The sequence below is a fragment of the Flavobacterium sp. genome, from assembly GCF_043778725.1.
Lineage (GTDB): Bacteria > Bacteroidota > Bacteroidia > Flavobacteriales > Flavobacteriaceae > Flavobacterium.
Genome location: NZ_JAYWFT010000138.1, coordinates 1 through 57671, shown reverse-complemented (window position 1 = coordinate 57671; position 57671 = coordinate 1). Strand labels below are relative to the sequence as shown.

Below are 57671 nucleotides of genomic sequence, written 5' to 3'. Positions count from 1 at the left end.
ATTTTGATGTTTAATTTGTCTAATTCTTTAGCCAAATAAACCATTTCGTCGAGTGATGGCGTGATTAATCCGCTTAATCCAATAATATCTACGTTATGTTCAATTGCTGCTTGAATGATTTTTTCTGGCGGAACCATAACTCCCAAATCGATAATTTCAAAGTTATTACAACCCAAAACTACCGCAACAATATTTTTACCAATATCGTGAACGTCACCTTTTACAGTTGCCATCAACACTTTTCCTGCGGAAGAAGATTTTCCATCTTTTTGGGCTTCGATAAATGGTAATAAATAAGCTACGGCTTTTTTCATTACACGTGCAGATTTTACAACTTGTGGCAAAAACATTTTTCCGCTTCCGAACAAATCACCAACGACATTCATTCCATCCATCAAATTTACTTCTATAACTTCAATAGCTCTTTCAGAATTTGCTCGGGCTTCTTCGACATCAACTTCTATAAATTCGTCGATTCCTTTTACTAATGAATGTGTTAATCGTTCTTGAACCGAACCATTTCGCCATTCGGCAATCGCTTTTTCGTTTACTTTATAATCGCCTTTGAAGGTTTCTGCTAAATCTAAAAGTCGTTCGGTTGCGTCGTCTCTTCGATTTAGTAAAACATCTTCAACGTGTTCTAATAATGTTTTATCAACCTGATCGTAAATCTCCAACATCTCGGGATTCACAATTCCCATGGTCATTCCGTTTTGAATGGCATGGTATAAAAATGCCGAATGCATCGCTTCACGAACGGTATCGTTGCCACGAAATGAAAACGAAACATTACTTACACCGCCAGAAATATTGGCATACGGAAGATTCTCACGAATCCATTTTGTGGCTCTGAAAAAATCTAATGCGTTCAGTTTATGTTCATCCATTCCAGTTGCAACCGGAAAAATATTTGGGTCAAAAATGATGTCTTGCGCTGGAAACTTTACAACATTTACTAAAACATCATAACTTCTTTTACAGATTTCTATTCGTCTTTCGTAAGTATCGGCTTGACCATCTTCGTCAAAAGCCATTACGATTACTGCAGCGCCATATCGTTTTATTAATTTGGCGTGATGGATAAAAGTGGCTTCACCTTCTTTTAGCGAAATAGAATTTACAACGGCTTTTCCTTGCACAACTTTTAATCCGGCTTCGATGATTTCCCATTTGGAGGAATCTATCATTACTGGAACTCGAGCGATATCTGGTTCGGCAGCAATTAGGTTTAGGAATTTGGTCATGGCATAAACACCATCCAACATTCCTTCGTCCATATTAACGTCTATTATTTGTGCGCCACCTTCCACTTGTTCTCTTGCTACAGAAAGTGCTTCGTTGTAATTTTCTTCTTTTATTAATCTTAGAAATTTACGTGAGCCTGTTACATTGGTACGTTCGCCAACGTTTACGAAAATAGATTCTTCGGTAACGAAAAGCGGTTCTAGACCAGATAATTGTAAATTTATTTTGTTTGTTCTTGACATTTTATTTTTATTTTGCCACAAAGTTTTTTGTTAGCCACGAATTACACAAATTGGCACGAATTATTTAAATTTATTAAAAATGTACTTTTTTAATTCTCAACGAAATTCGAAATTATAACATATTTAATTTGTGAAAATTTGTGAAATTCGTGGCTGAAACTGTGCTGCGACTTCTGCAATTGCTTTGATGTGTTCTGGCGTTGTGCCGCAACAACCACCAATTATATTTATTAAATTATCTTGTAAATATTCTTTAATTAAGGCTTGCATTTCGGCTGGCGTTTGGTCGTATTGACCGAATGCATTTGGTAATCCTGCATTTGGATGTGCCGAAATATTTAGTTGTGTATTGTGCGCCAATCTTTTTAAATATGGTTTTAATTGATCAGCTCCAAGTGCGCAATTGAAACCAATACTTAATAAATCTATATGTTGAATTGAAATTAAGAATGCTTCTACAGTTTGCCCAGAAAGTGTTCGTCCTGAAGCATCGGTAATTGTTCCAGAAACCATTACTGGAATATCTAGATTTCGTTCTTCTTTTACTTCTTCGATTGCGAAAAGTGCGGCTTTTGCATTTAATGTGTCGAATATTGTTTCTACTAATAATACGTCGCTTCCGCCATCGATTAAGGCTTCGACTTGTTGTTTGTAGGCAATTCTTAAATCGTCGAAAGTTACGGCACGATAACCTGGATCGTTTACATCTGGCGACATTGATGCGGTTCGGTTTGTTGGTCCGATGGAACCGGCGACGAATCTTGGTTTGTCTGTAAATTCGTCGGCTACTTGTCTTGCTATTTTGGCTGATTCGTAGTTTAGTTCGTAAACCAAATCTTCGAGATGGTAATCTGCCATTCCGATTGTGGTTCCTGAGAAGGTGTTGGTTTCTACAATATCGGCACCAGCTTGAAAGTATTGTCTGTGGACTTCTTTTACGGCTTCGGGTTGTGTAATGGAAAGTAAATCGTTGTTTCCTTTTAATGGATGCGGAAAATCTTTGAAACGTTCGCCACGGAAGTCTTCTTCGGAAAAGTTATTGCGTTGCAGCATGGTTCCCATTGCTCCGTCTAGAACTAGGATTCTTTCTTGTATTGCTTGGTTTATTTTTGACATATTTTTTTTCTTGACCGCAAAGTTTGCTAAGGTTTTTTAACACGAATTGCACGAATTCTTTATCCTTGTTTATTACACAAATTTTAAAAACTTTGTTTTATTTTTTACTTAATTGTTAGCAAAGATTTTCTTATAAAAACGATTGCCCTAGCCCAGATAGCAATGGAAATCCTTTTTCTTTTTTCTTTAAAAAGAAAAAGATTGCAATGGATAGCTGGAAATAGCTCCAAAAAAAATATTAAAATGTTATCGTAGAAAGTGAGAGAATTCTCGGGGTTATCTGTTTCGCCATGGCGAATAGAATGTAGCACCTTTTCTAGTAGATAGGTTGCTAAGCTTTCATCGAGTCTAATCTCTCCAGCTTTCGTGATAACAATCAATAAGTTTATGAACAATGCAAAGTAATGACATAGAATTTTATTTTGCAAGTGTTTGTGAAAAATAAAAACCTACAACGATGTAGTTGCTATGGTTTTGGAATTGTTTGGTTGAAAAATTATTGAAAAATGGCTTCTTGAATTTTTATTTTATCGGAAATTTTGAGAATATCGGTCAAAACGCCACGAGCTGTAACTTCTTTTCCTGCGCCTGCGCCTTGAATTACAATTGGGATTTCGCCATAGGATTTTGTGTAGATTTCTATAAGATTATCGGCACCTTTTAGCTGACCCAAAGCGGATGTTTTTGGTACTGAAATTAGTTTTACTTCGAGGTTTTGGGCAATTACATCAAGTTCGCCAACATATCTTAAAACGTGGTTGTGTGGTTGTGTGATTTTGGCGATATTAAATGGTTTATCGAATGCTGATTTATTGATTGCATATTGCGCTTTGGAGTGTTGCTCGTTTAAATCTGGAAGTAAAAGTGATGAAATTTTGATGTCTGAAAATTCAAATTCTTGTTCGATTTCTCTTGCTAAAATGAGTAATTTTCTTGCTACATCGTTTCCTGATAAGTCTTCGCGAGAATCGGGTTCGGTGTATCCGTTTTTTTCGGCATCAACTAGAATTTTGGAAAATGTAGTTTCTTCTTCAGAAAATCTGTTGAAGATGTAGCTTAATGAACCTGAGAAAACGCCTCTTATTTTTGTGATTTTTTCGCCAGAAAAGTGCAAATCGTTGATGGTTTGTACTACTGGTAATCCTGCTCCAACATTGGTTTCGTAAAGAAATGTTTTGTCATGATTTTTTAAATTTTTTCTTAATTCTTTGTAAAAATTTAAATCTAATGTATTGGCTTTTTTATTGGCTGTAACAATATTGAATCCGTTTTGGATTAATGGAATGTAGCTTTTTACAATTTCGGAACTTGCTGTTGCATCGACTGCGATTAGATTTTCTAATTGTTGTTCTTGAGCATATTCGATAATATCTTCAACTCTGAACGGAATTGCCGATTGTGCAAAATTAGCTTCCCATGAATTTTTAATACCGTTTTTTTCAAAAAAAGCAAGTGTTGAATTGGTAATTATTGGAAATCGTAAATCGACATTTCTCTTTTCAAGGAAGAATTTCTGACTTTCTATAACTTGTTTTATTAAAGTGCTTCCTACATTTCCGATTCCGAAAAGGATTATATTTATTTTAAGCGTTGACATAATTTTGTTGTTTTTGTTTGTTAAAAATAGGTTCTAATATTTGTGCTAATTGGTCAAATTCTATCAAGAAAGCGTCGTGACCATGAATGGATTTTATTTCGTGATAGAAAACATTTTGTTTTATAGGTTTTAATAGTTCAAATGTTTCGCGGTTTTCATCTGGAATAAAAAAATAATCGGTATCTACTGAAACTATGTGTATGTTGGCAACGATTTTTCCTGCTGAAGCTTCAAAATCTTGTGTTTCTTTTGTAATATCAATAGTTTTTAGCAAATGATTCATGAGTTTGTAAGCAGACAATTTGAAACGGTTCTGTAATTTTAATCCGTGATTTACAAGCCAGCTTTCTATTTGAAAATCATTCGAATTTGCTTGTTTATTTCTGCTGAATTTTTGTTTTAACGATTGTGGCGTTCGGTACAAAAGCATGGCATGAAGTCGCGCATCGGCAATTGGATTATCGGAATTATTCAGAATTTGATCTTGCACTAAAACATTTGCAATTACCCAATCGGACGCTTTCCAATCGGTTGCAATTGGGATTAAATTCTGAAATTTAGTTGGTTGTAAATTCGCCATTTCCCAAGCAATTCCGCCACCTAAACTTCCTCCAATTAAAGCAAAAACAGTTTCTATTTGAAGTAAATTAATTCCTTCCAGAAAAATTCTGGCAATGTCTTTGGCTGTAAAATCCTTGTAATTTGTAATTAGATTTTCGGTAGTTCCATCAAAACCATTTCCTGGAATATTGAATGCGATTATGGTAAAATAATTGGTGTCGATTATTTTATTTTCTCCAATTAAATCGTTCCACCAACCGTTTTCTCCAGTAACATTTGAATTTCCTGTTAAGGCATGATTTACAATTACAATCGGAGCATTTCCTATTGGTTGACCAAAAAATTGATAGAATAATGGAGTTTTTATTAGCAATTTTCCTTTTTCTAACTTGAAATTTAGAATGTCTATTTTTTGTAACATTTTTTTATTTTTTAAACCATTAAGAGATTAAGAAAAATTAAGGTTTGTGTTGATTTAATTTATTTTTAAAAACTGCCTCCAATTGGGATTTTGAAGACAGTTCTTAACAAACAAAAACCTAAACAATTTTTTCTACAGGAAGCGAAACGAAAACTTCTTTTAAATCAGCTTTCAAATCTTCAATATCTTCCAATCCAACAGAAAGACGGATTAAATCTTTAGAAACGCCTGTGGTTTCTTGCTCTGCATCCGATAATTGTTGGTGCGTTGTACTCGCTGGATGAATAATTAATGATTTGGTGTCGCCGATATTGGCTAAAAGCGAGAATAATTTGGTTCCGTCAGCTACTTTTTTGGCTGCTTCAAATCCGCCTTTCAACCCAAAAGTTACTACACCACTTTTTCCTTCTGGCAAATATTTATCAGCAAGTTCTTTATATTTTGAAGTTTCTAAACCTGGATAATTTACCCAAGCCACTTCGTTTTGAGTTTGCAACCATTTGGCTAATTCCAGCGCGTTTTCAGAATGTTTTTTTATTCTGATTGCTAAAGTTTCCAATCCTTGAATGGTTTGAAAAGCGTTAAATGGACTTAAAGCGGCACCAAAATCGCGCAATCCTTCAATTCTAACTTTTGCAATAAATGAGGCTGCGCCAAGTGCTTCGTAGTATTTTAATCCGTGATATCCAGCTGATGGTTCGGTAAATTCTGGAAATTTTCCGTTACTCCAATCGAAGTTTCCTGCATCGATAATTACGCCTCCAAGTGACGTTCCGTTTCCGGTAATATATTTTGTAAGTGAGTGAATAACAATGTCAGCACCATATTTTATTGGGTTTAATAAATAAGGCGTTGCAACAGTATTGTCAACAATAAACGGAACTTTATATACTTTTGCTTCTTTAGAAATCGCTTCTAAATCCAACACATCTAATTTAGGATTTCCAAGACTTTCAACAAAATACGCTCTTGTATTTTCTTGCGATGCTTTGGTGAAATTTTCAGGATTGGAAGGATCAACAAACGTTGTTGTGATTCCTAATCTTGGTAAAGTTACTTTTAGTAAATTATATGTTCCGCCATACAAACTGTTGGATGCAACGATGTGATCTCCAGCTTTTAGTAAGGTTAAAAATGTTGTTGCAATTGCTGCCGTTCCAGATGCGGTAACGACTGCTCCAATTCCGCCTTCTAGTTTTGCAAGTCGTTGTTCTAGAATGTCGTTGGTAGGATTGTTTAATCTTGTGTAGATAAATCCGGCTTCAGCAAGTCCAAAAAGATTGGCTGCATGATCGGAATTATTAAAAACATACGATGATGTTTGGTAAATTGGAACCGCTCTAGTTCCTGCATTTTTAGTAACATCGTGTCCTGAGTGAAGTGCGTTTGTTGAAAATTTTTGTGTGCTCATGATAATTGATTTTAGATATTAAATTTTAGATATTTATGTTTGAATTTTTGATGAGATGCTGAAATAAATTCAGCATAAAAAAAAACCCCTTTGGATGGCTTACCAAAGGGACTTTTACAATAGAAATATAGATTTCTTTTACGTTTTCCGTTTATGGTAATAGCTGATGTCGATACAACATATTGTGCGCATCATCATACAAGTCATCATCATATTTTTAGCTACTACGTTCATTTTGAAATCATTTAAACTGACTAGATTCAGCTTTTATCATATTATTAGTTTGTTATTTGAAAAGACTCTAAAATAAATTCAGAGTAAAAAAAAACCTCTGCGGTTAGCAGAGGTTTCATTTGGATATATTTTAAAAATTTAAAATTATGCAATAGAAGTGCTCTGCGGAATTTTCCACATCATCATACACATATTGCACATTTTTACATTCATTTTTTACTTATTTGAAATGCAAATTTAGATTATTTTTCTATTAAAAAAAAATAAATAGATTATTTTTCTGTTTTTTGTTGAATTAATTTAAATTATTAGATAAATAATCTAAATAGCAAAAGCTAAATGTTATAATTTTCTAATTAATTGATGATTTTTAGAAAAACCCTCATACTAAATACAATAACTAATGCTGCAACAAACAGTAATGCGGCTTTTTGAGGTAATTTTCCAGCAAGTTTTGCAGCTATTGGAGCGGCAACAATTCCTCCAATAATTAGTCCTAATATTATATACCAATGACTTACGCCCAAAGAAGTGAAAAATACGATTGAAGCTGCTAGTGTTACAAAAAATTCAGATAAACTGACTGTTCCAATTACATATTTGGAATTTCTACCTTTAGCTAAGAGAGTTGACGTTACAATTGGACCCCAACCGCCACCGCCAAAAGCATCCATAAATCCGCCAGAAAATCCTAAAAATCCTAAATATTTGATTCTTTTTTTAAGATGAATTTTTCGAAAAGCCAAAACAATTAATCGGATACCAATTATAAAAGTATAGGATGATAAAATTATATAGGCAATTTGTTCGTATTGATTACCAATATAAATTAATGCCATTGCGCCTAAAATTGCTCCAATAACGCCAAAAAAGGAAAGCCATAAAAGAAGTTTTTTATTTACATTTCCGAATTTGTAATGCGAAAATCCACTAATGGCACTAGAAAACATTTCGGCTGTGTGAATACTTCCGCTTATTGCTGGCAATTTCACTCCTAGTAACATCATGCTTGTTGCACACGTTACGCCATAACCTAAACCTACTGCGCCATCAACTAATTGAGCAAAAAAACCAACCAACAACATGTAGTAAAATTCTTTTGGAACGAGTTGTAAACCCAATTTAATATCCGAAAACGAGACAACTGTTGACAAACCGTAACCTGTAAAAAACATTAAAAATGATAACGCCAAAGTAAAGGCAAGTCGCTTGTAGTTTTTGGTTTCTTTCGGTTTAGTTTTTGGAACAAAATTTTGAGTTATTTGATTTAAATCGTTTAACTTTTCTTGAAAATCTCCTTTATGATTTTTTCTAAACTCGTTTAAAATAGTCAAGTTATCTTCTATAGTATCAGGTATTACTTCGGTAAAATATTCGCGCATTCTCTTGGCTAAAACTGGCGATTTTCCGTTGGTTGATATTGCAATTTTGAGATTTCCTTTGTTAATTATGGAACCCAAATAAAAATCGCACAAATCTGGTTGATCGGCAGCATTAACTTTTATTTTTTGCTCGCGTGCCAATTCTCTCACCAATAAATTTATTTCAGGCTTGTCTGTTGTAATAATTACAAAATCTTTATCCATTAAATCCGTTTCTTCAAAAGGTCTTTGAAAAGCTTTTACATTATTATCTGCTTTTTCAATAATTGAGATTAAACTTGGATGAAAATAAGGCGCAACAATGGTTATATTGATTTTAGGATTTTGTTTAAGTAGTGTTTCTGTTTTTTCTAAGCCAACATTTCCGCCACCAACTATTAGAAAATGAGCTGTTTCTGTTTTCAAAAAAACTGGAAAAAGTGTATTGTTCATAGTTTATTTTTTTAATGCTATTGAATGTGTTATTGAAAAGCGTAAAATATCTCTGTTGTAATAATCAATGCCCGACTTTTGCTGCTGAAACCAATTGAGGTAACCCAACTCTAACGCTACTTTTGGATTAACAACATATTGAATTCCGCCATATATTCTATTTTGATCAAACGTATTTTTAACAATTTGATTTCCAATATTTAGCATGACCTCATCCTTTAATTTAATCACTAATTTATCAGATTGTTCTTTTCTTAAAATAGGATAATCGAAACCTATTTGATACCGAAATCTAAAATTTGAAAAAGTATATCCGCTAACTAATTCATTTAAATTTTGATTGTGAAAAAAGCGCGCTTCCAATTGATATTTATTAGTTATTTTTAAGGAACCTAACTTTTCAAAATTTGTAATTCCGATGCTAGGTCGTAATTCTGGAACGATTAAACTGCTGTTAGAATTTGGATCTTGCGGACTTTGCAAAAATAGCGTAAAACCTATTAAACCCGACCAATTATGAATAATTTTACGTTCTACATTAGATCTAAAAACCAACTGATGTTGCGCTGAAGGATTAATGAAATGACGTTCCTGAACTTCTGAATTCACCTTCCAATTTTCGTTAATTTTCAAAATACTGTAATAGCCATACCAAATTAATTTTTGATGAACTTGCTGTTTTTGACCAACTACCATTTGAAAAAATAGCATTGCAAACCACAATGCTATTTTTGTTTTTTTATTAATTTTCAAAATAAGTTCTGAATGCAAAATCACCAAAAGTTTCATTTCCCGATTTGTTTTTTACATAGTTCGACAACAATTGATCTACATGGTCTAAAATTTGACTTTCTGTTTGTTTTTCTTTGTACAGTTTGTTTAACCTTTCGCCAAATCTATCGCCACCAAGCATAAAATTATATTGATTTGGACCAGTTCCTACAAAGCCAAGTTCAGCTACGTATGGTCGTCCGCAACCATTTGGACAACCAGTCATTCTAATAGAAATTTCGTCATTGGTTAAATTATATTTTGATAAAATAGGTTCGATTTTGGTAACCAATTCGGGCAAATAACGTTGTGCTTCTGCCAATGCCAAAGGACACGTTGGTAATGCAACACACGCCATAGAATTTTTGCGTAACGCACTTACTGCAACCTCAACATTGTGTGACGCCAATAAAGCTTGGACTAAAGGTTTGTTAGCTTCGGTAATTTCTCCTAAAATTAAGTTTTGATTTCCAGAAAAAATAAAGTTTGAAATTTTCAACTTAGCTAACTGAAATAAAAATTCTTTTTGATATGGTTTTACAACGCCATGTTCAACAAACAAGGTGTAAAACCAATTTCCTTGATGGTTTTTTTCCCAACCAAAACGGTCACTTCGTTCTGTAAATTTGAATTCTTGTTGTGGCAAAAGGTCAAATCCAATTCGGCTTTCCAATTCTTTTTTAAATCCTTCAACGGTTAATTTATCGACTGTATATTTCAATCGCGATAATTTTCTATCAACTCTATTTCCAAAATCGCGTTGAATGGTTAGAATTTCATAAACTGCTTTTAAGGTTTTTTCTTCACTATCTGTAAATCCGATGATGCTTCCCAATCGCGAATATGTATTTGAATTTCCGTGAGTTGTTGCCAAACCACCACCAATTGCAATATTAAAACCTTTCAATTCATTGTTTTCAATAATTGCAATAAGTCCAATATCGTTTGTAAAAACATCGACATCATTACTTGGCGGAATAGCGATTGCAATTTTAAATTTTCGAGGTAAATACCTGTCTTCATACAAAGGATCGGCTTCTGATGACCGTTCGTAAATTTTTTCGCCATCAATAAAAACCTCATAATACGATTGCGTTTTTGGCAATAATAGCGTCGATATTTTATCGGCATATTGGTGAATTTGCTGATGAATTTGTGAAATTTGTGGATGCGAACTTACAATAACATTTCTGTTGACATCACCACAAGCTGCAATAGAATCCAATTTTGCAGTATTAAATGCCTGAATTGTTGGACGCAATTGGTGTTTTAACAATCCGTGTAATTGAACGGTTTGTCGTGTTGTAATTTTTAAAGTTCCGGTTCCAAAATGCTCCGAAGTTTCGTGCGTTGCAATCCATTGATCGGCATTTATTACGCCGCCAGGAATTCGCAATCGAATCATGAACGAATACAATTTGTCTAATTTTTTTGTGGCACGTTCGGCTCTTCTGTCACGATCGTCTTGAACGTACATTCCATGAAACTTAACTAAAATTTCATCATCTGGACGTACATTTCCAGTATGATTATCTAGTTCTATACTTTCTTTTAAAGTTCCTCTAAGACCATCACTTTTGGTCTTTATTGCTTCTACTGGTGATAATTTTTCGCTCATTTTATTTTATTTAAACCTGAAAGATTGTTTGACTAATACACGTCTTTTTGATATTTTCCTTGATTTTCTAATGCTTCTAAAACTTGTTTTGCTGCTTCAATAGAAATGTTTCGTTCCGATGAAATTACTTTTAAAATAGCTTGTTCTACATCTTGACTCATTGGATTTTTTTGACCGCAAATGTATATGCTAGCACCATTTTCTATCCATGAATTAAACTCTTTTGCTTTTTCAAGAATTCTATCTTGTACATAAATTTTACGTTCTTGATCTCTAGAAAAAGCTGTGTCAAGTTTTGTTAAAACACCTGTAGTTATCCATTCTTGAATTTCGGTTTGATAATAAAAGTCCAATACAAAATGTTGCTCTCCAAAAAACAACCAATTTCTTCCTTCGGCTCCAATTGCATCTCTGTGCGCAATGAAACTTCTAAAAGGTGCAATTCCTGTTCCTGGACCAATCATGATAACATCTGTTTCAACGGAAGGCAATCGGAAATTTTGATTTTTATGTATGTAAAAATCCAGTGTTGTATTTAGTGGGAAATCGGCTAAAAACTGTGAAGCCAATCCTGTTTTTTGAACATCATTAATTTTAAACTTATTTAAATTAATTGTTAAATGCACTTGTCCTTCATGCGCTTCAGGAGAAGAAGAAATGGAATACAACCTTGGCGCAATTGGCAATAAAACAGTTACTAAATGTTCTAAAGTTAATGATTGTGGTTTTTCATTATCCTTTAAAACATCAATTAAATCGGCCTTTTCGGCAGAAATTGTTGTTTCAAATAAATTGGCAATTTGGTCAACTATTTTTTTGCTTAAACCTTTAATATTGTAATTTGACAACCATTCGTGAGAAGATAAAGTTTTGTCTTTTATAGTAATTTGTTGGTTGTTGTCGGTTTTAAAATAATTCAAAATAAAATCAATATCATCTTCTGAATTTTTAGGCAAAATACCCAACGCATCGCCTGGTTCGTATATGATTTTATCTTCTGAGGTGATTTCAATGTGATAGGTTTCTTTATTAGATTCTCTGTCGTTCAAAATAACTTTGTGACTGATCGTTCCTTTATAATTCTTCTTTGCAATAGTTGGAGCAACCGCTTTTAATGGAATTGTTGTTTTGCCATGATTTTGAAATTCATTAAGCAAATTGGTTTCCCAAATTTTTACTGTTTCCGCAAAATCTACATCGGCTTTTGTTAAAGGAAGTAATTGTTTTGCACCTTTGTCTATTAAAACTTCCTCTAATAAAATTCCTGCATTACAAAATAATGGATACGATGAATCTCCTAATGCTAAAATGGCATAAGTAACATTGTTGAGTGATGCTGAAGTCTCTTTTAAATAGTTGTAAAACGGAACTGCATTTTGAGGAAACTCACCTTCGCCTTGTGTACTCATTACAAATAAAACCAGATTTTCTTTTTCTAAAATTGTAGCATCAAATTGAAATACATCAATTGCCTTGGCTTGAATTTTATTTTTTTTAAACGTAGCTAATAATTGTGATGCTATTTTTTTAGAATTCCCAGTTTCAGTTCCATAAATAATTAATGGTTTAACTGCAATTGCTGCTACTTCACGCACATTAGAATTAGAAACACCTATTGTAGTTTTGTCTAAATAGCCAGATAAATAGCCGTTAGTCCAGATAATTTCTTCTTTCGTTGCCGATTGCACCAATTGTTGCAATAAGGATAATTTAGTTTCAGATAGCATTTTGATAGGTATTTTTATGATTATCGAAATAAGATTCGGAGGTGTTTTGTTCGTTAAACCAAGCAAACTCATGATGTAAATTGACAACGTTACCAATAATTAACAAGGTTGGCACATACTCAAAATTGGGTAGAGATTGTGTTTTCAAATCTTCAAAAGAAAACACAGTTGTCTTTTGGTTAGGCGTAGTTGCTTGTTGGACTATTGCCATAGATTTGGACGAGTCGATTTGATTTTCCAATAGTTTTTGGGTTAAAATATCCAACCGCTGACCACTCATGTAAAAAACCAAAGTATCACTTGTTGCAGCAAAATCTGCCCACTGCTGTTGTGTTACTAATTTAAAATCATAAAGTGTTAAAAACCGAACTCCTCTTGAATGATCTCTTGCCGTTAAAGGAATTCCGGTATATGCTGCTGCACCAAATGCGGCTGATATTCCTGGAATAATTTCGTAAGGAATTTGATGTTGTTTTACAGCAATTAATTCGTCTAAAACATTTGAAAAAAGTGAAGCATCGCCACCTTTCAATCGTAAAACTAGTTTTCCTTGCAAAGCGAATTCAACCATAAGTTCGTTGATATCTTGTTGTGGCGTATGAATTCCTTTAGAACATTGCTTGCCTACATAAATTACCTGAGCGTCTTTTCGGGCATGCGTTTCAATTACTTCTGGAGAAACCAATCTATCGGTTAAAACTATATCGGCAATTTGTAAATATTTTAAGGCTTTAAGGCTAATTAAATCAGGATCACCTGGACCAGCGCCAGCCAAAATTACCTTACCTTGTTTGAGAATTTGTATCATTTTTTTGAGTTTGAAAAAGGCATAGAAATCCTAGCCCTTAATAAAAAAGGGTAAAAATTCCTACAATAAATTAAAATTAATTTTTTAGAATAAACCTTCTATTGAAAGGTAACGTTCGCCTGTATCGTAATTAAACGTAAGAATTATAGCATCATCTGGTAGCGATTCTATTTTTTTTGCTACGGCTGCCAAAGATGCACCAGTTGAAATTCCAACTAAAATCCCTTCAAGTTTTGCGCTGTTTCTAGTAAATTCATAAGCATCATCTTTAGAAACTTGAATTACCTCATCAATTAAATTGGCATGATAATTAGTAGGAATAAATCCGGCACCAATTCCTTGTATTGGATGTGGCGCAGGCGAACCACCGCTTAAAACAGGAGACAATTCAGGTTCAACTGCAATTATCTTTACATTTGGAAATTTCGCTTTCACAACCGAAGCAACTCCAGAAATATGTCCGCCTGTTCCAACTCCAGTAATTATATAATCTAGTCTATCCGGAAAATCGGCTAAAATTTCTAAAGCTGTAGTTTTCTCATGAATAGCGACATTCGATGGATTTGAAAATTGTGATGGCGACCAAGAATTTGGCGTTAAAGACACCAATTCGGCAGCACGTTCAATGGCACCTTTCATTCCTTTTTCTCTTGGTGTTAAATCGAATGTTGCGCCATAAATTTCCATTAATTTTCTTCGTTCAACACTCATTGATTCGGGCATTACCAAAATAACTTTATATCCTTTTACGGCTGCAACGAGTGCCAAACCAATACCTGTATTTCCGGAAGTTGGTTCAATAATGACACTGTTTTCATTTAATAATCCTTTAGATTCTGCGTCTTCAATCATTGCCAACGCAATTCTATCTTTAATACTATTTCCAGGATTGGTTCGTTCTAATTTTATAAAAACATTTTTGTTTGCACCAAAAAGTTTGTTGATTTTCACGACCGGTGTGTTGCCAATTGTTTCTAAAATGTTATTTGCTTTCATATTTTTTTTATTTGTGTGTTGTTAAATGCTAAAATCGATACTATTTGTAAATTCTATTTTTGTTTTTACTACGTTCTCGCTTTTGTGATACACTAGCGACTGTGCCGGAATGGATTCTGTTATCCAAACATTTCCACCAATTACGGTTCCTTTTCCTATGGTTGTATTGCCTCCCAAAATAGTTGCATTGGCATAAATTATTACATCATCTTCAATTGTTGGATGTCTTTTTTGCTTCGCTTTTTCTTTGCTAACACTTAATGCGCCTAATGTTACACCTTGATAAATTTTTACATCGTTTCCAATTTTGGCTGTTTCACCAACTACAATTCCTGTTCCGTGATCAATAAAAAAACGTTCGCCTATTTTTGCTGCTGGATGAATATCGATTCCGGTTTTACTGTGCGCATATTCTGAAAGTAATCTTGGTAAAACTGTTACGTTTAATTCCCAAATTGCATGCGCTATTCTGTAAACAAAAACTGCGAAAAATCCTGGATATGCAAGTAGTACTTCGGCTCGTGATTTAGCTGCTGGATCAAACTCTAAAATTGCTTTAAGATCGGATACTAAATTGGAATGAATTACAAGTAAACCTTCAAAAAAAGTATTGGAAACTGCTTTGCAATCTTCAACTTGAACTTGTGCTAAAATAATTTGCAAATCGTCATACAATTGCATTTCTGTTTGTTTAAATAAATCTAAATCTACTCCTGATTCTTTTGTGCAAAACAACCAAGAAAACAAATTCTCAATCCAATCGTCTGCTTTTTTTTTATCTACAAAAAAATATTCTTCTTGTAAATTTTTACGAAATAAAGCTTCACTATTAAAGTTCTTTTGATTCATTACTTTATTTAATTTTCTAAAAACATTAAAGCACCAACCGTATTAAAAGTTGTTTCGTCTATTAAAATGGCGTTACCCGATTTTGAATTAACATCGAAAGCATCGTAATGCAATGGCTGATTTGTTTTTAAGGTTATCTGCGCAATATCGTTTAACTTGATGGTATCTGAATTTGTAAATTGCCATTCGTTGATGTTCCATTTTCTATCGATGGACTGAATTTTTACTCTCGCATTTTTAAAACGATGTTGCAACAAATAGGTTTTTCCCAATTGAAGATTTTCAGTATCAAGCCATGAAACCCAAGTAGTAATTTGATTAGATTCTGTTGGTAATTGATGTGGTAAAACTACCGAATCGCCTCTGCTAATGTCAACATTATTTTCAAAATGAAGCACTACATTTTCTCCAGCGCGAGCCACTTCGATGGTTTCTAAATTAGCTTCAATTTTCACGATTTTAGTTTCAATTTTCGATGGTAAAATGAGAACTGTATCACCAACTTTATAACTTCCGCTTAAAACCAATCCGGCATAACCGCGGTAATCGTGATTTTCTTCATCTTTTGGACGGATAACCCATTGTACTTGAAAACGAGAATCTAAATTAATAGTTGATTCAATGGTAACCGTTTCTAAAGTTTGGAGCAACGTTTTACCTTTGTACCATAAAGTATTTTCGGAAAGTGAAACTATATTATCGCCAACCAAAGCACTTACTGGAATGTATTCTATTTGATTGTAATTTAATTCTGATTTGATAACTTCAAAATCACTTTTTATTTCATTAAAAACAACTTCAGAATAATTTACCAAATCGATTTTATTAATGGCTATAATGGCTTTTTTAATTCCCATTAACGAACCAATACTTGCATGACGTTTCGTTTGTTCGGTAATACCTTTTCGGGCATCAACCAAAATAATTATCAAATCGGAATTGGAAGCACCGGTAATCATATTTCGAGTGTATTGCTCGTGACCTGGCGCATCGGCAATAATAAATTTTCTTTTTTTGGTTGAAAAATATTTGTATGCTACATCAATTGTAATTCCTTGCTCACGTTCGGCACGAAGTCCATCTGTAATTAATGACAAATCTATTGTTACGCCTTCTTGCTTTGTTTGTTTCTCTAAAATTCCCAATTGATCGGTATGAATACTGTCAGAATCGTATAAAAGTCTACCTATTAAAGTGCTTTTTCCGTCGTCTACATTTCCTGCTGTTATAAATCGTAATGTGTTCATTTTGGTATAAAATTTTAAAAGCTATTAAAAGTATCCTTGTTTTTTTCTATCTTCCATTGCTGCTTCAGAAAGTTGATCGTCAAGTCTTGTTTGACCTCTTTCACTTATTCTAGTTTGAATAATATCATCAATAATATCCTTAATTGTAGTAGCATTAGAAGGCACAGCAGCAGTACAAGTCATGTCGCCAACAGTTCTGTATCGAACTTGCTCTACCACTACTTTATCCTCTTGATTTGGTTGAATAAAAGATGAAGTTGCTACTAACTTATCGTGGTGAACAATACATTCTCTGTTGTGAGCAAAATATAAACTCGGTAATTCGATTTCGTATTTTTGAATGTAATTCCAAACGTCTAATTCGGTCCAATTGCTTATTGGAAATACACGAACATTATGTCCTTTCTGCACTTTTCCGTTTAGAATATCCCACAATTCTGGACGTTGCAGTTTTGGATCCCATTGACCAAAATCGTCACGTACCGAAAAAATACGTTCTTTAGCTCTAGCTTTTTCTTCATCACGACGTGCGCCACCAATGCAGGCATCAAATTCGTTATCGGCAATGGCATCTAAAAGTGCATACGTTTGTAATGAATTTCTTGATGGAAATCTACCAGCAGTTTCCTTAAGATTGTACTTTTTAATACTATCTTCAACAGAAGCTACGATAAGTTTCTCGCCAATTTTATTTGCCAGATAATCTCTAAAAGCGATTGCCTCTGGAAAATTATGACCTGTATCAATATGAACCAAAGGAAACGGAAATTTTCCCGGACGAAATGCTTTTAATGCCAAATGAACCAATACAATTGAGTCTTTTCCTCCAGAGAAAAGCAATGCAGGTTTTTCAAATTGAGCTGCTGTTTCTCGTAGAATATATATCGCTTCGTTTTCTAATTGTTCTAAATAATTATTTGTCGTTGACATGTGTTATTGCTTTAAATTATGATTGATGTAATCCGCATTCTTTTTTCGATTGATCTTCCCACCACCATCTTCCTGCTCTAAAATCTTCGTTTGGTTTTATCGCTCTTGTACATGGCGCGCAACCGATACTTACATAATTTTGATCGTGAAGCGTGTTATATGGAACACCGTTTTTTTGTAAATAATCAACTACATCTTGCGTTGTCCAGTGCAACAAAGGATTAAATTTAAATAATTGTCTTTGCTCGTCCCATTCAATTTTGTTTAGCTGGTTTCTGTTGTCCGATTGTTCTGCTCTTAAACCTGTTATCCAAACTTTAGAACCTTGCAAAGCTCTATTTAAAGGCGCAACTTTTCTTATAAAACAGCATTCTTTTCTAAGTTCTGTAGAATTGTAAAAAGCATTAATTCCGTTGTTGTTTACATAGTTTTCTATTGCTTCATTTTCTGGATAGTAGGCTTTTATTTTGGTATTGTACTGTAATTTTGTTTTATCCCAAACGGTATATGCTTCTGGAAATAATCGTCCTGTATCTAAGGTAAAAATTTCTATATTTTGAATGTTATTAAATGCTAACGCTTGTGTTATTACCTGATCTTCAATGCCAAAACTGGTAGAAAAAACTATTTTTTCGTTAAAATTTTGAGACAAAACCAACAAGCTTTCTTGAAGATCTGTAATTTCATTTAATCGATTTATTAAATCTAAATTCATTTTTTGTGTGTTATGGTTAAAAAAAAATCCCTTGATAATTCAAGGGATTTAAAATATTGTTTATGAAATTTCACTTTCAGTCAAAACAATGTTAATCCCATGCGTTAGTACAACACATGCAGCAGTTCATTTTTTTGTTAGTAGTTGAAATCATTTGTTTAAAAATTAGAATTTAAATAAAAAAAAACCTCTGCAGTTTGCAGAAGTTTCATTTGGATATATTTTAAAAATTTAAAATTATGCAATAGAAATACTCTGCGGAAAATTCCACATCTTACAACACATATTGCAAATAGATAAATTCATTTTATTAGTTTTTGATGTAGCAAACTTCTGAACTAAATTCGAATTAAAAAAATAATTTTCAATTTATTTCAAAATTTTAACATTTCTAAATTGCACTTTTAATGATTTTAAAGGCATTGATTATACTTTCAACTGACTCAATTCCAATAGATAACCGCAATATATTAGGATTAATTCCAAGAGACAACAACTTTAGTTTTCCAGCTTCAGTTTTAAGATATTCGTAATGTGCCAAATACACATAAGGCATTGCGATTGTAAATTCGGCTCCAAGACTTGGACCTTTTGCTAGCAGTAATTTATCGTAATAAAATTCTAAATCTTTATCAAAAACTACCGACAAAACGCCTGGAAATGAATCTTTAGATTTTTTTATTTTATTAAAATTATCAACAGAATCTGGATGCAAAACCGAATAAATTTCTTTTATAAACGATTGCGTTTTCAAATAATCATATACGATTTTAGTATTTTTAGAAACCTTTGCCATACGACTTTCATAATTTTGAATCTGAAATGCTAATCGTTGAATTTCTCCTTCAAATGCCGGAATTATAAATTTATGAAATTCCTTTTTACTTGCCTGAACGATCTTATTTTTTTCGTTTAAAACCAATGTTCCCATAAGCAAATCGCCATTTCCGCAAGCAAATTTGGTTAAACTTTCTACTGCAATATCACAATAAGGTAAAACTTCAACATTGAAAGGCGTTGCAATAGTTACATCAACAATTAGAACAATTTTATACGTTTTACAAAGATTGTAAAGCCAAGGCAAATCGACACATTGAACCAACGGATTTGTGGTTATTTCTGTTAGTAAAGTCGCCACATTTCTATGATTGTTTTCGAGCCAATTTTCTAGTTGTATTTTATTATGAATAGTAATTTGAAGATGACAATCCGAGCGCTTTTCAATGATTTCCATTGTATCAACATAAAGCCAACCCAATTGAATTACTGTAGTTCTTCCTTCCTTTTTCCTAGCATTTACAATGGTTTCATAAGCTGCAAAAAGTGCATTCATACCTGAATTTGCGAGTAAAATTGAATCTTCTGAAACATTAGAATAGGCTTTAGACAAAACAGTTTTTATAGTATTTTCAGGTAAAATTAGAACTTTTTCTTCATGAAAGACAGTTGTAATTTGATCTAATTTATACAATGAACTTTCGGCTTTTCTAGAACTAATTAGCAAGCCAATATTTCGGATATAATCCTTACATTTTTTTACAAATTCGGGATTGTTTTCTAAAATCAGAAACACATTTTCGTCTTCTTCAATACATGTAAATTGCGATTCGACTAGATATTCTAAAATAGATTTTGCATGAATTGATACTATTGGCAAAATAATTTTATCTGATGTAATTTGGTATTTATTTCGGATATAATGCACCAGTTTTTCAACAAATTTGTTCTGAAAAAATCGCGGATAACCAGATTTCATTGTGGCAATTGCAACTTGAGTTCCTTCTTCATAATCGATAACATTTTGCAAAAAAGGCATGCTTACCGAAACCGCATGTGGATTTTGTAACGGCAACGAATCGCCAAACGGAATAGGCTGAAAATAATCGCTCATCTTTAACAATTTAATGCTTGAGTAATATCTAAAATCAAATCGTCTGTATCTTCCAAACCAACTGCAATTCTTACTGTTGCGAAACTTAGACCTTTGGCAGCCAAATCTTCTTCGGTATTGGTTGCATGACTCATTCTTGCAGGAATTTCTAGTCTGGAATCGGCAGAGCCAAACGATACTTTTTCGCCAAACAATGTGCTTTTTTTAATAAAATTCTCAGCTTTCTCGGAAGATATCAATTCGATTGTTAAAACTGAAGGAATAATTTTAAGTTGTTTTTTTGCCAATTCATATTGCGGATGCGATGGCAAACCTGGAAATTTAACCTCTAAAACTTCGGGATGATTTTCAAGAAATTGTGCTATTTTTAATGCACTTGCTTCTTGCGCTTTCATTCTGTAAGTCAATGTTGGTAAGCCTAACGACACTAAAAAAACATCAAACGGACTTTGAGCACGACCTTGAGCATTGGCAAAATATTTAAATTTTTCATCCCAAAACTGATCTTTAGAAACTAGTGCGCCAGCAGTTACACTTCCATGACCAGAAATAAATTTTGTTGTTGAAAACACCGAGAAATCGGCGCCTAATTCTAATGGTTTTTGCGATGCAAAAGTTGCCATGCTATTATCTACAGCTAGTAACGAATTATATTTTTTTGCAACTTGAGAAATTGCTTCTATAGCAACGATTTTCAAACTTGGATTGGTTGGTGATTCACAAACTACTAAAGTAATTTTGTTGGATTTTAAGATGTTTTCGACCTCATTTAAATTTGCAAAATCGGCATAATGAGTTGTGATATTATTTTTTTCTAACATCACATTTAGCAATCGATACGTTCCGCCATAGCAATCTTTTTCTATCAGAACGTGTTCGTTATTTTTTAAAACAGTTTCAAATAGCAAGGCTATTGCGGCTATTCCTGTATTTGTGCATACGCAGCCAAAACCATTTTCTGCTTTTGCAAAAACAGTTTCAAGCGCATTTCTTGTTGGATTGTCAGATCTTGAGTAATCATAAATTTGACCATCTGGAGATTGCCGTTTTAAATCGAAAGTTGCTGTGTTGTAAATGGGTAAATGCGTTGCGCCATAACTATCTTTAAGATTAGAATTCTGAGTAATGTTGGCTAATAATGTTTCTAGTTGCATTGTTTGTGTGAGTTTTTGTAGTTGTTATTTGAGTTATAGGTATAAAAAAACCTCTGCAATTGCAGAGGTTATTGGTATGTATTTTAAAAATTTAAAATTAAACAATAGCGTCCTCTGCGGAAAATTTCCACATCATCATTGCCATATTGTTCATTGTAAAATTCATTGTGTTTTTCATAATTTGATTTGACAAAAGTGAATACAAAATTTGAATAAAAAAAATAAAATTAAAAAAAATTAAAAAAATAATTTCTTATTGATTCAAAGGCTAGCGATTTTAGATTATAAAAAATATCATAAAAAAAATAAAAAAAGCGGAATTGATTTTTGTATTCAAAATAGTCTTTATACATTTGCAATCAAAATAAAGAGGAAAAATTTGAACTGATTGCAACCTCTATTCGAACTTGAATCTTTTATGAGATTCTGAAACGAGTTCAGAATAAAAAAAATGCTAAAGCAGAAACTCTCCTTTAGTATTTCCTTTGCAATTTTTTCGTTTTTCTTCACAAAAATTAATTTTAAAAAAAAATTATATTATGGCTTATTTATTTACGTCAGAGTCAGTTAGTGAAGGACATCCAGACAAAATAGCTGATCAAATTTCAGATGCATTAATTGATAATTTTTTGGCATTTGATGCTGAATCGAAAGTTGCGTGTGAGACTTTGGTTACTACTGGTCAAGTAATTCTTGCTGGTGAAGTAAAATCTAACACTTATCTTGATGTTCAAAACATTGCTAGAGAAGTAATTAGAAAAATTGGTTACACAAAAAGCGAATACATGTTCGAAGCTAATTCTTGTGGAATTCTTTCGGCAATTCATGAGCAATCGGCAGATATTAATCAAGGAGTAGACAGAGCAAGTAAAGAAGAACAAGGTGCAGGCGATCAAGGAATGATGTTTGGTTATGCAACTAACGAAACTGAAAACTACATGCCATTGGCCCTAGATTTATCTCATGCTTTGTTAATTGAATTGGCTAATTTGAGAAGAGAAAATTCAGAAATCACTTACTTACGTCCTGATGCTAAATCGCAAGTAACCTTAGAATATTCTGACGACAATAAACCACAACGAATTGATGCTATTGTAATTTCTACACAACATGATGATTTTGATGAAGAAGCTACAATGCTGGCAAAAATAAAATCGGATTTAGTATCGATATTGATACCAAGAATTAAAGCAAAGTATCCTCAATATGCTCATTTATTTAATGATCAAATCACGTACCACATCAATCCTACTGGAAAATTTGTAATTGGTGGACCACATGGCGATACTGGATTAACAGGAAGAAAAATTATTGTTGACACGTATGGCGGAAAAGGTGCTCATGGTGGTGGTGCATTTTCTGGAAAAGATCCAAGTAAAGTAGATAGAAGTGCTGCTTATGCAACACGACATATTGCTAAAAACTTGGTTGCTGCTGGAGTTGCCGACGAAATTTTAGTTCAAGTTTCGTATGCTATTGGAGTTGCAAAACCAACTTCTATAAATGTTGTTACTTATGGAACTTCTAAAGTAAATTTAACTGATGGAGAAATCAGTAAAAAAGTAGAGTCAATATTTGACATGCGTCCTTATTTTATTGAGCAACGTTTAAAATTAAGAAATCCAATTTACAGCGAAACTGCTGCATACGGACACATGGGAAGAAAAACTGAAACGGTAACTAAAACTTTCTCTGCTCCAGGCGGATTAACAAAAACTGTTGAAGTGGAATTGTTTACTTGGGAAAAATTAGATTTTGTAGATCAAGTAAAAACAGCTTTCGGATTATAATATTCTTAAAGAAAATCATAAAAAAACCTGACTATAACTAGTCAGGTTTTTTGTTTTTTAAAGAAATTTGCTACTACAAATTGTACTTCAAACTAAAAATAACATATCTAGGTTGCACTGCATACTGCGAAGTTCGGGTTGAAAATTGAGAGAAACTATCATCATTTAATGACGTAGTATTTAATATATTTGTTGCCGACACTTTGTATTCCCATTTACTGTCTTTTTTCTGATAAATTAAACTTGCTGAGAGAAAATCATATTCATTTTCTACTGTTTTTCCTTTGTTATAGTAATGATAGAATTCATATTCGGACACAAAAGAAAAACTTTTTAAGAAATAATAATCCAATCTAGCAAAAGGCTTGTCAGTAAAAAATTTAGAATCGCTATAGTCATTAATTGTATACGTATATCCTACTTCTAAGTTTGGCAAATTTTTGTAATTTGTAGAAGCTTTAACTGTATAATTTTGGGTAAAACTTTCGTTTGATGAAAGAATTCCGTTTTGAATATTATTAAATTTTGACCAATTTAAACTGGCATTTACTGATGCTTTATAATTTTTTAAAAAAGAACGTCCATAATTTCCATAACCAGTTAGCGTTTCGTCAGCAAAATTAGAATTGTAAGGCAACGATGTTTGATTTACGCCATTAAATACAGCACTAGATTTTACAGCATCAACCGTTTTAGTATAACTTGCAAAAGCCGCAATATTCTCAAAATTGAACATGTTGTATTTAAAATATCTCAAAGAATGTGTAGATTGCGTAGCATTTTCTAAAGCTCTATATCCTCTAGAAAGACTGTTGTATCCGTTTAAAACATAACCTTCGGCTAATTTATTGATATCTGTAAAATTATTGGTAATAGCATAATTATAAGTCAATGATTCTGCTTTTTTTATTTGATAAATAGCTAGAAAATCGGGTAAAACTCTAAAGAAATTTCTATTAAAATTTGTTCCTAATTGCGTATTTGTCATATCATACGTATGAAAACTAACTCCCGGCGTAAAAGTAAATTTACCAGTAAGAATTTTATAATGCAATCCTAAAAAAGCATCATTAAAATTGTAATTTACATCATTTATATTTTGAGCATTGGTAAGATTATTAGTATTTCCGTTGTCTAAAATTTGATAAATAGAAGAATCAAAATTTTGATGCGAATATGTATTTCCAAAAGTTAAATTGATATTACTTTTGGGAGTAATCATATAGTAATAATCAAATTTTGCATCCATTTTATTGGTCTTCACAAAACGGTTTTGATTGATATTATTTCTGTTTTGTCCAGTTGTATAGCCCGATAAGTTGAAAGGCTGCGATTGTAAATTGGCATTATAAAATGGATCTTCTTCTTGAAATAAATGTTGCATTTCAAAGGCGAAGATATTTTTATCATTATGCGTATAATACAAACTTAAATTCTGATTTACTGATGTTGGATTTTGTTTTTTATTGGTAAAAATATTTTCTATTGAAGCAGAATTCCCTACTATTGCTTCTCTTAGTAATGAATTATCTTCATCTTGTTTAGACAATTTCGCCAAAATATCATAATCAAACTGAAACTTTGTATTAGGTTTATAACTAGAACTTAATTTAAACAAACCCAAATTATTTTTTTGGTGTGCTACTTCATTTCTATTTTCTGTTGAAGCAATTTGTGATGAATTGGGTTGCAAAATATTAGTTTGCGACTTAGTTTCTAAATCTGTTATTGATGAAGAAAGAATTCCAAAACCGCTTAAACTCCAAGATTTTGTTGGATTATACGAAAAATTGGTTGCGCCAAATTTAGTATCAATTTCTTTAGCCCGATTGTTTCTTAAAAGTGAAATTCCTAAATCATTGGACGACACATTAAAACTAGAACCACCTTTTCCCATCATATTTTTAAAACCACCAGTAAATTTAAAATAATCTTGAATGGTCAATGGCAACTCTCCAATATTATTAAAATTACTAATTATATTAATACTGTATTTTGGACTATAATAAAACAATTTTGGGTTTATTAAATAGCGATTAAACTTTTCATTATCGTCAAACCCTCCGCCAGCTGTCATGTCACCAAACCAAAAATTCTTTTTACCATCTTTCAATTTGATGTTCATAGCCACATTATCCTGGTTATTTTCTACTCCTTTTAGTATAGAATTTTCATTATAATTTCTTAATACTTGAATTTTATCAATAGCATCAGCAGGAATATTTTTTACGCCAAGTTTGGTATCACCATCAAAAAAGTCTTTACCTTCTACCATCAATTTAGTTACTTTTTTACCTTCTACTTCTATTTCACCATCAGCATTTACTTCTACTCCTGGTAATTTTTTAAGAACATCTTCTAGTTTTCTTTCGGTTCCAGATTTAAATGAATCGGCGTTATAAACTATGGTATCGCCTTTTATAGAAACTGGCATTTCACGAATAATTTCAACGCCATCAAGCTGAATTCCGCCAGGTTCCATGTCTATATTTCTAGTTATATTTTCTGATTTTGTTTCAACAGCGATTTCTTTATTTAGCATTCCTATGTAACTCAGTTTTATTACATAAGTTGAATTTGCTTTTAGGTTTAAAACAAATCGTCCTTTATCGTTGGTTATTGCATAAGCATCCATTCCTTTCGTAGCTTGGTTTACAGCCATAATGTTAGCCATTTCCAAAGGTGCTTTTCCAGATTCAAGAATAATTCCTTCAAATCTTATGTTTTGAGAAAAAGAAACTGTAGTTAGTAATAGTAAAAAAAGTAATGTAATTTTTTTCATGATTGTAGAAATATGATAATAATGATAGGATTTTAAAAAAAGAAGAATCTCAACTTTAGCAGAGATTCTTCATTATGTTTTTTTCTTGAATTTCAATTTATTATCCACCAAAACGCATTCCTCGTCCGCCTTGCCCTTGATTCATTTGTCTAAATTCTTCCATTTTTTTAGTAATAGTTTCATCATACTCTTTTTGAGTGATTACTTTTCCGGCAGAAGGTGCTTTTATTTCAGCTTTATCTTTTGGATTCAAAACTACTTTAGAACATAAAGTAATAGTTTTTCCATCATTAACTTCTAGTATCAATCCTGGCAAACCCCAATATCCTTCTGGACCTTGATTTACAGGAATTTCTGGAGTGTACCAAGCCGTTACGGTTATTTCTTTTGGCATATCAAATTCGTCCATGAAATTGGTTTTCTTTTCTTTTCCTTCTTCAGCTTTAGCATCCTCTTTTTTAGTTTCGTCTTTCTTTACTTCTTCTTCTTTTTTAGGTCTGAAGTTTCTAAAGTCTGTTTTACTTGCAGGAATTACAGTGGTTGCTTTGTAACAAGTATAACCACCTATTTGGCGCGTTTCACCTTCCATTTTCCAGTTGTAAACCTTTAAAGAATCTTTTATTAAAAACTCTTTTCCCATAAATTCTTTATCTACAGTATAGGCTTTTTCTTTTACGTTTTTATAATACGTTCCTCCGCCACCCATCATAGACGACATCATTCGCATTCCGCCACCACTTTGCCCTGGAGCATCTAATTTTTCTTCTTCCTTGTAGATAGAAGCTTGTTTATCAAAACTTAAAATAAATGTTTTTTCGAACATTTTCTTCATTCGTTCTTCCATCATTTTTTGCATCTCTGGAGTAAAATCTTTGTTACCAGACATTCTTGATTTAAATTCGGAAGTACTGGTTTTAGATTCGTACACAGCCATTCCTTGAAAGTCTTTTTGAGCATTAGAAGAAATAAATGCTAATAAAAGAACCAAAGTGATCGTTATTTTTTTCATTTTAAATTGCTTTATCTTTTTTGAAGTAACAAATATGACGATTGAATATGTCTTTTGTTACCAAAGAATTGTTAAATATTTAAGTTTGACTTTGATAAATTTAAATAGTTTAATGTACTTTAGCATCACGATGAAATATATTTTATACCTATTGGTTTTTTTAGCTTCAAATTTTAGTTTTTCTCAAAACGACAAACTAAAACTTACTAAAATTGATTCCATTTCTATTGAAGCGGATGCCTTTATTGGCTATGATGGTTTTGGAAATTATTTTTACACAAAAAACAATGTAATTTATAAAAAAGCAGGAACCTCTAGTGTTCAATATCAAAATCTCTCTTTGGGAAAAATAACCAAAGTTGATATTTTAAATCCGTTAAAAGTAATTGTTTTTTACGAAGGATTTAATTCGGTTATTGTTCTTGACAATCAACTAAATGAAATTCAAAAAGTAGATTTTTCCTCATTAGAAACTCCAGTTGTAGCATCTGCAATTGGAATTTCTGGACAAAATAAACTTTGGGTTTTTAACACTTTAAATCAGCAAATAGGATTGTACGATTTAAACACTGCAACGTATCAAAATTTGGGAATGCCAATACGAGACGGAATTAGTTATTATCAAACCGATTTTAATTATTTTCAATGGATTGACAAGCAAAATCAGTGGAATATTTGCACTATTTATGGTAGAATTTTTCAAAATGGCAAAGTAGAAAATGCCACCAACTTACAACTTTTACCTGAAAATAAAGTTTTATTTATAGATAAGGAAAAACTATACCTGAGAGACCGAAACATTGATAAACGCTATCAAATTGAAATTGTTGAGAAATCGTTTAAAAAAATTTATTACAAAGACCAAATTTTATCTATTTTTACCGACAAAGGAATTACAAATTATAAAATCATACTACCATAATGCACATAGCAGTAGCAGGAAATATAGGCGCAGGAAAGACAACCTTAACACGTTTTTTAGCAAAACATTTTAAATGGGAACCCCATTTTGAAGATGTAGTTGACAATCCATATTTGGATGATTTTTACCATCAAATGGAACGCTGGTCGTTTAACTTACAGATTTATTTCTTGAACAGTCGTTTTCGTCAAGTGCTACAAATTCGCGAAAGCGGTAAAAAAATCATTCAAGACAGAACGATTTATGAAGATGCACACATATTTGCACCCAATCTTCACGCCATGGGATTGATGACCAATCGTGATTTTGAAAACTACAAATCGCTGTTTGAATTGATGGAAAGTTTGGTAGAAGCACCAGATTTATTGATTTACTTAAGAAGTTCAATTCCAAATTTAGTTGGGCAAATTCACAAACGTGGTCGCGAATATGAAAATTCAATATCTATTGATTATCTAAGCCGATTAAACGAGCGTTACGAAGCATGGATTACAACTTATGACAAAGGAAAACTATTAATTATTGATGTTGATAATATAGATTTTGTAAATAATCCAGAAGATTTAGGAATGATTATCAATAGAATTGATGCCGAAATAAATGGACTGTTTTAAATATTAGAAGTAAAAAAAAGCACACGCTTTAGCAAATCAAGGTTGTCAGAAATGGCAACCTTATTTATTTAATATCAATTTTAACAATTGAATTTCTAATCCATCTGCAAGATCAGAATCATCAATAATTGCAGACGAATGAAACCAATTGGCTTTAGTTTCTTGATTGATTAAATCAATATTATCAGATCGCATTCCGCCACCAGGCATTATAACTATTCTATTGCCAGCTTTTTCAACCAATTCAGTTAACTGATTAATTCCTTCAACAGCATTTTGGGCTTGACCCGAAGTTAAAATAGTTTGAAAACCACATTCAATGATTTCTTCTAATGATTTAAGAGCATCAGAAACCTCATCAAAAGCACGATGAAAAGTACATGGAAATGGTTTGGCTAAAGCTACTAATTCTGTATTTCTTTCAACATCAATTTCATTATTTTGATTTAAAATACCAAAAACAAAACCATTTACTTTCAATGATTTACTATGTAGAATATCCAATTTCATTTGAGAAAACTCTTCGTCTGAATAAACAAAATTTCCTCCTCTTGGACGAATCATTAGGTATAAATCTATAGCAACTAATTTTCTTGTATTAATTATGTCTAATGCTTTTGGAGTTGTTCCTCCAACTGCGATTTCGTCACAAAGTTCTATTCTGTCAGCTCCATTTTCTTGAGCAACTATTGCTGATTCTAAATTGAAGCAAGCGATTTCGAGTTTGTTCATTATTTCAAAAAATAATTTGCGTCAACTAATTTATTTCCAGAAGCATCGTTTACTGCATAATTGAAGCCGCCTTGGATGCAATAGGCACCATATTCACCTTTTTTATTTAAAGCAATAAATCCGACTTGAATATCTTTAAGATTTTTATTTCTGTTTTTAGTCAATTTCACAATTCTGGAAACAGCTTCTTCACAAGCTTTTTGAGGTGATTTTCCTTGACGCATTAGCTCAACAACCAAATGACAGCCAGCAATTCTAATTACTTCTTCGCCATGACCGGTTGCAGTTGCTGCACCAATTTCGTTATCAACATACAATCCTGCTCCAATAATTGGTGAATCTCCTACGCGTCCGTGCATTTTATATGCCATTCCGCTTGTGGTGCATGCTCCAGATAAATTTCCGGCACTATCCAAGGCAATCATTCCTATAGTGTCATGATTTTCGATGTTGGCAATTGGTTTGTATTGACTGGTTTTGAGCCATTCTTTCCACTCTTTTTCTGAGGCTTCTACCAATAAATTTTCTTTGGTAAAACCTTGCGAAAGCGCAAATTGTAGCGCACCATCACCAACCAACATTACATGCTGCGTTTTTTCCATAACGGCTCTTGCTACAGAAATAGGATGCTTAATATATTCTAGACAAGCTACTGAACCAATATTGGAAAACTCATCCATAATGCAAGCATCCAGAGTCACTCTTCCGTCTCTATCTGGTCGTCCGCCATAGCCTACGCTTCGTTCTGTTGGATCACCTTCTGGAATTTTCACACCAGCTTCAACCGCATCTAAAGCGCGTCCGTTATTTTTTAGAATTTCCCATGCTGCACCATTAGCTTTTACTCCAAAATTCCAAGTTGAAAGTACAATTGGTTTGTTTACTTTTCCATCAAAAACAATAGAATTTTCTTCTTCTTGAGATTTAAAAGAATTTAATGCTAGTGCTATAGAACCAACAGTTGCGGTTTTTATAAAATTTCTGCGATTTGCCATATTTTCTATTTATTCAACTCCAATTTCATCTACAAATAACCATGCGTTAGAACCTGCGCCTGGATTTCCATCTGGAATTCTTCCGAAATTAGTTGCTATTACCTTTACGAATTTTGCTTTTTTAGAAATATTATTTACTGTTACTTCACCTTTCATTTGAACTATTTCTTCCGATGAAACTTGTTTAGCGCTTTCAAAATTAATTCCATCATTAGAAACTAAAATTTCAATATTCTTTGGGAAATAAATCCAACTTCCTTCATTTTCTAAAAAGCTAATTATGAGTTTATTTATTTCTTCTGTTTTTCCAAAATCGATGGTTGCTATTAAATCTTTTCCTGAGAATCCTAACCAATCTCTACCAAATTTTTGACGATCGCCAATTATTCCATCTACCAAAGTAAAAGCACCACTGGCTGGATAACTTTCGCTTACTGGATTGACCAATGTTGTTTTTTTTCCTGTTGCTTTATTTACAAAAAATGATTGCTCAATTAAAGCACTTTTCTGCTGCTTGTCTTCAAAATAAGCTGCTTTTATTGTTTGACTTTTAGTGATTTTAATAGGATTTTGATAAGTAGCAGCATTCCAATCGGGTAATGAGCCGTCAGTTGTAAATCGGATTCCGTCATTATTTTTAGACGATTTTAAAGAAAACAACAAACTATTATCAACTTCAGACTGATTTACTTTGGATGTGATTTCGAAAAAAGCTTTGCTATAATTGATTCCTTTTTTATCAAAAGCCAAAAGCTGCTGTATCATTCTATCTTGAAAATCTTTATATTTTTCTGGGTTTGATGTTCCCCAAAGCACTTCAGAAAGTGCTAACATTCTAGGAAAAATCATGTATTCTACTTTTTTCTCATCATTAATATATTCTGTCCAAACGTTACCTTGCGCACCTAAAATATATCTTGATTCCTCTGCCGTTAACTCTTTTGGAATTGGATTAAAACTGTATACTTTTTCTACTGTTGTAAATCCGCCAATTGCCAAAGGTTCATTTTTGGGTTCGCCTTGATAATGGTCAAAATAGCAATAAGAACTTGGTGTCATCACAACAAAATGTTTTTGTTTGGCAGCTTCAATGCCACCTTTGGTTCCACGCCAACTCATTACAGCTGCATTTGGAGCCAAACCACCTTCAAGAATTTCATCCCAACCAATTATTTTTCTTCCTTTACTGTTGACGAATTTTTCAATCCTTTGAATGAAATAACTTTGTAATTCGTGTTCGTCTTTTAGTCCTTCTTTTTTTATTAGAGCTTGACAATTAGGACATTTTTTCCATCGTGTCTTTGGACATTCGTCGCCACCAACGTGAATGTATTGCGAAGGAAATAAAGCCATTACTTCAGTTAAAATATTTTCAAGAAAAGTAAATGTTTCCTCTTTTGGACAAAAAACATCATCTAAAACACCCCATTTTAAAGCTACTTCAAATGGTCCGCCTGTACAAGAATATTCTGGATAAGAAGCCAAAGCAGCAACGGCATGTCCTGGCATTTCTATTTCTGGAATTATTGTAATGTGACGCTTTGTTGCGTAGGCTACAATTTCTTTTATTTCTTCTTGGGTATAGAATCCGCCATAGCGTATGTCATCAAACTTTTGTTCTCTGTAATGACCAACCATTGATCCTTTTCTCCAAGCTCCAATTTGGGTAAGTTTTGGATATTTTTTAATTTCTATACGCCAACCTTGATCGTCTGTTAAGTGCCAATGAAAAGTATTCATTTTATACATAGCCAGATAATCAATATACTTTTTGATGAATTCTTTTGGAAAGAAATGTCTAGCGCAATCAAGATGCATGCCGCGCCAAGCGAATTTAGGTTCGTCATCAATTTTTAAACAAGGAACTTTAATTTGAGTTTTTAAATCGGATGGTAATAATTGTAAAAATGTTTGAATTCCGTAGAAAAAACCTTCGTCGGATTCTGCTTGAATGATTGCTTTTTTATTTGAAACATCAAGATGGTATTGCTTACTATCACTAATTACAATCGATTCAACTACAAAACTTAGTGCAATCTTAGAATTGGCATTAGTGTCTGGTAGAATTGTCAAGTCCAATCCTGTTATTTCTTTAATTTGTGCTTTAAGATAATTGGCTTCGAATGTTTTTTCATCGGCTTGTATAACGGTTTCTTTAGTTATCACAAAAGAACCTTTTTCTATTTGCACCGAATTGGGATAAGGAATTAAAGGCAATTGGGTTTGTGAAAATCCGATATTGAAAATTAGCAATAAAAATGCTGTAGCTTTTTTAGACATGAATTTGGTATTTATCAATGGCTAAATTTACATAAAAAAAGTCAAAAAAAAATGCCTCACTTTCGCGAGGCATTTTGGTATTATTTATTTGAAAAATTATTTCAAAGCATCAATTTTAGCTTTTACTTCAGCTTCTGTACCTTCAAAAGTTTGAGTAGCAGAAGTACCATTAACATTAGTTGTAACAGTAGCTTTAGCTTTTCCATCGGTGTTTGTAATTTCAACTCTAACATCTTTAGTCAATGTTTTTGAACTTGCTGTCATATCTACGCAAGATGTTTTCTTTACAAAGTTTCCATTGGCATCATAGTGAGACATACATTCTGCTTTTTCTTCAGCATTACAACCTTTTTCGTCGCACATTGCTGCACATTCGTCTTTGGTCATTGTTGCCATTTTAGACATATCACATTTAGATGTTACAGCTGAATTTTCAGTTTTAGCATCCGTTGCACAACAAGCGGCTTTATCAGCAACATCGGAATGGTTACCGCTTCCTAATATTGGAGCAATTACTAATCCAATTAAACAAGTTAATTTTATTAAGATATTCATAGATGGTCCAGAAGTATCTTTAAACGGATCTCCAACAGTATCTCCAGTTACAGCCGCTTTATGCGCATCAGAACCTTTGAAAGTCATTTCACCATTAATCATAACTCCAGCTTCGAATGATTTTTTAGCATTATCCCAAGCACCACCAGCGTTGTTTTGAAACACAGCCCAAAGCACACCAGAAACAGTAACTCCAGCCATATAACCACCTAACATTTCTGCGATTAACATATTGTTATCACCATAAACTAATTTTCCTAAAAGAACAATTGCAATTGGGAAGCCAATGGTCATTATTCCTGGTAACATCATTTCACGTAATGCTGCTTTTGTAGAAATATCAACACATTTAGCATATTCTGGTTTTCCGGTTCCTTCCATAATACCTGGAATTTCCTTGAACTGACGACGTACTTCATAAACCATATCCATTGCAGCTTTACCCACAGAGTTCATTGCTAAAGCAGAGAAAACTACAGGAATCATTCCACCAACAAATAACATTGCTAATACTGGAGCTTTGAAGATATTGATACCATCAATTCCTGTAAAAGTTACATAGGCAGCAAATAAAGCTAACGATGTTAAAGCAGCAGAAGCGATTGCAAAACCTTTTCCTGTTGCAGCAGTTGTGTTACCAACTGAATCCAAGATATCTGTACGAGTACGAACTTCTTTAGGTAATTCGCTCATTTCAGCAATTCCACCAGCGTTATCAGAAATTGGTCCGAAAGCGTCGATTGCTAATTGCATTGCAGTAGTAGCCATCATTGCAGAAGCAGCAAGAGCAACTCCATAAAATCCTGCTAAGGCATATGTTGACCAGATTGCTCCGGCAAATAATAAAACGGTTGGGAATGTAGAAATCATACCAGTAGCTAGACCAGCAATAACGTTAGTTCCTGCACCGGTAGATGATTTTTGTACAATTGCCAAAACTGGTTTTGTACCTAAACCTGTATAATATTCGGTTACTGATGAAATAGCTCCACCAACAAATAATCCGATTAGAGTAGCATAAAAAACTCTCATTGAAGAAATATCTTTTAAACCTTCACCAAAGAAAGTCATCTTCATTGTTGCAGGCAACATCCATTTAACCAAGAAGAAACAAGCAACAGCGGTTAATAAAATAGAAACCCAGTTTCCGATATTTAATGCTTTTTGAACTTGAGCTTCTTTAGCATCATCGCTAGTTATTTTCACTAACATTGTTCCTATGATAGAGAATAGAATTCCGAAACCTGCGATTGACATTGGCAACAATATTGGTCCAATTCCGCCAAAAGCATCAGCAATAATTCCGCCCATATCTTTAATAACATAGTTACCAAGAACCATAGCGGCAAGAACAGTTGCTACATAAGAACCGAATAAATCGGCACCCATACCAGCAACATCACCTACGTTATCTCCAACGTTATCTGCAATTGTAGCAGGATTTCTTGGATCATCTTCTGGAATTCCAGCTTCAACTTTTCCAACTAAATCGGCACCAACATCGGCAGCTTTAGTATAAATACCACCACCAACTCTTGCGAATAAAGCGATAGATTCTGCACCAAGAGAGAAACCAGCAAGAGTTTCTAATAACTTAGTCATGTCTTCTGTGTTCGTCCAAGCACCACCCATGAAAAGGTTGTACAATATAATAAAGAAACCTGTCAAACCTAAAACTGCTAAACCAGCAACTCCTAATCCCATTACTGTTCCACCACCAAAAGATACTTTTAGTGCTTGTGGTAAACTAGTACGAGCGGCTTGTGTAGTTCTTACATTAGTTTTAGTTGCGATTTTCATACCCATATTTCCAGCTAAAGCCGAAAAGAAAGCGCCAAAAACAAATGCAACAACAATTAATAAATGTGTTTTAACTCCTGGCAAGAACGTGATACCAGCTAAAACCACACTTGCAATAAGTACGAAAACTGCTAACAAACGGTATTCTGCTTTAAGGAAAGCCAAAGCACCTTCGTAGATATAATCTGAAATTTCTTTCATTTTTCCATCTCCAGCGTCTTGTTTTAGCACCCAAGATCTTTTGATTGCCATAAAAAGCAAACCAATGATTGCCATTATTATTGGCACATAAATCATAATTGATTCCATAAATATAATTTTTATTATAAATTTTATCGGAGGCAAAAATAACAAAATTTTAAGAACTTCTGCAACTTGAATGATTTTATAAAAATAAATGTGCTAATTTTGTATAGTTATTAACAAAATCTATCTAAAATTAAGATAATTTAAAATTGACAAACAACATGAATAAACTAAACTTATTATCCTTTAAGCCAATCAATACTGACTTTGGTCTATTGCTTGTTAGACTAATAATTGGAGTTTTAATGGCATTTTATGGTTATGAAAAATTAATTCATTTTGATGAAATGTCACATTCTGATTTTTGGGCTAAAAATGTAAGCTTCTTGGGAATGAACGGATCTTTTCCTTTGGCATTGACTATTTTCGCAGAGTTATTTTGCAGTTTATTATTGGTTCTTGGCTTATTTACTAGGTTGAGTTTGATTCCGCTACTTTTTACGATGGCTTATATTTTTCTTGTAATTTTTCCTTTTTCGATTTTAAATAAAGGTGACAATGGATACGAATTTAATACTCCCTTTGTGTATTTTATAATTTATCTAGGATTGTTTTTTACTGGTCCAGGAAAATACAGTTTAGACGCAAAAATTTTTAAATAATATAGATTTAAATTTTATTTAGTTTTAGTTTGCTTCGGCTTAATCTTGAGTCTTTTTTCTAAATAATAATGCCATATTGTGTAGGAAGCAAAAGTCCTGTAGGGCTTCCAGCTGTTAGACAAAACCTGCATTTCCTCTTGGGATTGGCAATTGTATAATTCTTTTAATGTGTTTTTTATTGCTATATCACCAAGCGGAATTATATCTGGAGATTGTAGGCAAAACATAAGGTATACTTCTATAGACCAATTGCCAACTCCTTTTATTGTTATTAGTTCGGCACGAATTTGTTGTTCTGTTTTGGAGGAGAAGGTTTCGAATTCTATTTGTTTGGCAATAACTTTTGCGGCTAAATCTTTAAGATAAATTATTTTTTGTCTCGAAACGCCACAATCTTTTAGCTCTAGATCATTGCAATTGTAAATTTTTATTGGTGTTATTGTTTCAAAATGTTTTTCGATTTTTAGATAGCATGCTTTGGCAGATGCAATAGAGACTTGTTGTTCTAGAATGATGTGACACATTGAGGCAAATCCTTCTTGACGTTTTTGGATGGTTGGATTTCCAAAATTATCTAGAATAAATTTTAGGGTTTGGTCTATAGATATTAAATGTGTGATTGCTTGTTGCATAGTTTAGCCCAGATAGAAATGAAAAGCCCGGAACGATAAAAAGTAGCTTTTCTTGGCATAAAAAAGCGACCAAAGGAAGCTCTTTTATGGTATAGAAAATCACTTTTTATGGTGAGGACTTGTAGTGGATAGCTGGAATGGCTTCTAGAAATAAAACCCAAATTCTCCTTTAATGGTGAAATTATTTGTTCCTGGAATGTCTCTGTAATTTCCTCTCCAACTGGCGTCTATTCTAAAAACTTTAAATATATTTCCTATTCCTACGCTGTATTCAAAATAGGGTGTCGTTGGCGCTTTATAGGCTAATCCTGAAGCGTTTAGCAGTATATTTTGATCGGAAATTGTTCCGTAAACGGTTCGTGCGCCTATTATTTCTCTCCAATTTAATTTTTTCATTATTGGAATTCGAGATAGCAATCTTCCTTGAAAATTGTGTTCCCATTGAAGTGTTGCGTATTGATCTGTCACGAATTCATAAAAATTGAGGTTACTAAAGGTGTTTCCGATGATAAAATAGGTTTGATTTCCTGGTATTATGCTCATTAATCCTAGAGGTACTTTTCCGTAAGTTTTGCCCAATTCCATTGTTAGATTTGTTCTACCTAAAGGCCCAATAAGTATGGGTTGCTTGTAGTACAATTGGAGTTTACTGTAGTCGAAATCGCTGTTTAGAAGTCCTTTAAATCCTTGGCTATAATTAATAAAAAACCTGCTGTATGGGCTATCTACACTCAATCGTTCTACTCCAAAACCTACTGATTTCTTTTTGGGTGTGAATTCTACTTGAAGGTTTACTTCTGACTGTTTTACTGAGTTTTTGGTTGTTGTGTGGCTATCGTCTGAAAAATAATCTAAGCTAAAAATGGGTGATGCCGACTCGAGTGTTCTGTAAGAAAATCCTGTTTGTATAATTAGATTTTTTAGTGGTTCAATTTCTATTGCTGCAGTTGTTAAATTGATATTAGTTAACTTGCCATTGCTACCCGAGCTGAATAAACTTGATGAGGCAAAGCTTCGTCCCAAAACATCGTTGGTTGTAGTTAAACTTGCTCCTATTTGTTCTATATCTCTTCTATTTCCTCCAGATAGTATGATTCTGTTTTTCTTGTCGATCATCCATTTTCCAGAGAGTCCATATTTAAATTTATTATCGTCAAATCCGTAGGCTGTATAACCTTGTAAACGCCACAAATCATTTGGACCAAAGTAAGTTCTTCCGCCTACTCTTAGTCGTATTCCTTCAACTTCATTGTATCCGAAGGCTGAAAAGATTGGTCCATAATCTATATGTCCTTTTTGAATATATCCGCTTCCTAGTATAGAGACAAGATTGTACATTTGTTTAAATTTCTTGACTGTTTTAAGTGTGTCAAGCATTTTATAAACGCCTATTTCGTCTTTATTGAGTTTTTCAAATCGATTTTTTTCCCAATAATCATCTTCTTTAGCATATACTGCATTATCGACAAAGTTTACTTCTTCTTTATAGAATTTGTCTGGTTTTATTTCGTTAAATTTATGATTTCTAACTAATGTTGTTCGTTTTCCATAAACGCCTTTAGATTCTTCTTTTTTGTTTAAAGCAAAATCTGACATCATATAATCGCGCGTTAACAAGAATACAGAATCGTTTACTACATCAAATTCTTGCTCGATGTAAATATCTTTAACCCAGTTGATATTGGCACTTTTAGAAACTGCCATGTTGATAGTCTTGATAGCATATGTGGAGTCATTAACCCAAAAATCTCCTTTAAATGTTAATTCGTTTTTTCGTCTTGGATAAAAAACAATATTATAACACCATTTATTGTCTATAAAAGAGCTGTCTCTAAGTACATAATTATAAACGTCAATTCCTGTTGTAGATAATGGGCTTGTAAAACTTTTATCAAAAAAAGTAAGGTGATTATTATAGATATTGTAATCGTTATATAAATCTTTTATAAATGTATTTACACCGTCACCATTACCTAATCCTGAGTTTTTATTGGCTTTTATTATAGATTTTTCTTTTTTTAATTTATTATCGCCATAAACGTCATACATAGATTCGTTGATAAAAATTGGCAAATAGGTTTTTCCTGTTACTTTGGATGTATCGACTTTATTGAAAACAAATTCCATTCCTTTAAAAATTTTTTGCTTCATGAAAGCGCTATCGATAGTGTTTAAATCAAATTCTACCTTTTCATATTTTTCATATTGGTACTGATCAAACATTCTAAGTCCGTTTTTTCTTTTTCGTTCCCAAATTTTTCTAAGAATATCTAGAGCAGGATTGTTTTTTTTGGATGTTTTTCCGTTATAAATTACTACTTCTTGAAGTACTTCTTCTTCGTTAAGTTGTAATTTTAAGTTGTAGGTAACTGATTTATCTAATTCGAAATCTTTAGTAGTATAACCCATAAAAGCTACCACAATAGCCGAATAATTCTTGGCTGATTCTATATAAAACTTTCCGTTTTCATCGCTTACGGTTCCTTCATTAGAACCTTTAAAAACTATATTTGCATAAGAAATTGGTTGATTTTTTTTATCAACAACTACACCACTAACTTTGGTTTGAGAGAAAGTAGCCTGTGCAAAAACAAGCAATAATAAAGGCAGAAAAAGTAGTTTTTTAAACATAAGGATATTCGTTGATAAATTGGTAAAAAAAAAGCTTCATCAAATTTTCTCTGATGAAGCTTCAAATATAATAGATTATCTTATTTGTACATTACTTTTTTGACAGCTTTAACAACATCAGAAGCATTTGGCAACCATTCTTTTAATAAAGTTGGAGAATATGGTGCTGGTGTGTCGGCAGTTGTAATTCTTTGAACTGGTGCGTCAAGAAAATCGAATGCTTTATCTTGAACCATATAAGCTATTTCTGAAGCTACACTTGCAAATGGCCAAGCTTCTTCAAGAACTACCAAACGGTTTGTTTTTTTAACCGAATTAATGATACAATCATAATCCATTGGACGAACGGTTCTTAAATCGATAATTTCACAAGAAATTCCTTCTTTAGCCAATTCATCTGCTGCAATAAAAGCTTCTTTAATTATTTTTCCAAAAGAAACAATTGTTACATCTGTTCCTTCTCTTTTTATATCGGCAACTCCAAGCGGAATAATATATTCTCCGTCTGGAACTTCTCCTTTATCGCCATACATTTGCTCGCTTTCCATGAAAATAACTGGATCGTTATCACGAATTGCTGCTTTTAATAAACCTTTGGCATCATATACTGTAGATGGAACTACCACTTTTAGACCAGGAGTATTTGCAAACCAGTTTTCAAAAGCCTGAGAGTGTGTTGCTCCTAATTGTCCTGCAGATGCTGTTGGCCCACGAAAAACCATTGGCATAGGAAATTGTCCTGCCGACATTTGACGCATTTTAGCAGCATTATTTATAATTTGATCAATTCCAACTAATGAAAAGTTGAAAGTCATGTATTCTACAATTGGTCGACAACCGTTCATGGCAGATCCAACCGCTATTCCTGCAAATCCAAGTTCGGCAATTGGAGTATCAATAACTCTTTTCGGACCAAACTCGTCAAGCATTCCTTTTGAGGCTTTGTAAGCTCCGTTATACTCGGCAACTTCTTCACCCATTAAATATATTGATTCATCGCGACGCATTTCTTCACTCATTGCTTCACAAATAGCTTCTCTAAACTGTATTGTTCTCATATAGAAATTTCTTTATATAAATTTTATGAAACGCAAAAGTAAAAATTAAAAATGATAAATTAATTTTTTGGAGCTATTTTATAATTTGTTTTAGTAAATAAGCCATTTTGTTTTTAACGAAAACGTTGTAATTGCTTTATGCAAATTAAAAAAGCGACGAGAACATCATCGCTTTAAACAAACCAACTAAACTAATTTTAAAATATTATTTTTTAACTTTTAACCATCACAAATTAAAAATAATTAAATGATGGTTTATAATGGTTTACCTTTGTATTTATTTTTTTATCAATCTCATTATTTTTTGATTTTCATCTTGAAATACCACAACATTATAAATTCCTGAAGTGTAGGAAGCTCCAAGCTCAATATTAGAAACATGATCACTATCACCATTTATGGTTTCAACTAGTTTACCAAACATATCATAAACTTTAATTAGAATTTCACTGTTGCTTAGACCATTAAGTTCTAGTTTAAAATTTTCTGCAAATGGATTTGGATAAGCAATCGCCGAAAATTCAATAGTGCTGTCTTTAATATTTGGATTTATCTGTCTTAAAACTGAAGGACTCGTTATTGAACAAACTGGACCATAAGGACCAAAAACTCCACCAATTTCTAGACTTACATCTACATCATAACTTGATGAAGTAGAAATTCCTGAAAATTGATTTAGCGAAAATTTATTTAAAGTTCTATCTAACGTCGCACTATAACTTAACGCAGCATTGGTAAGTCTAAATCTATATTTAGTTGCACCAGAAACAACTGGAGTTAAAAGATATTCAAACTTATTAGCTACCAAATAATTGCATTGAGACGGTTGCAATTGTGTAGTTGGAAAATTTGGTGTAGTTATAGTACAAACTGGACCAAAAGGCATAAAAGTTGCATCTGTATTTTTAACTGCTACCTCTACATTATATGTTGTGCTATACTTTATTGAAGCAGCAGGAAACATATTCAGGGAGAAATTCTTTAATATTCTATCAATAGTTTGTGATAATCCTGTAGTTTGATCGGTAATCTTGAATCGGTAAGTTGTAGGAAAAGAGACAATATCTGCGTTAATATAATCTGTAATTACAGCAATGGTTGAGTTACATTGCGATGCTTGAACCTGAGTAGTAATTGTTGGCGTAGTAATAGTGCAAGGCAAACCGTAATAAGTGAGCCAAACATTATTTTTTTTAAGTGCGATTTCTATTTTATATGATGTATTGTACTTATATCCAGGAAAATCTGTAATTCTGAAAGCTCTTGTAGGTTTGTCAATATATTGTACTTGACCGCTAGACAAGTTGGTAGCTTTAATTCTATAACCTTGTGCAACGGCAACATTATCGGCAAGAATTTGATCATTAATAACATTCAGTGTAGATCCGCATTGTGAGTTTTGAACTTTAGTAACAAAAGCGTCTTCAAAACCAACGTTGTCTATATGAAAATTGGCATTGTTTGAATTTAAACCTCTAAACTCAATATAGTAATCTTCACTTGATGTAAAATTGTAGATACCATGCTTATTTGCATCAAAGCCATTAGGTAAATACAACTGAGATGTATATCCAACTATTGAAGGAAAAACCTCAGAGTTATCAGAGACTTTTTTAATCTTTACTGTTGAGAATCCTCCCATAGGCTGTAATCCTCCCATCATCATATCAAACTGATAATGGTAAATATCATATTTTAAAAAATAGTCTTTTGAAGCATCAACATGAAAAGCTGGTGATTTTAATATAAACTCTTGACCATTTGAATATGGAGTTAAATTATCAATTCTTAAATGACCACTTCCGTTTCCAATATCAGTATTGTAAGATACTCCCCAATATTCTGGATGTTCAGTAAGAACTGGAGTTCCTGAGCTAGAATTAGTAGTAAACCCAGTAATACTCCATCCATTTACATTAGAATTAAAAGTTCCATTAGTAATTGGAGTAAATTGTGCTTGTAAAAAATTTACAGCAAGGAATAGAAAAAGTAATTTAGTTTTCATAATTTGGGAATTTAATTAAAAGTAAAATTACACCAAACAAAAACCGCCACCTAAAACAATTAGGCAACGGTAGGTTTTAATTAGAAAGCGGTAAAAAAAGGCAGTTTTTAGTCTGAAATTGTAACTACAATAGTCACTTTATGACCTTTACGTAAAACATCTTTAAAGGCAGTTTCTTGAGTTATAGAAAAGGTTTTTTTAGGATAAGACTGTTGCAAAATTTCAATTCGCTCAGTAATAATAGAAATTCCTTTAGAAATATGTGTATCGTTTTTTAATTTATTTGAAGTAATTCCAAATCCATTATCGATTACTTCTATCATTAAAACATCATTTCTTAAATTAAAATTTAAATCTATTTTCCCATCTTTTTCTTTTAAATGTGAAACGCCGTGAAGTATAGCGTTCTCAATAAATGGTTGCACAATCATGTTAGGGATTTTACTGTTTTTTTTATCAATTTCTGAATCAATGGTAACAATAAAATCAAAGTTTTCAAATCTAGTTTGCTCCAGTTCAACGTACAATTTTAATCGGTTTATCTCGTCTTCTAAACTAATAAATGGCTCGGAAGCTTGCGATAAAAATAACCGAACCAATCGTGATAGTTTACCTAAATGTTCACTACTTTTTTCTTTTTGATTGCTATTTACAAAATACTGAATAGCATTGAGAGAATTAAAAACAAAATGTGGATTCATCATAGCAGATAATGCACTTTGGCGTAGTTCGGCAACACGATTATTGGCGTCAATTTCGAGCTGTTTTTTAGCTTTTATTTTTTTAATTTGGTGTTGGTATACTAAAAAAATGATTGCTAAAACAACTAAATTTGCTATTAGAATAAACCACCATTTTAAATAAAAAGGATATTCTTTTTGAATAGAAATGGTTTTAGTAGTCCAACTAGAATTTACATCTTTTACTCTAACAGAAAGTGCGTGATTTCCATAAGACAAAGATTGAAAATTAAGAAATTTATTTTGTGTTGTAACCCAATTCAAATCGTCAATTTTAAACTGAATTATTTGATTCTTAACAGAATTGAAATTCTGAATTCGCAATTCTATTTTAATCAATTCTTGTTTGGATGGCGAAACTATTTTGGTTGCAATTATTTCTTTATAATACAAATCTAACTTTGGCTTTTCGGTAGCAGCAAAAATTAAACTAGTTGCAATTTTAGCCAATCCATCTTTAGTTGCAACCAATAATTCATTATCAAATAATGCTACATTATAAACTTCATTATTGGGCAATAAATTATACTTGTTTACAACCCTATTTTTTCTATTTTTAACAATAAATAAACCCGAATTGGAACACAAAAAAACAACATCATTACTTACTTTTATTTTGTTCACGTTTTCAACTTTTGTTCCATTTATCATTGAAATACTATCAACAACTTTTTCATGAAATGTTTTATAAACCTTGCCTTCTGTAGCAATCCACATAGTATCTTTAACAAAGGCAAAATCTTGAATATAACCCTTACTATTTAACTTTAAAACACGCTTTATTACAAACTTGTTTTGGTCAAAAGTTCTAATGGTTATCTTTTCTGAATTATTGAAATAATAATCATTTTTATAGAAAACAACATTTTTAATTTTCTCTTTAATGTTAGAGTTTATCTGCTTTTTATTTTTATTTATTGAAATAGAATTTGTACCATTTAAAGAATAACTAATTCCTAAATCATATTTCAATAATTGTCGGCCTTGAACTAACAACATCTTTAAATTGGAATCCCATTTTGTACTCTGCTGCATCGCAAGATAAAAAATCGGAACCGAATTATACGTGTCAATTTTAATTTCAGAATTTGATTTTTTTAATAAATTTAACACCTCATTTTTATAATCATACAAACAGAATTTGGAAGAAACAAACAACGACTTAGTATCGGCAGCAATGGCAAATCCGTTAAAGAAATTGTTCTCGTTGGGAAACTGATAATACGAAATTGCTGTATTTGCAATACAAAAAAGTCCTTTTTCGTTGGTTGCAATCCACATTTTACCCTTGGAATCACAAAATAAGAAGTTAATATTATCCGTTGCATTCAATTCTAAATTTTCATTTATCGCAATCCATTTATTATTTTTTAAAATAAAAAGTCCTTTGTTTTGAAGGTTTAACCAACAATTGTTTTGCTTATCAACGACAAAATCATATTTGTAGATTATATTCTCAGAAAGTGAATTTGGAAGTTTAATTTTTTGAATAATTTCACCTTTAAAATCCGAAATAAATAAATAATTTTCATCTAACAAGCAGACATCATTTTTTCTAAAAATTACTTTATGAAGGAAAGAAACATCTTTTGGAACAGGAACTTTTTTATTTTTATAAATAAGAAAATTAGCTTCCAATTTTATTTCTTCATTATCCTGAACCAAAATTGGTGGTGCAATTCTCGAAGATTTAAAAACATTTCCTTCAGGCTTTTCAAGATTCCAATTATACTTAGTAATGCAATTGTAGTAATACGTTTTATTAGAATATCTGTTTTGCATTGTGTACAAATACAAATTATCTTTAGTATTTAAAAAAGCATTGGTTTGATTAGTAAATATTGAGGTTGAACTAATTTTATTGTTTTCAAATTTTTGAAGTTTACCATTGTAATTTATTAACCAAACTACACCTTTTAGATCAGTAAAAACAGCAACAATATATGGATTTATCAAACCATCTTTTACATTCAAAGTTTTAAAATCGTTTCCATTAAAAAAAGTCAATCCGTTGTCTGTTCCTAAAACTAAATTACCACTTTTATCCTCTGAAATTGAATATATTGAATTAGTTGGCAAGCCATCATCTGTAGTAAAATGGCTAAATTTGTACTGAATTTGTGCATTCAATACCGAATAAATTAGCAAAAAAAACAATACTATTGACTTATTCATTATTAAATTACTTTTTTAAAACATCGTTCAAAGGTTTGTAATTTCTTCTTGAAATTGGCAATTGTGTTCCATCATTTAATTCTAAAAATAAGGCTTCACGCGATAAAATCTTGGATGCATATTTTAAATTTACTAAAAATGATTTATGAATTCTGAAAAAATCTTGTTGTAAAATTTCTTCAAAATGTTTTAATGTTTTAGAAACCATAATCTTTCTGTTTCTGGTCATATAAATCATTGTAAGGTTGTCAAATCCTTTCAAGTATTGAATTTCGGCAATAGCAACTATCGATTTTCCTCCTTCATAATTTAAAGTAATAGTATTTTCTTGTGCACTTTTATCAATTTTTAATACTGCTTTAACGCTTTCTATCGCTGTTTTCAATTCTGATAACAAAATAGGTTTTAAGATATAATCAATAGCACCAACTCGCAAGGCTTTAATAGCATATTCCTCATGAGCTGTAACAAAAATAGTTTGAAAATTTCGCCTTGGAAAATGTTCTAGCAAATCAAAACCATCTTCAATTGGCATTGAAATATCTAAAAATAGTAAATCAATTAAATTATTTTCTAAAAATATTTTAGCATCAGCAACATTTTGAAACATACCCAAAACGGTAATTTCTGGAAAATTTTCAGTCAAAATAATTTCTAAATTTTTCAAATTCAGAATTTCGTCATCAACGATAATACATTTCATACTTTAGTATATATTTTTTAAAAATAGGAAAAAACAAACAAATAAGCTCCATTTATCTTAAAATATGTCAATTTGAGAAATCATCACCAACGAAATCGATATAATACTGAACTTTTTAAAAAAAATAGTATGCGCGCATATAAATATCTGAAATATATTTTATACTTTTACAATCTGAAAAATCTTTTAATTTATATAAAATGAAAATATTAGTTTGCATCAGCCACGTGCCTGATACTACTTCCAAAATTAACTTCGTCAATGACGATTCAGAATTCGATACCAATGGTGTTCAGTATGTTATCAATCCTAATGATGAATTTGGGTTAACAAGAGCCATTTGGTTTCAAGAACAACAAGGTGCAACGGTAACAGTTGTAAATGTTGGCGGTGCCGATACTGAACCAACGCTAAGAAAAGCATTAGCAATTGGCGCAAACGAAGCAATTCGTGTAAACACTCCAGCAACGGATGGTTTTTATGTTGCAAAACAACTAGCTGAAGTTGCTAAATCTGGAAATTATGATTTAGTCATTTGCGGAAAAGAATCATTAGATTACAATGGTGGAATGGTTCCAGGAATGTTAGCAGGATTATTAAACTACAATTTTGTAAATTCTTGCACAGAACTTACTGTAGAAGGAACTTCTGCTAAAGCATCTAGAGAAATTGATGGTGGAAAAGAAATAATCGCAGCTTTACTTCCATTAGTAATTGGTGGACAAAAAGGCTTGGTGGAAGAAAAAGACCTTCGCATACCAAACATGAGAGGAATTATGACGGCAAGAACTAAAGTATTAACGGTTCTTGATCCAATTGCAGCTTCGGTAGAAACTAAAGCAGTAAAATTTGAAAAACCAGCAGCTAAATCGGCAGTAAAATTATTTTCTGCAGACGATATAGACGGATTAATTAGCGCATTACACAACGAAGCGAAGGTAATCTAGTAATCAGTGTTCAGTTTAAAGTGTTCATTCTCAGAACTAAACTTTTAAACTTTTTTTAAACTCTTAAACTAAAAATTATGTCATTATTAATATATGCAGAATCAGCAGACGGAAAATTCAAAAAAGTAGCTTTTGAATTGGCATCCTATGCAAAAAAAGTAGCCCAATCACTTGGCACAACTGTAACAGCAGTAACGGTTAATGCAGGAGATGTTGCGGAATTAGCAAACTATGGTGTAGACAAAGTTTTGAAAGTAACTAACGATAAATTAGCCAACTTTAACGCCAAAGCATACGCAGATGTGGTAAAACAAGCTGCTCAAAAAGAAAACTCAAAAGTAATTGTACTTTCTTCAACAACAGACAGTTTATATCTTGCACCACTTGTTGCTGTTGGATTAGAAGCTGGATTTGCATCCAATGTTGTTGGTTTACCACTTTCAACTTCACCATTTCAAGTAAAAAGAACTGCTTTTTCGAACAAAGCTTTCAATATTACAGAAATTTCTACTGATGTAAAAGTATTATCAATTGGTAAAAACTCTTTCGGATTAGTTGAAACTTCTTCATCATTATCTCAAGAAGATTTTGCTCCAACTTTAAACGATGCCGATTTTAACGTAAAAGTAGAATCTGTAGAAAAAACAACAGGAAAAGTTACCATTGCTGATGCCGATGTAGTAGTTTCTGGTGGTCGCGGATTAAAAGGTCCAGAAAATTGGGGAATGCTAGAAGAATTAGCATCAGTTCTTGGAGCTGCAACTGCTTGTTCTAAACCAGTTTCAGATCTTGGATGGCGTCCTCACAGCGAACACGTTGGACAAACAGGAAAACCAGTAGCAACTAATTTATACATTGCTGTAGGAATTTCTGGAGCAATCCAACACATTGCTGGTATCAATTCATCTAAAGTAAAAGTTGTAATCAACAGTGATCCAGAAGCACCTTTCTTTAAAGTTGCCGATTACGGAATTGTTGGCGATGCTTTCGATATTGTACCGCGTTTAACCGCTAAATTAAAAGAATTTAAAGCTAGTAATAGCTAAAAATATAACTAACTCAAATTTGAAAAAGCTATCTAAAGAAATTTTAGGTAGCTTTTTTCATAAATCCATTTTTAGAAGCGAAACTTTTTTGTTACTTTGCAGTCGCAATTCCTGCTATCCGTTGCAATCTTTTAAATTGGTCATTGCGAGAACCTCAATGACCAATTTAAAAGGATTTCCACTCCTATCAGGGCTAAATAGCAAACTGTATTGAATAGAAATCAGTTTTCAATACACATTCATAAAAACAAGAAACTTAGTGACTTTGCGCCTTTGTGTCAAAACAATATAATATGAGTTTAGTAAAACTAACAATAAAAGGAATATCTTACAGTCAAACTCAAAATGGTGCCTACGCATTAATTTTGAACGAAGTTGATGGCGAACGAAAACTACCAATCGTTATTGGAGCATTCGAAGCACAATCTATTGCAATCGCTCTAGAAAAAGAAATAAAACCACCTCGTCCATTAACCCATGATTTATTTAAAAGTTTCGCCGATAGATTTGACATCGTTGTAAAACAAGTTATTATTCACAAATTGGTTGATGGTGTTTTTTACTCAAGCATCATTTGCGAAAGAGATAAAATTGAAGAAATAATTGATGCGAGAACTTCAGATGCTATTGCTTTGGCATTACGTTTTCAAGCACCAATTTTTACCTATAAAAACATTCTAGACAAAGCTGGAATTTATTTAAACGCCAATCCATCAGAAACTGAAAACAATGAAGATGAAGGCGTACTTTCAACTCCAGAAACCTTTGGCATGGAATCTGATGATCAAAAATCAAATGAAGGATACAACAAATTTAGTTTATCAGAACTTCATGAGTTTCTAGAAATGGCAGTTCAAGAAGAAGACTACGAAAAAGCAGCACGAATTAGAGACGAAATTTCTAAACGAGAGTCGTAAACAGTTTGAATGTTCCGAGTTTCGGGTTACGAGTTAGAAACCCGCTACCAAAAACTCGAAACCCGAAACCCGAAACTTTTAAACCTAAGCAAAAGAAACAATACCACGATTTAGTAAAACACGTTTTAGAAAACGGAACTCAAAAAGGCGATCGAACTGGCACCGGAACCAAAAGTGTTTTTGGCTACCAAATGCGTTTTAATTTAGCAGAAGGTTTTCCTATGGTAACTACTAAAAAGTTGCATTTAAAATCTATTGTTTACGAATTACTTTGGTTCTTGAAAGGCGCTACTAATATTGGTTATTTAAAAGAAAACGGCGTTAAAATTTGGGACGATTGGGCAAACGAAAATGGCGATTTAGGTCCAGTTTACGGTCACCAATGGCGCAATTGGAACAGTGAAGAAATTGATCAAATTACAGAATTAATTGACACTTTAAAAACCAATCCTAACAGCAGACGCATGTTGGTTTCTGCCTGGAATCCTTCGGTTTTACCAGATACGACCAAATCATTTGCAGAAAATATCGAAAACGGAAAAGTAGCTTTGCCTCCATGTCACGCTTTCTTTCAATTTTATGTTTCAGAAGGAAAATTATCCTGTCAATTGTACCAACGAAGTGCCGATATTTTTCTTGGCGTTCCATTCAACATAGCATCTTACGCTTTATTCACCATGATGATTGCACAAGTTTGTGATTTACAAGTAGGCGAATTCATTCACACCTTTGGCGACGCACATATTTACAACAATCATTTTGAGCAATTAGAATTACAATTATCTCGTGAACCAAAACCACTTCCAAAAATGATTTTAAATCCAAATGTGAAGACTATTTTTGATTTTACATTTGAAGATTTCACCCTAGAAAATTACGATCCGCATCCGCATATAAAAGGAATTGTTGCGGTTTAACATTCATTTTATGAAAAAAATTATTCTCTTCTTTTTACTTATTTCTAAAGTTTCCTTTGGCCAAAAATCAAATGATAAAATTATTTATTTGGATTCATTACAAAATGAAGTTACCCTAGAAAACCAATATTATACAAAAATTGTAAAAGACTATTATTTAGAAAAAACGGAATACAAATACTTAACACTTTACAAAAGCGGTAAAGTAAAAGAAGAAAAAACTTTATCAGGAAAAGATGGAGGTTACGTAATAGGAGAAGAAATTAGTTACTATGAGAATGGAAATAAAAGTTCTTCAATACCTTATGAAAACAAGAAGCAAAATGGTAAAACATATAGCTGGTATGAGGATGGAAAATTAAAAGAGGAAGGTAAATTTGATAGTAATTATTTTTCTACTGGAAAACACTTCAAGATGATAAATTACTGGAATGAAAAAGGAGAAAAAATTGTAAGTGATGGAAATGGTTCAGTAGGTTTTAAAAATGAATATTACGAAGATAACGGAAACTACAAAAACGGCTATAAAGTAGGTAAATGGTCAGGAAAATCATTAAAAGGTACTTTTAGTTATGAAGAAATTTATTCTGATGGAGAATTAGTATCAGGAATTAGTACAGAATCTGACGGTACTAAAAATGAATATTCAATTTTAGAGGTAAAACCAGAGCCAGTTAAGGGAATGGGGCATTTTTACAAATACATTGCAAACAATTTTAGCGCACCAAATAGTGCGTACAAGAATAAAATAAAAGGCAAGATAGTAGTATCTTTCGTTGTCGATAAAGAAGGTGAAATTATAGAGCCAAAAATCATTAAAAGTCTAGGAACAGAATTAGATAATGAGGCAATAAGAATATTAACAAGTTACGACAAATGGAAACCTGCATTACAAAAAGGCAGAAAAGTAAGATGTTCTTTCAGTATTCCTATACAGCTTGACTTTACGAGATAAAAAAATCCGTTCAACAAAATGTCAAACGGATTTTAATACAAACTAAAACTAAATTTTATACTTCCAAAACGCTATTTTCTGCATTAGCAAATTCGTTCCAACGGAAACTATCAGCTTCTGGCTCGTTTACAAAAGCGCCATCAACAAGGTATTTAAATTCGAACGAATTATCTTTTGGCAATTCAAAAACTGCCTTGAAAGTTCCGTTTTTTAATTTTGATAATTCACCTTCGGCCGGATTCCAATTATTGAAATCACCTATTACTGCTGCGGTGTTTGCTTCTTTTGCTTCAATTGAAAAGGTAACTTTAACAACTGGTTTTGTTTTTATAACTTGTTTCTTGATAGACATAACTAATTCATTTATAGATTAATGACGCAAAGTAAAGCAATAAAAATGCACATTTAACATTGCGCAGCAGAATTGTTATTTTATTAAAATTGAACCTAAAATAATTTTATATTCTTAATTTATAAGCAGTTAAATTTGAATATTGAAACAAGAAAACGTTTTCTTACTAAATTATATCCAATTGTCATTTTTATATTTTCAAAAAAAAGCGTACCTTTAAATTCAAATTTTCGACTTATGGAAACCGAGCAACACGAAATGTATGAATATGCACGTAAAAGAATAAAGCAAAAAAAGAAGTTATATTTTCATTTTGTTATGTTATTTTTGGGCAGTATATTTCTCTTTATTGTCAATAAATGGATGAATATTGGCGAACCAATCAATTGGTATATTTGGGTTATCACTGCATGGTTTTTTATTTTTATTTTACATTTTATAAAAGTATTCATTACCGATAGTTTTATGAATAAAAACTGGGAACGAGAACAAGTAAATCGTTTAATGACCATGCAAGAAAAGAAAATAGAGCAACTTAAAAACGAAGTCGAAAATAAAAAAACAATTTAATGATTACTCTTATTGCGGCTGCAGGCCAAAACAATGCGCTAGGAAAAGACAACCAATTGGTATGGCATTTACCAGACGACTTTAAACGATTTAAGCAAATAACATCGGGTCATTATATTATAATGGGAAGAAAAACTTTTGAAAGTTTTATTAAACCGCTTCCCAATCGAACGCATGTTATCATTACACGCCAAAAGAATTATATTGCCGAAGGTTGTTTGGTTGTAAATTCTATTGAAAAAGCAATTGAAATTGTTCCAAAAGAAGAAGAAATTTTTATTATTGGTGGTGCCCAAATTTATACCCAATCTATAGATTTGGCTGACAAAATTGAACTAACTCGTGTTCATGCTAGTCCAGAAGCCGATGCTTTTTTTCCAGAAATAGATTTACAAAACTGGAAATTAACTTTAGAAGAAAAACACTTTAAAGATGAAAAGCACAATTTTGATTTTGATTATCTTACTTACAGTAAGAAGTAATTAGTTTGCTAAGATAGTTTTAGTGCCAAAACTTCGAGATTGTTTTTTGTTATTTGCCTTTTATTATTTGTACTTTTGCATCCTAAAAATTGCACAAAAAAAATGTCAAAAAACATAACACCTTACAAAGATTCTACACTAGGCAAAAAAGAGCAAGTAACCCAAATGTTTGATGCCATTTCTGGAAATTATGACGGATTGAACCGTGTAATATCTTTTGGAATTGATATTAAATGGCGTAAAAAGGTACTGGCTTTAGTTGCAGCAAAAAATCCAGAAAACATTCTTGATATTGCGACAGGAACAGGAGATTTAGCAATTTTAATGACACAAACCAAGGCAAAGAAAATCATCGGATTAGACATTTCTGCCGGAATGCTTGAAGTTGGTATAAAAAAAATTGCCGATAAAAAACTAGACCATATAATAGACATGGTTATTGGAGATAGCGAAAACATGCCTTTTCCAGACAATCACTTTGATGCAATAACAGTTTCTTTTGGGATTAGAAATTTTGAAAATCTAGATAAAGGATTAACAGAAATTTTGAGAGTATTGAAACCAAACGGAATTTTTGTAATTCTTGAAACCTCCAATCCTGTGAAAACTCCGTTCAAACAAGGTTATCGTTTTTACACTAAAAATATTTTGCCTATCATTGGAAAACTTTTTTCTAAAGACAATGTTGCCTATGGATATTTATCAGAATCGGCATCGGTTTTTCCATTTGGTGAAGCGTTAAACAATATTTTGAGAAAAAATGGGTTTATAGATGTTGTAGCAATGCCACAAACATTTGGAGTAGCTACTATTTATTCGGCATCAAAAAAATAATATGAAAAGACTGTTTTATATTTTATTGTTACTTTTAAGTTTGCAAAGCCATTCGCAATCAAAAGGCATATTTGCAAAAGATCCTATTATCAATCTAGAAAATTTCGATAAAAAAAGGATTTATTATGGATATTTCCTAGGTTTTAATACTTATGATTTCAAGATTGACTACCTCAACACTCCAGATGTTGACATTTTTGTAAAAAGAAATACCGGATTTAATGTTGGTTTAGTTGGTGATTTAAGGTTACAGGAATATATTAATTTACGATTTGAACCCGGATTATACTATTCACAGAGAAATTTAACCTACTCTGGATTTACAAAACAAATAGATAAAGAAAGAGAGGTTCGATCTACATATATTGATTTTCCTATTTTATTAAAATTTTCATCTAAGAGAGTTGGAAACGTTAGGCCTTATTTAGTTGGTGGTGTTTCTGCAACATTAAATCTTGCTAGTAATTCTAAATCTATTGACGATAATTATCAACAACGATTTAGGGTAAAGCCATGGACTCAAAACTATCAGATTGGTGTTGGTATTGATTTATATTTGGAATATTTTAAATTTTCTCCTTCTATAAGAGGTGTTTTTAGTATGAATGACGAATTAATTCGTGACAACGACCCAAACAGTCCTTGGACAGGAAACATTGGATCGATGAAATCTAGAGGCGTTTTTGTGAATTTTACTTTTCACTAAAAAAGCAATTTTTACTCCTTTCTTTTAAATTCGCTTAAGAAAATTGCCGTTGCAGTAGCAACATTTAAGCTTTCGGTTTGTTTTAAATTTCCAAATCTTGGAATTGCCAACCTATTAGAAACTAATTTTTCAAGAGTATTAGAAATTCCATTGGCTTCATTACCAAGAATTAAAATTCCTTGGTTGGGTAAATTTTCTTTGTACACATTTTTTCCGTCCATGAAAGTTCCAAACACAGCACACTTACTTTGTTGAATGTACAATTCCAAATCTACATAAGATATAGAAACTCTAGAAATAGAACCCATAGTTGCCTGCACAACTTTAGGATTATAAACATCTACGGTGTGTTCGCTACAAATGATTTGTTCTATTCCAAACCAATCACATAACCTTATTATTGTACCTAAATTTCCTGGATCACGAACGTCATCTAGTGCCACAACCAATCCTTTATTAGAAACAGGTTTAGATTTTGGAATTTTAAACAATGCCAAGCAATTATTGGGTGTAGATAAGCATGATATTTTCTTTAAATCGGCGTCAGAAATAACTATTTTTTTTGATACATTTATACTTTCAAAAATTGAATCGGTAACAAACAATTGTTCAAGTTCAAAGTTAGATTGAAGCAATTCTTGAATTACCTTTGCACCTTCGGCAATAAACAATTGATGAATTTGTCGGTATTTTTTCTGTTGCAAACTAGTTATTAGCTTTATTTGGTTTTTACTAACCATAAAAAAATGTACTTTTGAATTAAATTTTGAAACTCTTGAGAAATCGCATTACAAAAATATCATTATTTATTTTAATAGGACTTATTATTATTGGCTGTAATGCGACCAAACGTGTTCCTAATGGAAAACGGCTGTTGGTAAAAAATGAAATAAGCGTTAATGAAAAGGATTCTAAAGATGAAAACGTCTTTAGTCAGTTGTATCAAAAACCTAACAGTACCATTTTGGGTTATCGTTTGCGATTGAATTTATATAATTTAGCCAAGAAAAATGCCGATACTTCTTATGCAAAATGGTTAAATAAAAATCCAAACCGACGCAAAAATTTAGAAAAATTACTCTCTAAAAAGCAAGTTAATCGTTTGGGCAAATCATTTTTGGTCTCAGGATTTAGTAATTTTTTACAAAAAACAGGAGAAGCACCAGTAATTTTTGACACTATAAGCACAAAAAAATCATTAAAACGATTGGTATCCTATTATTACAATAAGGGTTTTTTCGATGTAAAAGCAAGTTATAGTAACGACACGACTGAACTTAAAAAAACAAATTTAAAATATAGTGTTGCACTTAACAAACCCTACATTATTGACAGTTTAAAAAGCACAATAGAAACCACTGCATTAGATTCGTTGTATCAAAGAAGAAAAGCAAATTCATTTGTTAAAACAGGAAAACAATATGAAACAGAAAATCTAAATAATGAAAGAAGTAGAATCACTTCTGATTTTAGAAATAATGGTGCCTATCTTTTTCAGCAAAACTACATTACTTATTCATTAGACACCATAAACACATCTAAAAAAGTTAATGTAAAATTGATTGTTAAAAATTATTCTTATAGGGAAAATGACACTACTAAAACTGCTCCTTTCAAGTTGTATAAAATAAGTAAAGTTGCCATATATACAGACCATTCACCAAGTAAAAACACAATTGAAATAAAAGACAGCTTGGCCTATAAAGACTTTATTTTATATGCAGAAAAAAAGATAAAATACCGTCCCAAAGCAATTACAGATGCTGTTTTTATAACCAAAGGAAGTCTTTATTCTGACAATAATTCTGGGCTAACTACTAAATATTTAAGCAATTTAAAAGTCTTTAATTACCCAACTATTCAATATCAAATTGACCCTAAAGACGATTCTAAATTGATAGCTTCTATTTTTTTAACACCCAGAAAAAAATATACTTATGGTGCATCGGTAGATTTTACGCACTCTAACATTCAGGATTTTGGAATATCGGGAAATACATCATTAGGAATACGAAATGTGTTTAATGGAGCAGAGACGTTTGAAATTGGTTTTAGAGGAAATGTAGGTGCATCTAGAGATTTAGCAAATCCTAACAATAATTTTTTCAATATTTCTGAAATTGGTATTGATGCTAAGTTGAATTTTCCTAGAATATTTTTTCCTTTCAATACAGAAAAAATTATTGCTAAGAGCATGATTCCTTCAACTTTATTCAGTGTAGGATTTGCGAAACAAAGAAATATTGGATTAGACAAACAAAACTTTACAAGTACATTTTCTTACAATTGGACACCAAAGAAAAATACTTCGTTTCGATTTGACATTTTAAATGTACAGTTTGTAAAAAACGTGAATATTGGAAATTACTTTAATATTTATCAATCGTCCTATAATGTTCTTACTATTTTAGCAACCAATTATGGTGCAGATCAAACCTATTTTGAAAACAATAAACTAAAAATAGAATATGGAACAAACGGATTTATAAATGATGTTTTAGGCAGCAACCCAACTATAAATCCATCACCAGAAGATTTAAAAACCATAAGAAGTATTGAAGAACGCAGAAAAAGATTGACAGAAAACAACTTAATTTTTGCTACAAGTTTAAGTTATTCAAAATCTACTAGTAAAGGATTTTTTGACAATAATTTTTATTCTTATAAAACCAAAATTGAATCGGCAGGAAACCTATTAGCAATTCTTGCAAGAGCATCTAAACAACTTGATAATCAAACTGGTGCCAACACCTTCTTTGAAGTTGAGTTTTCACAATATATAAAAGGAGAATTTGAGTTTATAAAACATTGGACTTTTAGCGGAAAAAAAATTGTGGCTATTAGAAGTTTCTCTGGTCTTGCCATACCGTATGGAAATTCTAAAAGTATTCCTTTCTCAAGAAGTTACTTTTCTGGCGGATCCAATGATAATCGTGCGTGGCAACCTTATAGTTTAGGCCCAGGAAGTAGCGGAGGAATTAATGACTTTAATGAAGCTAACCTAAAACTGGCCTTTAGTGCAGAGCTACGATACAATCTTTTTGGAAAATTTAATAGTGCCTTGTTTACAGACATTGGAAATATTTGGAACATATTTGACAATGTAGAAGATGAAGCATACAAATTTAAAGGTTTACAATCTATAAAAGAATTTGCAATAGGCACTGGAGTTGGGCTTAGGTACGATCAAGGACTGTTTGTAGTTCGATTTGACTTGGGTTTTAAAACCTACAATCCATCAAAAATTGAAAATGAAAGATGGTTTAAAGAATTGAATTTTTCTAAATCAGTATTAAATATTGGAATAAATTATCCGTTCTAATTTTAGAAATTATTACTTTTGTAATCTCAGTCTGAAATTTCTGAACTGAAATAACTAAAAACATAACCAAAAACATAACTACGAGATGTCACATAACATTAAACCTGGAGTTGCCACTGGAGACCAAGTTCAAGCAATATTTGCTTACGCTAAAGAAAAAGGATTTGCGCTTCCTGCTGTAAACGTAACAGGATCAAGCACAATAAATGGAGTTTTAGAAACAGCAGCCAAGTTGAACGCACCTGTTATTATTCAGTTTTCTAATGGTGGAGCTCAATTTAATGCAGGAAAAGGACTTTCTAATGCTGGTGAAAAAGCAGCTATTGCTGGTGGTATTGCTGGTGCAAAACATATTCACACCTTGGCAGAAGCTTATGGTGCAACAGTAATTCTTCATACGGATCACTGCGCTAAAAAATTATTGCCTTGGATTGATGGCTTGTTAGATGCTTCAGAAAAACATTTTGCAGAAACAGGAAAACCCTTATTTTCTTCTCACATGATTGACTTGTCTGAAGAACCAATTGAAGAAAACATTGAAATCTGTAAAACCTATTTGGCTAGAATGAGCAAAATGGGAATGACATTAGAAATTGAACTAGGAATTACTGGTGGTGAAGAAGATGGCGTTGACAACTCAGATGTTGATAGTTCAAAATTATACACGCAACCGTCTGAAGTTTCTTATGCTTACGAAGAACTTTTAAAAGTATCTCCAAGATTTACAATTGCAGCTTCTTTTGGAAACGTTCACGGCGTTTACAAACCAGGAAATGTAAAATTAACTCCAAAAATCTTGAAAAATTCACAAGATTATGTTCAAAATAAATTTAATACAGGTCCAAATCCTGTAGATTTTGAATAACTTAAACTTGTAGCAAAAATTAAGTTGTTTTCTGTCAATCTTTTTCTGCGTTCTTCAATACTTCTTATGGTTTTTAAATC

General features: G+C 32.2%; 45 protein-coding genes, 1 pseudogene and 1 riboswitch (1 of these 47 running past the window's edge). Of the genes and pseudogenes, 15 read left to right on the top strand and 31 right to left on the bottom strand.

Annotation, left to right across the window (positions count from 1 at the left end; all coding sequences use genetic code 11):
- The 17 genes from metH to ACH2CG_RS13150 all read right to left on the bottom strand — a co-directional run.
- Nucleotides 1-1487, bottom strand: the 5' portion of a protein-coding gene (gene metH / locus ACH2CG_RS13230) for a methionine synthase (RefSeq protein WP_395065962.1). It extends 1204 nt beyond the left edge of the window; 1487 of the gene's 2691 nt are visible here — the first part of the coding sequence; it begins with the start codon at nucleotides 1485-1487; its stop codon lies off the left edge, out of view.
- 123 nt (nucleotides 1488-1610) lie between these two features.
- Nucleotides 1611-2603, bottom strand: a complete 993-nt coding sequence (locus tag ACH2CG_RS13225) for a homocysteine S-methyltransferase family protein (protein WP_395065960.1) — start codon at nucleotides 2601-2603, stop codon at nucleotides 1611-1613.
- A gap of 273 nt (nucleotides 2604-2876) precedes the next feature.
- Nucleotides 2877-2979, bottom strand: a riboswitch (SAM riboswitch).
- 120 nt (nucleotides 2980-3099) lie between these two features.
- Nucleotides 3100-4200, bottom strand: coding sequence for an aspartate kinase (locus ACH2CG_RS13220; protein WP_395065958.1), 1101 nt, complete (start codon nucleotides 4198-4200; stop codon nucleotides 3100-3102).
- Nucleotides 4187-5182 carry an alpha/beta fold hydrolase gene (locus ACH2CG_RS13215; protein ID WP_395065956.1) on the bottom strand — a complete coding sequence of 332 codons (996 nt, stop codon included), beginning with the start codon at nucleotides 5180-5182 and terminating at the stop codon, nucleotides 4187-4189. The genes ACH2CG_RS13220 and ACH2CG_RS13215 overlap by 14 nt, the downstream gene beginning before the upstream one ends.
- Nucleotides 5183-5300: 118 nt before the next feature.
- On the bottom strand, nucleotides 5301-6593 hold the full coding sequence (locus tag ACH2CG_RS13210) for an O-acetylhomoserine aminocarboxypropyltransferase/cysteine synthase family protein (protein ID WP_395065954.1): 1293 nt from the start codon (nucleotides 6591-6593) through the stop codon (nucleotides 5301-5303).
- Between the two features lie 590 nt (nucleotides 6594-7183).
- On the bottom strand, nucleotides 7184-8641 hold the full coding sequence (locus ACH2CG_RS13205; protein ID WP_395065952.1) for a TSUP family transporter: 1458 nt from the start codon (nucleotides 8639-8641) through the stop codon (nucleotides 7184-7186).
- Between the two features lie 3 nt (nucleotides 8642-8644).
- Nucleotides 8645-9394, bottom strand: coding sequence for a DUF2490 domain-containing protein (locus ACH2CG_RS13200; protein ID WP_395065950.1), 750 nt, complete (start codon nucleotides 9392-9394; stop codon nucleotides 8645-8647).
- Nucleotides 9384-11030 (bottom strand): NADPH-dependent assimilatory sulfite reductase hemoprotein subunit, encoded by a 1647-nt coding sequence (locus ACH2CG_RS13195; protein WP_395065948.1) that lies wholly within the window; start codon nucleotides 11028-11030, stop codon nucleotides 9384-9386. The genes ACH2CG_RS13200 and ACH2CG_RS13195 overlap by 11 nt, the downstream gene beginning before the upstream one ends.
- 32 nt (nucleotides 11031-11062) lie before the next feature.
- Nucleotides 11063-12757 (bottom strand): sulfite reductase flavoprotein subunit alpha, encoded by a 1695-nt coding sequence (locus ACH2CG_RS13190; protein WP_395065946.1) that lies wholly within the window; start codon nucleotides 12755-12757, stop codon nucleotides 11063-11065.
- The gene (gene cobA / locus ACH2CG_RS13185; RefSeq protein ID WP_395065944.1) at nucleotides 12747-13565 is read right to left on the bottom strand and encodes a uroporphyrinogen-III C-methyltransferase; all 819 of its coding nucleotides are present in this window, start codon (nucleotides 13563-13565) and stop codon (nucleotides 12747-12749) included. The genes ACH2CG_RS13190 and cobA overlap by 11 nt, the downstream gene beginning before the upstream one ends.
- 84 nt (nucleotides 13566-13649) lie before the next feature.
- The gene (gene cysK / locus ACH2CG_RS13180; RefSeq protein WP_395065942.1) at nucleotides 13650-14561 is read right to left on the bottom strand and encodes a cysteine synthase A; all 912 of its coding nucleotides are present in this window, start codon (nucleotides 14559-14561) and stop codon (nucleotides 13650-13652) included.
- Nucleotides 14562-14582: 21 nt separating this feature from the next.
- A complete protein-coding gene (epsC, locus tag ACH2CG_RS13175; RefSeq protein WP_395065940.1) occupies nucleotides 14583-15410 on the bottom strand; it encodes a serine O-acetyltransferase EpsC in 828 nt (275 codons plus the stop codon).
- A gap of 8 nt (nucleotides 15411-15418) precedes the next feature.
- The gene (locus tag ACH2CG_RS13170) at nucleotides 15419-16657 is read right to left on the bottom strand and encodes a sulfate adenylyltransferase subunit 1 (protein ID WP_395065938.1); all 1239 of its coding nucleotides are present in this window, start codon (nucleotides 16655-16657) and stop codon (nucleotides 15419-15421) included.
- Nucleotides 16658-16681: 24 nt separating this feature from the next.
- Entirely contained in the window at nucleotides 16682-17587 is a 906-nt protein-coding gene (gene cysD / locus ACH2CG_RS13165) for a sulfate adenylyltransferase subunit CysD (protein ID WP_395065936.1), read from the bottom strand.
- Nucleotides 17588-17603: 16 nt separating this feature from the next.
- Nucleotides 17604-18302 carry a phosphoadenylyl-sulfate reductase gene (locus ACH2CG_RS13160; RefSeq protein ID WP_395065934.1) on the bottom strand — a complete coding sequence of 233 codons (699 nt, stop codon included), beginning with the start codon at nucleotides 18300-18302 and terminating at the stop codon, nucleotides 17604-17606.
- Between the two features lie 391 nt (nucleotides 18303-18693).
- Complete coding sequence (locus tag ACH2CG_RS13155; protein WP_395065932.1) at nucleotides 18694-20193, bottom strand: PLP-dependent transferase; 1500 nt, start codon at nucleotides 20191-20193, stop codon at nucleotides 18694-18696.
- Nucleotides 20194-20195: 2 nt separating this feature from the next.
- Nucleotides 20196-21347: a trans-sulfuration enzyme family protein gene (locus tag ACH2CG_RS13150; protein ID WP_395065930.1), complete on the bottom strand. Its 1152-nt coding sequence runs from the start codon at nucleotides 21345-21347 to the stop codon at nucleotides 20196-20198.
- Nucleotides 21348-21886: 539 nt separating this feature from the next.
- Here ACH2CG_RS13150 and metK point away from each other — a divergent pair.
- Nucleotides 21887-23137: a methionine adenosyltransferase gene (gene metK / locus ACH2CG_RS13145; protein WP_395065928.1), complete on the top strand. Its 1251-nt coding sequence runs from the start codon at nucleotides 21887-21889 to the stop codon at nucleotides 23135-23137.
- A gap of 73 nt (nucleotides 23138-23210) precedes the next feature.
- On the opposite strand, the gene ACH2CG_RS13140 is transcribed toward metK, so the two are convergent.
- A complete protein-coding gene (locus ACH2CG_RS13140; RefSeq protein ID WP_395065926.1) occupies nucleotides 23211-25919 on the bottom strand; it encodes a carboxypeptidase-like regulatory domain-containing protein in 2709 nt (902 codons plus the stop codon).
- Nucleotides 25920-26019: 100 nt separating this feature from the next.
- Nucleotides 26020-26928, bottom strand: coding sequence for a GLPGLI family protein (locus ACH2CG_RS13135; RefSeq protein ID WP_395065924.1), 909 nt, complete (start codon nucleotides 26926-26928; stop codon nucleotides 26020-26022).
- A gap of 112 nt (nucleotides 26929-27040) precedes the next feature.
- Between ACH2CG_RS13135 and ACH2CG_RS13130 the strand changes: the two genes are divergently transcribed.
- Both ACH2CG_RS13130 and ACH2CG_RS13125 read left to right on the top strand, forming a co-directional pair.
- On the top strand, nucleotides 27041-27850 hold the full coding sequence (locus ACH2CG_RS13130; protein WP_395065922.1) for a hypothetical protein: 810 nt from the start codon (nucleotides 27041-27043) through the stop codon (nucleotides 27848-27850).
- Nucleotides 27850-28464, top strand: a complete 615-nt coding sequence (locus tag ACH2CG_RS13125; RefSeq protein WP_395065920.1) for a deoxynucleoside kinase — start codon at nucleotides 27850-27852, stop codon at nucleotides 28462-28464. Before ACH2CG_RS13130 ends, ACH2CG_RS13125 begins: the two co-directional genes overlap by 1 nt.
- A gap of 60 nt (nucleotides 28465-28524) precedes the next feature.
- Here ACH2CG_RS13125 and ACH2CG_RS13120 read toward each other — a convergent pair whose 3' ends face one another.
- From ACH2CG_RS13120 to ACH2CG_RS13105, 4 genes are all read right to left on the bottom strand, one after another.
- The gene (locus tag ACH2CG_RS13120; RefSeq protein WP_395065918.1) at nucleotides 28525-29196 is read right to left on the bottom strand and encodes a copper homeostasis protein CutC; all 672 of its coding nucleotides are present in this window, start codon (nucleotides 29194-29196) and stop codon (nucleotides 28525-28527) included.
- Nucleotides 29196-30191: an isoaspartyl peptidase/L-asparaginase family protein gene (locus tag ACH2CG_RS13115; RefSeq protein WP_395065916.1), complete on the bottom strand. Its 996-nt coding sequence runs from the start codon at nucleotides 30189-30191 to the stop codon at nucleotides 29196-29198. The genes ACH2CG_RS13120 and ACH2CG_RS13115 overlap by 1 nt, the downstream gene beginning before the upstream one ends.
- 9 nt (nucleotides 30192-30200) lie before the next feature.
- Entirely contained in the window at nucleotides 30201-32471 is a 2271-nt protein-coding gene (locus tag ACH2CG_RS13110) for a family 20 glycosylhydrolase (protein ID WP_395065914.1), read from the bottom strand.
- A 96-nt stretch (nucleotides 32472-32567) separates the two neighbouring features.
- Nucleotides 32568-35135 carry a sodium-translocating pyrophosphatase gene (locus ACH2CG_RS13105; protein ID WP_395065912.1) on the bottom strand — a complete coding sequence of 856 codons (2568 nt, stop codon included), beginning with the start codon at nucleotides 35133-35135 and terminating at the stop codon, nucleotides 32568-32570.
- A 158-nt stretch (nucleotides 35136-35293) separates the two neighbouring features.
- Here ACH2CG_RS13105 and ACH2CG_RS13100 point away from each other — a divergent pair, with 158 nt between their 5' ends.
- Nucleotides 35294-35734, top strand: coding sequence for a DoxX family protein (locus tag ACH2CG_RS13100; protein WP_395065910.1), 441 nt, complete (start codon nucleotides 35294-35296; stop codon nucleotides 35732-35734).
- 14 nt (nucleotides 35735-35748) lie between these two features.
- On the opposite strand, the gene ACH2CG_RS13095 is transcribed toward ACH2CG_RS13100, so the two are convergent.
- The 6 genes from ACH2CG_RS13095 to ACH2CG_RS13070 all read right to left on the bottom strand — a co-directional run bounded on the left by ACH2CG_RS13095 (nucleotide 35749) and on the right by ACH2CG_RS13070 (nucleotide 45678).
- Complete coding sequence (locus ACH2CG_RS13095) at nucleotides 35749-36366, bottom strand: DNA-3-methyladenine glycosylase family protein (protein ID WP_395065908.1); 618 nt, start codon at nucleotides 36364-36366, stop codon at nucleotides 35749-35751.
- Nucleotides 36367-36510: 144 nt separating this feature from the next.
- A complete protein-coding gene (locus ACH2CG_RS13090) occupies nucleotides 36511-38997 on the bottom strand; it encodes a DUF5686 family protein (protein WP_395065906.1) in 2487 nt (828 codons plus the stop codon).
- Between the two features lie 80 nt (nucleotides 38998-39077).
- Nucleotides 39078-40055, bottom strand: coding sequence for a pyruvate dehydrogenase complex E1 component subunit beta (locus ACH2CG_RS13085; RefSeq protein WP_395065904.1), 978 nt, complete (start codon nucleotides 40053-40055; stop codon nucleotides 39078-39080).
- 277 nt (nucleotides 40056-40332) lie between these two features.
- Nucleotides 40333-42060 carry a T9SS type A sorting domain-containing protein gene (locus ACH2CG_RS13080; RefSeq protein WP_395065902.1) on the bottom strand — a complete coding sequence of 576 codons (1728 nt, stop codon included), beginning with the start codon at nucleotides 42058-42060 and terminating at the stop codon, nucleotides 40333-40335.
- A gap of 107 nt (nucleotides 42061-42167) precedes the next feature.
- Nucleotides 42168-44975 carry a histidine kinase gene (locus ACH2CG_RS13075; RefSeq protein WP_395065900.1) on the bottom strand — a complete coding sequence of 936 codons (2808 nt, stop codon included), beginning with the start codon at nucleotides 44973-44975 and terminating at the stop codon, nucleotides 42168-42170.
- Between the two features lie 7 nt (nucleotides 44976-44982).
- The gene (locus ACH2CG_RS13070) at nucleotides 44983-45678 is read right to left on the bottom strand and encodes a LytR/AlgR family response regulator transcription factor (protein ID WP_395065899.1); all 696 of its coding nucleotides are present in this window, start codon (nucleotides 45676-45678) and stop codon (nucleotides 44983-44985) included.
- Between the two features lie 200 nt (nucleotides 45679-45878).
- Here ACH2CG_RS13070 and ACH2CG_RS13065 point away from each other — a divergent pair, with 200 nt between their 5' ends.
- From ACH2CG_RS13065 to ACH2CG_RS13045, 5 genes are all read left to right on the top strand, one after another.
- Entirely contained in the window at nucleotides 45879-46625 is a 747-nt protein-coding gene (locus tag ACH2CG_RS13065) for an electron transfer flavoprotein subunit beta/FixA family protein (protein WP_395065897.1), read from the top strand.
- A 77-nt stretch (nucleotides 46626-46702) separates the two neighbouring features.
- Nucleotides 46703-47671 (top strand): electron transfer flavoprotein subunit alpha/FixB family protein, encoded by a 969-nt coding sequence (locus tag ACH2CG_RS13060; protein ID WP_395065895.1) that lies wholly within the window; start codon nucleotides 46703-46705, stop codon nucleotides 47669-47671.
- Between the two features lie 293 nt (nucleotides 47672-47964).
- Nucleotides 47965-48588, top strand: a complete 624-nt coding sequence (locus tag ACH2CG_RS13055) for a bifunctional nuclease domain-containing protein (protein WP_395065893.1) — start codon at nucleotides 47965-47967, stop codon at nucleotides 48586-48588.
- A 5-nt stretch (nucleotides 48589-48593) separates the two neighbouring features.
- Entirely contained in the window at nucleotides 48594-49505 is a 912-nt protein-coding gene (locus ACH2CG_RS13050) for a thymidylate synthase (protein WP_395065892.1), read from the top strand.
- Nucleotides 49506-49515: 10 nt separating this feature from the next.
- Nucleotides 49516-50460: a TonB family protein gene (locus tag ACH2CG_RS13045; RefSeq protein WP_395065890.1), complete on the top strand. Its 945-nt coding sequence runs from the start codon at nucleotides 49516-49518 to the stop codon at nucleotides 50458-50460.
- A 55-nt stretch (nucleotides 50461-50515) separates the two neighbouring features.
- Here ACH2CG_RS13045 and ACH2CG_RS13040 read toward each other — a convergent pair whose 3' ends face one another.
- Nucleotides 50516-50812, bottom strand: coding sequence for an isoamylase early set domain-containing protein (locus ACH2CG_RS13040; RefSeq protein WP_395065888.1), 297 nt, complete (start codon nucleotides 50810-50812; stop codon nucleotides 50516-50518).
- 237 nt (nucleotides 50813-51049) lie between these two features.
- On the opposite strand from ACH2CG_RS13040, the gene ACH2CG_RS13035 reads away from it, so the two are divergent.
- From ACH2CG_RS13035 to ACH2CG_RS13020, 4 genes are all read left to right on the top strand, one after another.
- Nucleotides 51050-51382 carry a 2TM domain-containing protein gene (locus ACH2CG_RS13035; protein WP_395065886.1) on the top strand — a complete coding sequence of 111 codons (333 nt, stop codon included), beginning with the start codon at nucleotides 51050-51052 and terminating at the stop codon, nucleotides 51380-51382.
- The gene (locus tag ACH2CG_RS13030) at nucleotides 51382-51864 is read left to right on the top strand and encodes a dihydrofolate reductase (protein WP_395065884.1); all 483 of its coding nucleotides are present in this window, start codon (nucleotides 51382-51384) and stop codon (nucleotides 51862-51864) included. The genes ACH2CG_RS13035 and ACH2CG_RS13030 overlap by 1 nt, the downstream gene beginning before the upstream one ends.
- Nucleotides 51865-51966: 102 nt before the next feature.
- Nucleotides 51967-52698 (top strand): bifunctional demethylmenaquinone methyltransferase/2-methoxy-6-polyprenyl-1,4-benzoquinol methylase UbiE, encoded by a 732-nt coding sequence (gene ubiE, locus ACH2CG_RS13025; RefSeq protein WP_395065882.1) that lies wholly within the window; start codon nucleotides 51967-51969, stop codon nucleotides 52696-52698.
- Nucleotide 52699: 1 nt separating this feature from the next.
- Nucleotides 52700-53404: a porin family protein gene (locus ACH2CG_RS13020; protein WP_395065880.1), complete on the top strand. Its 705-nt coding sequence runs from the start codon at nucleotides 52700-52702 to the stop codon at nucleotides 53402-53404.
- Nucleotides 53405-53415: 11 nt separating this feature from the next.
- Here the strand turns inward: ACH2CG_RS13020 and ACH2CG_RS13015 are convergent, their stop codons facing one another.
- On the bottom strand, nucleotides 53416-54144 hold the full coding sequence (locus tag ACH2CG_RS13015; protein WP_395065878.1) for a TrmH family RNA methyltransferase: 729 nt from the start codon (nucleotides 54142-54144) through the stop codon (nucleotides 53416-53418).
- A gap of 35 nt (nucleotides 54145-54179) precedes the next feature.
- Here ACH2CG_RS13015 and ACH2CG_RS13010 point away from each other — a divergent pair, with 35 nt between their 5' ends.
- A complete protein-coding gene (locus tag ACH2CG_RS13010) occupies nucleotides 54180-56726 on the top strand; it encodes a BamA/TamA family outer membrane protein (RefSeq protein ID WP_395065876.1) in 2547 nt (848 codons plus the stop codon).
- Nucleotides 56727-56811: 85 nt separating this feature from the next.
- Nucleotides 56812-57585: pseudogene (fbaA, locus tag ACH2CG_RS13005) on the top strand (class II fructose-bisphosphate aldolase); the annotation flags it as partial.
- Nucleotides 57586-57671: the final 86 nt, after the last annotated feature.

Coding starts and splice junctions, on each gene's coding strand:
- ACH2CG_RS13225 (WP_395065960.1), bottom strand. CDS start 2,603: ATGTCAAAAATAAACCAAGCAATACAAGAAAGAATCCTAGTTCTAGAC.
- ACH2CG_RS13220 (WP_395065958.1), bottom strand. CDS start 4,200: ATGTCAACGCTTAAAATAAATATAATCCTTTTCGGAATCGGAAATGTA.
- ACH2CG_RS13215 (WP_395065956.1), bottom strand. CDS start 5,182: ATGTTACAAAAAATAGACATTCTAAATTTCAAGTTAGAAAAAGGAAAA.
- ACH2CG_RS13210 (WP_395065954.1), bottom strand. CDS start 6,593: ATGAGCACACAAAAATTTTCAACAAACGCACTTCACTCAGGACACGAT.
- ACH2CG_RS13205 (WP_395065952.1), bottom strand. CDS start 8,641: ATGAACAATACACTTTTTCCAGTTTTTTTGAAAACAGAAACAGCTCAT.
- ACH2CG_RS13195 (WP_395065948.1), bottom strand. CDS start 11,030: ATGAGCGAAAAATTATCACCAGTAGAAGCAATAAAGACCAAAAGTGAT.
- ACH2CG_RS13190 (WP_395065946.1), bottom strand. CDS start 12,757: ATGCTATCTGAAACTAAATTATCCTTATTGCAACAATTGGTGCAATCG.
- cobA (WP_395065944.1), bottom strand. CDS start 13,565: ATGATACAAATTCTCAAACAAGGTAAGGTAATTTTGGCTGGCGCTGGT.
- cysK (WP_395065942.1), bottom strand. CDS start 14,561: ATGAAAGCAAATAACATTTTAGAAACAATTGGCAACACACCGGTCGTG.
- epsC (WP_395065940.1), bottom strand. CDS start 15,410: ATGAATCAAAAGAACTTTAATAGTGAAGCTTTATTTCGTAAAAATTTA.
- ACH2CG_RS13170 (WP_395065938.1), bottom strand. CDS start 16,657: ATGAACACATTACGATTTATAACAGCAGGAAATGTAGACGACGGAAAA.
- cysD (WP_395065936.1), bottom strand. CDS start 17,587: ATGTCAACGACAAATAATTATTTAGAACAATTAGAAAACGAAGCGATA.
- ACH2CG_RS13160 (WP_395065934.1), bottom strand. CDS start 18,302: ATGAATTTAGATTTAATAAATCGATTAAATGAAATTACAGATCTTCAA.
- ACH2CG_RS13155 (WP_395065932.1), bottom strand. CDS start 20,193: ATGAGCGATTATTTTCAGCCTATTCCGTTTGGCGATTCGTTGCCGTTA.
- ACH2CG_RS13150 (WP_395065930.1), bottom strand. CDS start 21,347: ATGCAACTAGAAACATTATTAGCCAACATTACTCAGAATTCTAATCTT.
- metK (WP_395065928.1), top strand. CDS start 21,887: ATGGCTTATTTATTTACGTCAGAGTCAGTTAGTGAAGGACATCCAGAC.
- ACH2CG_RS13140 (WP_395065926.1), bottom strand. CDS start 25,919: ATGAAAAAAATTACATTACTTTTTTTACTATTACTAACTACAGTTTCT.
- ACH2CG_RS13135 (WP_395065924.1), bottom strand. CDS start 26,928: ATGAAAAAAATAACGATCACTTTGGTTCTTTTATTAGCATTTATTTCT.
- ACH2CG_RS13130 (WP_395065922.1), top strand. CDS start 27,041: ATGTACTTTAGCATCACGATGAAATATATTTTATACCTATTGGTTTTT.
- ACH2CG_RS13125 (WP_395065920.1), top strand. CDS start 27,850: ATGCACATAGCAGTAGCAGGAAATATAGGCGCAGGAAAGACAACCTTA.
- ACH2CG_RS13120 (WP_395065918.1), bottom strand. CDS start 29,196: ATGAACAAACTCGAAATCGCTTGCTTCAATTTAGAATCAGCAATAGTT.
- ACH2CG_RS13115 (WP_395065916.1), bottom strand. CDS start 30,191: ATGGCAAATCGCAGAAATTTTATAAAAACCGCAACTGTTGGTTCTATA.
- ACH2CG_RS13110 (WP_395065914.1), bottom strand. CDS start 32,471: ATGTCTAAAAAAGCTACAGCATTTTTATTGCTAATTTTCAATATCGGA.
- ACH2CG_RS13105 (WP_395065912.1), bottom strand. CDS start 35,135: ATGGAATCAATTATGATTTATGTGCCAATAATAATGGCAATCATTGGT.
- ACH2CG_RS13100 (WP_395065910.1), top strand. CDS start 35,294: ATGAATAAACTAAACTTATTATCCTTTAAGCCAATCAATACTGACTTT.
- ACH2CG_RS13095 (WP_395065908.1), bottom strand. CDS start 36,366: ATGCAACAAGCAATCACACATTTAATATCTATAGACCAAACCCTAAAA.
- ACH2CG_RS13090 (WP_395065906.1), bottom strand. CDS start 38,997: ATGTTTAAAAAACTACTTTTTCTGCCTTTATTATTGCTTGTTTTTGCA.
- ACH2CG_RS13085 (WP_395065904.1), bottom strand. CDS start 40,055: ATGAGAACAATACAGTTTAGAGAAGCTATTTGTGAAGCAATGAGTGAA.
- ACH2CG_RS13080 (WP_395065902.1), bottom strand. CDS start 42,060: ATGAAAACTAAATTACTTTTTCTATTCCTTGCTGTAAATTTTTTACAA.
- ACH2CG_RS13075 (WP_395065900.1), bottom strand. CDS start 44,975: ATGAATAAGTCAATAGTATTGTTTTTTTTGCTAATTTATTCGGTATTG.
- ACH2CG_RS13070 (WP_395065899.1), bottom strand. CDS start 45,678: ATGAAATGTATTATCGTTGATGACGAAATTCTGAATTTGAAAAATTTA.
- ACH2CG_RS13065 (WP_395065897.1), top strand. CDS start 45,879: ATGAAAATATTAGTTTGCATCAGCCACGTGCCTGATACTACTTCCAAA.
- ACH2CG_RS13060 (WP_395065895.1), top strand. CDS start 46,703: ATGTCATTATTAATATATGCAGAATCAGCAGACGGAAAATTCAAAAAA.
- ACH2CG_RS13055 (WP_395065893.1), top strand. CDS start 47,965: ATGAGTTTAGTAAAACTAACAATAAAAGGAATATCTTACAGTCAAACT.
- ACH2CG_RS13045 (WP_395065890.1), top strand. CDS start 49,516: ATGAAAAAAATTATTCTCTTCTTTTTACTTATTTCTAAAGTTTCCTTT.
- ACH2CG_RS13040 (WP_395065888.1), bottom strand. CDS start 50,812: ATGTCTATCAAGAAACAAGTTATAAAAACAAAACCAGTTGTTAAAGTT.
- ACH2CG_RS13035 (WP_395065886.1), top strand. CDS start 51,050: ATGGAAACCGAGCAACACGAAATGTATGAATATGCACGTAAAAGAATA.
- ACH2CG_RS13030 (WP_395065884.1), top strand. CDS start 51,382: ATGATTACTCTTATTGCGGCTGCAGGCCAAAACAATGCGCTAGGAAAA.
- ubiE (WP_395065882.1), top strand. CDS start 51,967: ATGTCAAAAAACATAACACCTTACAAAGATTCTACACTAGGCAAAAAA.
- ACH2CG_RS13020 (WP_395065880.1), top strand. CDS start 52,700: ATGAAAAGACTGTTTTATATTTTATTGTTACTTTTAAGTTTGCAAAGC.
- ACH2CG_RS13015 (WP_395065878.1), bottom strand. CDS start 54,144: ATGGTTAGTAAAAACCAAATAAAGCTAATAACTAGTTTGCAACAGAAA.